Source organism: Bradyrhizobium sp. USDA 4354 (assembly GCF_054060315.1).
This window is the reverse complement of the sequence record NZ_JBSSDC010000001.1, coordinates 4227776-4285446: the sequence shown is the minus strand read 5'-3', so window position 1 is coordinate 4285446 and position 57671 is coordinate 4227776. Positions and strand designations below refer to the sequence as shown.

Below are 57671 nucleotides of genomic sequence, written 5' to 3'. Positions count from 1 at the left end.
CTGCCCGGCCTCCGATCTCGTCATCGGCCTTCAATGCGGCGGCAGCGACGCCTTCTCCGGCGTCACCGCCAATCCCGCCGTCGGCTTCGCCGCCGACCTGCTGGTGCGCGCCGGCGCCACCGTGATGTTCTCGGAAGTCACGGAAGTGCGCGATGCCATCCAGCTACTCACCCGGCGCGCCATCAACGAGGATGTCGGCCGTGCGCTGGTGCGCGAGATGGCCTGGTACGATTCCTATCTCGCCCGCGGCGGCGCCGACCGCAGCGCCAACACCACGCCCGGCAACAAGAAGGGGGGCCTTGCCAACATCGTCGAGAAGTCGCTCGGCTCGATCGTGAAGTCCGGCTCGAGCGCTATCACCGGCGTGCTCTCGCCCGGCGAGAAGGCGACGCAGAAGGGCATGCTGTTCGCGGCAACGCCCGCCTCCGACTTCATCTGCGGCACGCTGCAGCTCGCCTCCGGCATGACGCTGCAGGTGTTCACCACCGGCCGCGGCACGCCCTATGGCCTCGCGGCCGCGCCCGTGATCAAGGTCGCGACCCGCAGTGAGCTCGCACGGCGCTGGAAGGACCTGATCGATTTCGATTCAGGCAGCATCGCCACCGGCGAGAAGACTATCGAGGAATGCGGCTGGGACCTGTTCCGCCTGATCCTCGACGTCGCCTCCGGCCGCACCAAGCCGTGGTCGGACCGCTGGGGCATCCACAATGATCTCACGCTGTTCAATCCCGCGCCGGTGACCTGAGGGTCATTGGCTATCGATCAGGTGCATGTCGCCCAGCGTGAGGGGGAGGCTGCGGACGATGAGGTCCGCTAACGCCGCGCGCAGCCGTTCGCTTGAAGCCGCGCTCTCGAGCGTCGCTTCGATTGGTCCGCTCGGGCCGGCGATCCGCACCGTGCCGGTGTTGTCGAGCGGCGCGGCCGCGCGCTTCTCGATCACGTCGAACGTCTTGCCGTCAATGACGCGAACTTCGTACAGCGCGTGGATCAGGCCATAGTCTGCAAGCAGCGTCCGATATTCGGCGAGCCCGACGCCCTCGACGTTGCGGCCGTTTCCAAGCTTGGATCTCGCCCGAGTGATGACGATATACGCATCCAGTCCCTGCGGCGTGACATCGCTACGAACCAGCTCCTTGAACGGATCGCTGCGCAAAAGATTGACGGGCGCAACTGCCGAATCCCTGATCGCAGCGAAGGCGGCGCGCCTGTAGTTCACCGGCTGCACGCGAAAACGCCCGCCGAGAAGCCTCGTCGCCTGCTGGACGATCAGCTCGTCCAGCCCCCATGCGCTGATCGAGGCGCTTTGCGCGGCGTTGTCGAGCCCGGTCAGGCCGGCTCGCGTCAGGCTCATCTCCTCGCCGATCGCCGAGACGATGCCCACGGTCTTGATCGCCTGAAGCCGGCTCGCGCGCGTCTCGAACGCCGCGGCCGCGCCGAGGGCGATGCAAGCGGCCGCGAGGCCAACCCATAGAAAAGCAATGCGGCGCATGACGGCTCATCGAATCCTGAAATCGAACGAATAGGATGCCCCGATGCCAACGGTGGTCTGGTTCGACGATCCGCGCAGCTTCACGAGCGGGCTATCTGCGGCGTCACCGAGCAGCTTCTCGTACTCGACATAGGCGTGAACCTCCCACTGCGGATTGATGCGGTAGGAGATCTGGCTGCCGAAGCCGACCGAGTGCGCACCGCCTCTGGCGTCATATCTCGGCAACCCCGATGCCAGCGCCCGCGCGGCATCGACGCCGAAATACGGCGCGGTGGCCTTGGTGCTCTTCCAGGTGAAGCGCGGGCCGGCCGAGATCGTCAGCCTCTGGATCAGCGGGACGATGACATCGGCGGAGACATCGGCCACGGTACCGGTATGGCCGCCCATGCCCTGACGCAATTCGCTGCGCAGGCGCAGCCAGTCGACCGGATAATATTCGACGAAACCGCCAAGTTCGTATGCGGCGTCGACATTGCCGAGGCCTGTCAGCTCCGCATATTTGTCGCTCTTGCGCGACGAGACGTATTTGAACGCGGGGCCCGCGCGAAAATTGCCGACGTCGAGTAACGCGATGCTGGCGCTGTCGCGCGGTCCGCGAAACTGGTCGATCGATCCGGCACGGCGGATGGTGAAGATCGGAATCGGACGAAACTTGCCGTTGTTCGATCCGACGAAGTCAGGCGTGTATTCGCCGCCGATGCCGACCATGACGGTCCAGCTTCCGGACGGCGAAGGCAGCATCGGCAGCTCGAATGGTGGCGCCGGCAGCGTGAACGCGGTCTGCGCCGATGCGGATTGCTCAGTCGCCATGATCGCACCGAGCGCAGCAAGGCAGGCGGTGGTCCGCCGCGCGGTCGCCGTTAGGCGGAGAGCGGCTTCTTCGAAATCATTCATTGCGGGGCCCCGGACCGGCCTTGCAGGCCGAGTCGACTGTTGTGGTTAGGAGCCACAGCATCTGGTCCGGCTAAATTGCCCGAAGATTGCAAGGTGCGATTCACTGTCTCGGGGATACGTCCGGCACTGGCTAAGCACGCCGCCGGATCAACATTGCCCCAACATTGCCGGGCTGCGATCATGCCCTCAAAACTTGACGGGCCGTGCCCGCGAGCTCACCCATTCCTGCCTTTTATTCGCCAAGCTCGCTGCCTTAATGGGAACCCTTGCGCACGAGCCGAAACGCCAGACTTCGGCCAGGGAGCGTCACGGTCAGGGTTTTGTTGCCCCAGCAGAGTCAAGGACGACCCGCGTGCGCTCCCTCGTGATCGAAGACGAACCGCAGATCGGCGCCTATGTCAGCCGCCTGCTCGGGCAATTGCACGGCATCGTCGACCTCGTCGGCTCGATCGCTGATGCCCGTCAGGCGCTGGACAATTTCAAATATGATCTCGCGATCGTCGACCGGATGCTGCCCGACGGCGATGCGCTCCAGGTGGTCACAGCGCTGAGCCAATCGCCCGACCGCCCTGCGATCATCATGCTGACGTCCAAGGACGCCAAGGAAGACATCGTCGAGGGCCTCAATGGCGGCGCCGACGACTATCTCGGAAAACCGTTCGAGCCGCAGGAATTGATTGCGCGAGTGCGCGCGGTGCTGCGCCGGCCCCGGCTGCTCGCCCCATCGGTGCTGTCGCTCGGCAATGTCGAGCTGCACCTCGGCAGCAACGAGGCGGTGGTCGCCGACACCAGAATCCTGCTGCGCCGGCGCGAGGCGCTGATCCTGGGGGCGCTGCTGATGCGACGCGACCGCGTCATCACCCGCGCCGCCCTGATCGAGGAGATCTACGGCTTCGACGACGAGATCGAATCCAACACGCTCGAGGCGCAGGTCTCGCGCCTGCGGAAGAAGCTGGCCGAGCTCGGCGGCGACGTCGAGATCCGCAGCATGCGCGGCATCGGGTACATCCTGCGGCTGGCAACGCCGCGATGAGGTCGATCGCCCAAACGTTTGCGTTCTCGCTCGGCATCGCCGCCACGACCATCTTCTTGGTCACGGTCGCGATCTTCGTCTCGAGGTACCCGATGCAGGAACGCGAGTTCAGGGCCTGCCGGGTGGTGGCCGCCATTCTCGATCGTGCCTCCGATGTCGATGGGCAAAACCTGACGGTACGTCCGACCCCCGCGCTCGAGGAATTGAAGGCGGATAGCCCGAACCTCTGGTACGTCGTATCCGTCGGAGATCTCGTCAACGAGTACGGAAGCGAGCACCGACCGGCGCTTCCCTTCGCATTCCCTTATCGCGGGCCCGTCGGCTTGTCCGTCTTCAGCACCCACGACCAGAACAGCACGTTCTGTCTCGCCGTTGCGCAACGCGGCTCCTTGCGTCTCACGACGATGGTCGGCGAGCCTCAGGTTCGCTTTGGCCGGATTGCAAGGAGCTCCCTCGTCCGCAACATGTTCTCGATCCTCCTGGTGGCGCTGGCCTTTGCAGCGACCGTCGCGATCGGTTCGGCGCTTGCTGCGCGTTTCGTCTCACGCGGCATCGAACGGGTCGCGCACCGCGCGCTCGCGATCGATCCCTCGGCCCCGCAAGGTTCGATATCGCTGTCCGAAGTCCCATCCGAGTTGAAACCCCTGGTCGAGGCGCTGAACCGCGCCTTCGGCGAGATCGACGCCTATATCAAGATGCAGCGCCGCTTTCTCGGCAATGCCGCCCATCAGCTCCGCACGCCGCTCACGCTGCTTCGTGCAAAGATCGACGACGTGTCCGATCCGGCACTGAAGGCCGAGCTGGTGCGCGACGTCCGCCGCCTGACGTCGCTGGTCTCCGCCATGCTCGACCTCGCGCGCCTGCAAAATCACGCGATCGAAAAGCGGCCGATCGATCTCGCCGAGATCACGCTGGACGTGCTGGCCGATTTCGGTCCCTCGGCGCTGGACGCCGGCATCGAGCTTGCACTTGAGCGGGCCGACGAAGGTCCGTTCCTGGTCGAGGGCGTGGATGCGGCCATCCGCAGTGCGCTCGCCAACCTCGTCGGCAACGCGCTCATCCACGCCCGTGGCGCGCGGCGCATTGTCGCCACGCTCGGCCGCGGCAGCATCTCGATCAACGATGACGGCGCAGGCCTGCCCGGCGGCGCGGAGCACAAGCTGCTGGAGCCGTTTCAGACCGGCAACAGCGCAGGCGACGGCGCCGGCCTCGGCCTGTCGATCGTCCGCGAGATCATGGCCGCCCACGGCGGCGAGCTCGTCATCGCCTCCGAGCCCGGCCGCGGCACGACGATGCGCCTGTGCTTTCCCGCGGCTGCCGCCCCGGTCAAATCTCCGCAGCTTGATCTGCAAGAGCTTTAAACGGGCGCATCGGCGCTTCCGCGAAACCGTCCGGAAATATTGGCGCAGAAAACTTCTTCCGCGTTTCGTCCTTTCGCATCAAGCAATCAATATCTGCGCCGAAGGCGATGGGAATGTTCGCGCACGAGCGAACCTGTTCCGGCATCGAGGCGACCAAACCTCCGATTGACATCTTTCACGGAGATTTTCCAATGCGTGTTCTCTCGATGATTGCCGTTGCCGGCGCCATGATTGCGAGCTCGGCCGCTGCCTTCGCCACCGAGCTTCCCTCTTACGAAGTGACGTCGTTTCCGATCTCGGCGACGCAGGTGCAGGTGCTCGGCGGCGCCGGCGTCGAGGAGCAGTCGGCAAGCCCTGCGATGATCGTCGCCGGCATGCCCGCCTCGCCCGCACAGGTCTCGGTGCTGTCGGCGCGCGCGAAGCGGCTTGCGAGCGCGGGCTCGAACAGAGAGGCGCGCTAACCGTCGTTCTGTCATTCCGGGTTCGGCGCTCCGCGCCTACCGGAATGACCCGCTTCTAGGTCATGCTGCCCGGCATGAAGCAGCGAACGCGCGGATGACCGTCGATATAGTGCTTCCACACCATGGTGCGGCCGATCTTGTTCGGCACGGTGATCACCGCACCGTCGGGCACCACGACCCATTCGTCGTCGATGCGCACGCGGTAGTGACCGCGATCGGACTCCCAATCGACGTCGGCAATGACGTAGCCGTCGGCATCGGAGCAGCACGGCCCGTATTCGCTATGCAGACTCTCGAACCAGGGTTTTAAGGGCGAGTTGGCGTAGCGGCCGTCGTCGCGCGCCAGCGCCGAATTCGTCAGAACCGTCAGCCCCAGCAGCACGGCGGCACACTGTCTTGCAGGTCTCATGTTGTCTCCGCGGTCGAAGTGATCACCGCGGGGCAAACGCTGCCGTCCGCCCTCCGCATGGTGCGCGGCAGGCGTGGAGACGGCGACTCGCTCCCCCAGCAGCTTTGCCGACAGCTATGCAAATCCGGCGCCAGCGCGCATTCCGGGGAACTACTGGAGCGGGTCCGGCACCCGTTCGCCTTTCGGCGAAGGTGGTCGCCGTGCAGGGATACGGAGAGACTGATACCTACTGGCTTCCCCGCCGGAGCCTGTCATCGGGCTCGCCGAAGGCGAGACCTGTGGCGGGGAAACAACCATGCACCGAAGCTACAGCTCTTGAGGCGGGCAGAGTACGGCGCACGCCCTTACTGCTTCGCCGGCGCCATGGTGCCACCCTTCTTCGCCGCGGGCGCCGGCGGCTTCGCGGCGGCAGCCTGCGCGGGCAGGTATTTTGCGACGATGGCAGGATCCACCTGGGCGATGTAGGCATCCGGCAAGCGCGTCCAGGTCTCGTCCTTGCCGAGCAGCGCGATGCCGAGATAGCCGCGCAGCGTCAGGGTCTGGCCGTCGGGGCTGACCCGCATGTTGGCCTTCCAGATCTGGCCGTCGCGCGGATTGAGCACGTTGCCGCCTTCGTACTTCAATCCTTCGCGCTTCATGTTACGGACGAAGGAGATGCCGAGCACCGGCGCGTTCTTGCGATCGTCGGTGCACTTGGAGCAGACCTCGTTCGGATTGTCGGTTGGCCGCGGGAAGGTCTTGGCGATGACGCCTTCGAAGACGCCGCTGCGGTCGACGAAGAGAAACCATCCGACCGTCTTGCCGTCTTCGACCTTCTGCCAGAGGCCCGCCGCCGTGGGCTCGGCGGTCTGCGCTGCGCACGGCGTCACCGTCGCGAGCGACAATGCGAGTGCGAGGACGGAGAGCAGCCGAAAGCTGGAATAATTCCGCATGAGATCACCTTGCTATTCCACGACCGGAATGGCCGCAGACTACGGCGATTTCGCGAGCGGTTCCAGCACCAGAAACATGGGGCATCGCCTCCCCCGCTGCGTTCCCTCAGTTGACACCGAGCTTCTTTTGCAGGCTGGAGGACGAGGTCGTGTACTGGAACACAAGCCGCTTCTCCGGATAGACATAACGATGGGCTTTTTGCGACATCAGCGCGCCCTCGTGGAATCCGCACAGGATCAACTTGATCTTGCCGGGATAGGTGTTGATGTCGCCGATCGCGAAGATGCCGGGCACGTTAGTCTCAAACGCGGATGTCTCGACCGGCACCAGATTGTTCTCCAGCGCAATACCCCAGTTCGCAACCGGGCCGAGCTTCATGGTCAACCCGAAGAACGGCAGCATGGTGTCGCAGGCGATTTCGGTGATGCTGTTGTCGTTGCCCTTGACGGTCGCGCCGGTGAGCTTGCCGTCAGCGCCGGAGAGCGCGGTGACTTGGCCGAGCCGCAGATCCATCTTGCCGCCGGCGACCAGCGCGCGCATCTGCTCGACGCTGTGGGGCGCGGCGCGAAACTCGTCGCGCCGATGCAGAAGCGTGATGCGCTTGGCCAGCGGATGCAGATTGAGCGTCCAGTCGAGTGCTGAATCGCCGCCGCCGACGATCAGCACGCTCTTGTCGCGGAACGTCTCCATCTTGCGCACGGCGTAATGCACCGACGTGCCCTCATAGGCCTCGATGCCCGGCACCGGCGGACGCTTGGGCTGGAATGAGCCGCCGCCGGCCGCGATCACCACCACCTTGCATTCGAACACCTTGCCGGCATCGGTGGTGCAGCGGAAAGCGGGATCGCCGATCTTCTCCACGGTCTCGATCATCTCGCCGAGATGGAAGGTCGGATGGAACGGCTTGATCTGCTCCATCAGCGCGTCGGTCAGCCCCTGACCGGAGACATGCGGAATGCCGGGAATGTCGTAGATCGGCTTTTCCGGATAGAGCTCGGCGCACTGGCCGCCGACCTTGTCGAGGATGTCGACGAAATGCGCCTTCATATCGAGAAGGCCGAGCTCGAAGGCGGCGAACAGACCGCAGGGGCCGGCGCCAATAATCAGCACATCGGTTTTGATCACGTCGCTCATGTCGTCTCTTTATCGGTCGTTATCGGTTGGGACGCAGCCCTTTGGGCGGAGGTGACCCTACCTGTCTAGCCAACGGGGATGGAACAGGGAAGGCATAAAAGCGGGATCGCCCCGCCGCCGCGCCCACTTGCCGGGCCAAAATAACTGGGCTGTAACGAGGTTGGATATGACGGAGATCAATCGGTGAACGCACCAACCCGCCTCGATACGACGCCGCGCCTTGAAGACTTTCCGTTTCGGCTCAGCGACAACGTCCGCTTCGGCGATCTCGACCCGAACCAGCACGTCAACAACGCGGTCTACGCCACCTATTTCGAGACCGGCCGTGTCACGCTGATGAAGCTTCCCGAGTACGGGCTGACCCCGCCGGGCCTCGCCTGGATCATGGTGCGGCTCGACATGCATTTCCGCGCCGAGCTGCACTGGCCGAACACGATCGAGCTCGGCCTCGGCGTGGTGAAGCTCGGACGAACCTCGGTGACCTTCGAGCAGGTCGTATTCTCGCAAGGAAAGTGCATCGCGTCGGCGACGTCGGTCGGCGTCTTGCTCGATGAGGCGACGCGGCGACCCGCGCCGCTGACCGCAGAGGTGATCGAGAAGCTCAGACCCTGGCACAAGCGCGGCATCGAGGTCGCGCCGCCGGGCATCTAGTGTATTTGGAGACGATCAGGCCTGGCGTTCCGGCGTCGCCACGACGAGACCGTCGAGCTCGTCGGAAACCTTGATCTGGCAAGACAGGCGCGAGTTCGGGCGCACGTCGAAGCCGAAGTCGAGCATGTCCTCCTCCATCGGCGTCGGGCTGCCGACCTTCTCGCGCCAGGCTTCGTCGACATAGACATGGCAGGTCGCGCAGGCGCAGGCGCCGCCGCATTCGGCCTCGATCCCGGGAACGCTGTTACGGATCGCGGCTTCCATCACGGTTGCGCCGTTCTCGATTTCCACCGTGCGGGTTTCGCCCTTGTGGTCGACAAAGTGAATCTTGGCCATATGTGCTCGTGCTGCCGCGGTGCTGGGAATGAAGGAGGGTCCGGGCTGTCCTATAACGGGTCGGTTAGCCCGGCGCCATAGCGTTTTGAGGCGATCTAAATCTCGCTTTGCGGGAAGAAGACGCGTCAAAACAAAAGACTAGAAACCGGCTTCGACCATATCGGCTTACGGCTTCAGGATCGCCTCGATGGCGGCGCGAGCCTCTGTCACCGCCTCTTTCAGCGCGGCGAAGGCATGGGGCCGGCCATGGCCGGTCCGGATCGCGGTCTCCAGGCCGGCTGCGGCATCGGCCACCGCGAAAGCGCCGATCCCTCGCGCCGAACCCTTGAGCTTGTGCGCGAGCGCACCGGCCTCGGCCGGCATCGCAGCCATCGCCGCCAGCAGGCGGACCGCCTGCTCGGCGAACATCGCCAGCACTTGCTGTTCCAGTTCAGTGTCGCCGAGCGTCATCCGGGAGAGGTGATCAAGGTCGAGCGGGCTGTAGGGTGCAAGCGGGGGCGAAGGCATCCAGTCCATCCGTTGCAGTTCAGGTGTCATGGCGCAGGCCCGGCATCGCGCGGTGGCCGCCGGTTCGGCGGTCAGGTTCCCCTCACCCAAGCATGAAAATGGTTAACGAAATGTTTGGGTCATTTGACGCAGATCTGCCCGTTTGTTGACGAAAAGTTGCCGCAATCGGCCGCGTTCGGTGGAGAATTGCATTTATTGCTAAGGCGTTACGGCGCGATCCTGTTAACGATGATTAAGATTGTCTTAATCGCGGGCATTTCATTCGCGACGCTCTGCCAATAGGATGTTGCGGAAATTAGCGGACAAGCCGTCCGGGTGGGGACGGCTCGGAGATCCGCACAAGCGGCATGATCCGGTCTGTGGGCTTGCGTAGCGCGCAGGGCTCGCGGGGGGACGCGTACAAGTAACGAGGGCTCGGACTGAACATGGCGAACACTCCGAAGAAGGTCAAAGACCCCACAGAAGTTGCGCTTTCTGCAATCCAGGAAGCCCTGAACATCAGCGACACCGCTGCGGACACCAGCCGCAACGCCTCCGTGCGCAACGAAGCGGCGCCCCCGGTGCCGCCGCCCGCGCCCCCGATCTTCGACGAGCCGAGCTTCGAGCCGCGCCCGGCCGCCAATGAGCGGGCGACCGTGTTCGACCCGGTCGAGGAGCCGCGCACCTCGCGCCGCGCCGCCAATGACGACCGCGAGACCATCGGCCAGCTGCTCCAGGCGCTTCAGAAGGGCCGCCCTGCCCGCAGCGTCTACACCTTCGCCACCATCTTCGCCGGCATCTGGCTCGCCGCCTGCGCCGCGCTGACCGTCGGCTTCCTGCCCTCGATCCAGGCCGCCATGGGCCAGAGCGGCGGCGTGCTCGTCATTGCCGGTCTCGTCGCGATGTTCTTCGCGCCGATCATGCTGTTCTACTTCCTCGCCAGCCTCGTCTGGCGCGGCCAGGAAATGCGCATGATCGCGCAGGCGATGGCGCAGGTCGCGATCCGCTTCTCCGAGCCGGAAGGCTCGGCCTCCGATTCCATGGTCACCGTCGGTCAGGCCATCCGCCGCGAGGTCGCGGCGATGGGCGACGGCATCGAGCGCGCGATCGCGCGCGCCGGCGAGCTCGAGACGCTGGTCGCCAACGAGGTCGCCGCACTCGAACGCGCCTATTCCGACAACGAGGTGCGCATCCGCGCCCTGCTCCAGGACATCGCGCATCAGCGCGACAATTTGGTCGGCCAGGCCGAGCAGGTCCGCAGCGCCATCTCCGGGGTGCAGATCGACCTGCGCCACGACATCGCGCTGATCTCGGACGCGATCGCCTCCCGCGTCGACGAGGTTGCCAAGTCCATCACCGGCGCGCTGGAAGAGCGCGGCGCCCACATCACCAGCGCGCTGAGCAATGCCGGCGACAACATGATCCTGGCGCTCGGCGAGCGCGGCGGCGACCTGCTCGACCGCCTCGAGGAAGCCAGCAACGAGACCACGCGCGCCGTGCTCGACGCCAGCGAGCGGCTGACCACCAGCCTCAACTTCAAAACCGGTCACGTCCACGACGAGTTCGTCGATCTCGCCGACCGTGTCCACGAGATGCTGAACGAGCGCATCGACCGCATCACCGGCGAGTTCGAGCAGCGTTCCGCCGCGATCGTCGACGGCATCTCCGAGCGCACCGAGCAGGTGCACGATTCCCTGAAGAACTCGTCGGACTCGCTGCTGCTCGAGCTCGAGCTGCGTTCCAACGATATCTCCGCCAAGATCGACGACGCCGGCAACCGTCTCGCCGGCCAGATCATGACCAGCGGCGACAAGGCGAGCGAGGCGCTCGACGCCACCGTCAACGCCCTGGTCGCCAAGGTCGTCAGCCAGACCGAGACCGCGCACGATTCGCTGTCACTGCAGATGAGCGCCTTCGACGAGCTGGTGAGGAACCAGGGCACCGAGCTGGTCGAGAAGTTCGCCCGCGACTCCGGCACGCTGGGCGCGCTGATCACGCGCCACATCTCCGAGTTCGACCGCACCGTGAAGACCTTCGGCGGCGAGATCGTCGAGCGCATGGGCCAGCGCACGCAGGACATCGCCGAGACGCTGAAGACCTATGTCGACAATTTCGACAGCCGCTTCACCGCGAACGGCGGCGCAATCACGGGCGTGCTCGACCAGCGCCTCGTGCAATTCGAGACCACGGTCGGCGAACGCGTCGCCAACCTCGACACCTCGCTGAACGGCAAGATCGCCAGCCTCGACGGCACGATCGAAGGCCACATCAGGACCTTTGACGAGCAGCTCGTCGGCCGCGTCGCCGCACTCGAACAGTCATTCGACACCCGCGCGAAGTCCATGACCGAAACCATCGACGGCCGCATCAACACGCTGGCGACGTCGCTGACCGACGGCGCCGCGCAGGCGATCCAGTCGATCGACACCCGCCTCACCTACCTCACGACGACGCTCACCGGCGGCGCATCGCAGGCCATCGAAACCATCGATGCGCGCCTCAATCACCTCACGAGCTCGCTGACCGATGGTGCGTCGCAGACCATCCAGTCGATCGATACCCGCCTGACGCATCTCACGACAACGCTCACCGGCGGCGCGACGCAGGCGCTCGAATCCATCGACTCCCGCCTCACCTACCTGACCACCGCGGTCACGAACGGCGCCTCGCAGGCCGTGCAGTCGATCGATACGCGTCTGACCCTCCTCACCTCGACCCTCACGGACGGCACCGCGCAGGCGATCGAGGCGGTCGACCGCCGCATCACCGGCGGTCACCGAGATCATCGACGGCCGCAGCACGCATCTGACCGACACGGTCACGGCGCGCTTCCAGGACATCCAGCAGGCCATCGAGACCAAGGTCGGCTCGGTCGCCAGCGACATCGACGTGCGCGTGGCGCAGTTCGAGGACCTGCTCGGCTCGCGCGTCGAGGCGGTCGCCGGCCGCATCGAGAGCAGCGGACGCCAGGCCAGCGAGGACATGATGTCCCGCGCCGAGATGATCTCGACCGCGATCCGCTCGCATGTCGAGGACGCCGAGCGCTCGCTCACCAACCTCGTCGTCAACACCAGCGAGACGATCCAGACCGGCGCGCGCACCGCTCAGCAGTCGCTGCTGACGGTCTCCTCCGACGTCAACGCCCAGCTCAAGATGACCTCGGCCGAGGTCGAGCAGGCGCTGACCGCGGTCGGCACCGGCGCGGCCAACTCGATCCTGACCAGCGCGCGCGAAGCGCAATCGACGCTGGTCGCGACATCGGGCGAGGCCTCCAACCAGATCAAGGGGCTCGCGGCCGACGTCGAACGCACGCTGTCGGCGGCAGGCTCCGCCACCGCAGCCTCGATCCTGGCCGGCGCCCGCGAGGTGCAGACCACGCTCGTCACCGCGTCCTCGGATGCGGCCAGCCAGGTCAAGGCGCTCACCGCCGACGTGCAGCGTTCGCTGTCGCTGGCCGGCACCACCACGGCGGAATCGATCACCGCCGGCGCCCGCGATGCGCAGAGCGCGCTGATCGCGGCCTCGACCGAGACCGCCAACCAGATCAAGGCGCTGTCCTCGGACGTGCAGCGCTCGCTCACGATGGCGGGCACCTCGACGGCCGAGACCATCATGAGCGGCGCCCGCGAGGCCCAGAGCACGCTGGTCACGGCGTCCTCGGATGCGGCAAGCCAGGTCAAGTCGCTCGCGGCCGAGGTGCATCGTTCGCTCTCGCAGGTCGGCCAGACGACCGCCGAGACGATCACCACCAGCGCCCGCGACGCCCAGAGCACCCTGCTCGCGGTTTCGGCCGAACAGACCAGCCAGGTCCGTTCGCTCGCGGCCGAGATGCAGCGCGCGCTGGCGACCGCTGGCGGCGCCACCATCGAGGCGCTCACCAGCGGCGTTCGCGAGGCCCAGGGCTCGCTGATCTCCGCCTCGACCGACGCGGCGAGCCAGATCAAGTCGCTGACCACCGACATCGAGCGCACGCTGACCGCGGTCGGCGCCGACACCGCCTCGACCATCCTCAACAGCGCGCGTGAGGCGCAGATCTCGCTGACCTCGACCTCGGCCGACGCCGCGAGCCAGATCCGCACGATCTCGACCGAGATCGAGCGCACGCTGAGCGCGGCCACCACCAACGCGACCAACGACATCCAGACCAGCGCGCTCAACGCCCAGAACGCGCTGATTTCCGCCTCCAACGAGGCGAGCTCGCGGGTCAAGTCGAGCTCGGCCGACGTCGAGCGCTCGGTGCTCGCCGCCAGCAGCAGCTTCGGCCAGGCCATGACCGGCAAGACCGACGAGATCGTCACCTATGTGCAGCAGCAGGCCGACCGTCTGTCGAACATGATCGACGCCAAGCGCGGCGCGCTGGTCGACGCCATCGGCTCGAAGACCAGCCAGCTCACGCTCGACATCGACCGCGTCACCTCCGACGCGCTGAAGTCGATCGAGACGCGCGGCCAGGCCTTCTCGCAGACCATGATGGGCAACGGCTCGGAAGTCGCCCGCACCATCAACGCGGCGAGCGAGATCGCCACCAGCGCGGTCGGCAAGTCGCTCAAGGACCTCGAGCAGGCCTCGCGCTCCGCGATCGACCAGTCGCGCCAGGTCTCGATCGCGGCCGTCACGGAGATGCAGGAGACCAGCAAGATCCTGCGCACCGACACGGTCGCCCTGTTCGAGCGTCTGCGCGAAGGCAACATCCTGCTCCAGGAGGTGCTGACCGGTGCGCACGACAACCTCAACTCGCTCGAGCGGGCGCTGGTGACCCGCGTCGCCGACTTCGTCTCGGCGATGAACGACGTCACCTCGCGCAACGGCGCTGCGACGCAGAACCTGGAAGAGCAGCTCAACGTCTTCAACAGCAAGACCACGAAGGCGCTCCAGGATCTCGGCGAGCTGTCGACCCAGTTCGACAAGCACGGCCAGGCGCTGGTCGAGGCCGCGCAGGTCGTCGAGCAGAGCAACAAGAACACCACCGCCTCGCTCGCCGAGCGCAAGCAGGCGCTGGAATCGCTCGTCACCACGATCGACCTGCGCACGGCCGATCTCGATCAGCGGCTGTCGCGCTTCACCGGCCTGCTCGATGAATCGCTGGCCGCGGCCGAAGAGCGCGCCCGCGACATCGCGCGCGTCGTCGCCGAGACCGCCGGCGCAGGCTCGGCCGCGATCACCCGCCAATTCGAGGCGGTGCGCGCGGCGTCCGAGGAGGAGCACCGGCAGACCATCGAGGCGATGCACGACATCTACCGCCAGACCACGGACGAAGCGGATGCGATGTTCAAGCAGTCGACCGAGAAGTTCACCAACCTCGTCTCCAGCATGAAGCAGATGGCCTTCGAGATGCACAACGAGCTCGAAGCCACCCGCAACGAGCTGCGTCGCGGCGTGCTCGAGATGCCGCAGGAGGCCGCCGAGAGCACGGCGCAGATGCGCAAGGTGATCGTCGACCAGATCGAGGCCCTCGCCGAGCTCAACCGCATCGTGGCCCAGCACGGCCGCGGGCTCGATGTCACCACGGCGGGCCGTGCGTCCGTCGCCGTCCAGCGCCAGGAGGAGCCGCTCATGGCTAGCGCGGGCGGTCGTGGCACCGAGACCCGCATGCGCGACACCGGCAGCGCCTCCACGCTGCCGCCGCCGGACCTCGGCATGCCGGCCGCGCGCCGCACCGAAGCGCCGCCGGTCGCCCCCGCGGGCAACGACCAGGGCCGTGACGGCTGGCTGTCGGACCTCTTGAACCGCACGGATGCCAACCAAGGCGCCCCGGCCGGACGTGAGGCTCCCCGTGGCCGCGCCGCACCTGCGCCGCAGCCGCAGGCCCCGCAGGCCAGCAGCAATCCGCTGGAATCGCTGTCGCTCGACATCGGCCGGCTGATGGACCGCAACCTCGCCGCCGAGATGTGGGACCGCTACCAGCGCGGCGAGAACAAGGCCTTCACCAAGCGCCTCTACACGCCCGCCGGCCAGAAGGCCTTCGACGAGGTCGCCCGCAAGTACCGCGCCGACCGCAACTTCAAGGGCACGGTCGACCGCTACGTCGCCGAGTTCGAGCGCCTGCTCGACGAAGTCGCCCGCGACGGCCGCGGCCCGCAGGAGCTGCGCGGCCACCTGACCTCGGAGACGGGGCTGGTGTACACCCTGCTGGCCCACGCGGCGGGACGGCTGGGGTGAGCGCGACAACGACATGAATGAAAAACGGAGGCCTTTCGGCCTCCGTTTTTGTTTGGGTCAAGCTTGGTAGCCCGCATGCAGCGCAGCGGAATGCGGAACAGTCCTGGATTGCGCTTCGCTCCATTCCGGCTAAGGGCTCAGTGAACCAATAGGAAATGCCGATGGTTTTCATTCTCTCGGATGACGGGCGCGACGACGGATATCCAGCGGCAAAGGTTGCGTTCGAGCGGTACGAAACTTACCTGGCCCAAAGCCAATCCGCGTTCCCGCCTCGCGCATACGAGCTTGCAACCTCCGATTGGTTCTACAACCCGCGAGACCACCGCTGCCCGCATGATGCCCGGCTGGAGTCGCTGCAAATATCCGAACGGCCCAGCGCTCGGCCTCGTCAGCGATTCTGCGCAATCGCGCTACGTCTGCTCGGCGCCTACCACGACGGCCACATCGAGATCACATATCCGACCGTGTACGCCTATTCACTCCAAGAGCTCTCGCCGGATGCGCCGTCGCACGGTGATTGGCGCTACGACGAGTTTCGCGTTTCAGATCGAGGTCACTTGATTCATGAGATCGAGTGGGCCTATGGCGCTCAGTGCAAGGCGTTCGTATGGACGATTGAAGCCGACGATATCGAATTCCGGTGGGTACCGAAGCAGGGGTGCGGCTGAGAGCAGCGTTCGGCGCGCAGCACGCCGTTTTGTTCAAGCGATTGCGAGGCGCGAAGCGTCTCATCATTGGCTCGGCCAATACCGCTCCATCCCGTCACCCTGAGGTGCTCGCCCTGCGAAGCAGGGCGAGCCTCGAAGGGCGACAGCCCGGCTGCATCCGGGCCGTGCATCCTTCGAGGCTCCCCAAGCGACGCTTTGCGCCGCCTGGTCCACGCCTCAGGATGACGGATCGAGAGCTCGGCTGCGCGCTGCGAACAGCTTGACACGCATCTTATAGTTGCAGAAATTGCGTTGACACGAGCCCGCCCCTGCCATGCGGACGCAGCGTCGCACGCCAGCCTCGAAGGAAGATTGCTTGGGCATCTATATCTACATGCTGAGATGCGCGGACGGATCCTTTTACATCGGAAGCGCCACCGGTGGGGACACGTCCAAACGTGTCGACGAGCACAACGCCGGGGTTTATCAGGGATATACCTACTCGCGACGGCCAGTCGTTCTCGTGTGGTCCGAATATTTTGATCGGATCACTGATGGAATTGTTGCCGAGCGACAGCTCAAAGGCTGGAGCCGAGCCAAGAAAGAAGCACTTATCCGTTCGGACTGGAAAGCAGTAAGTCAACTGGCGCGACGGCGGGCCGGGGCGACGAAATCCAAAGCATAGGCTCTGTGGCGGCGGACGGGCCGTCTATCCTTCGAGGCTTGGCCCACGTTGCTGCGCATCGCGGGCCGCGCACCTCAGGATGACGGAGCATCTGCGAAAGCGAAGGGTGGACGTACCTCCTACCGCCTGCCGCTCGCGGCGGACGCTGGCTTCGGCGGCTCGGGCGCCGGGGCGGGCTGGGATGAGTTGCTGGCGCCGAACAGCACGCGGGTCGGGTTGCGATCGAAATTGTTCACGGCGCGGCTGATGTCGCCGAGGGTGCGGCGGCCATCGGCCATCAGCGCGCCGGAGCGCTTGTCGAAATCTTCGGCGAGCTCGCGGATCGACTTCACCGCTTGGAACAGCTCGCCGCCATCCTTGCCGCCGGCCAGCGTGTTGAGGCCGAGCATGAGATTGTCGGCCTTGAGCATGACGCCGTCGACCTTGGCCATGACGGCGTCGATCTTCTCGGAGTTGCGCGCAAGCGAGTTGGTGAAGGTCTCGAGATTCTTCAACGAGTTCTTCACCGATTCCTGATTGTCCGCGACGATCTTGTTGATGTTCTGCAGCGTGCCGCGGATCGCCTCGGTGACGTCCTGGAGCTTGTTGGGATCGGCGGTGAGTGTGGGGATGCCGTCCTGGTCGAGCGGCGGCGGAGCCGCGGCCTCGTCGCCGCCCTTGAGCGAGATCGCGGCGACGCCGGTAAGGCCCTGGAATTCGAGGCCGACGAGGGTGTCCTTGCGGATCGGGGCGTTGTTCTCGATCATGGCGAGTGCGACAACCCGCCGCGGGTTGTCGAGCTTCACCGAGACCACCTCGCCCACCCTGATACCGTTGAAGTTGACGCTGCCGCCGTTGCGCAGGCCCGCCGCGGGGCCCTCGAACACGACGCGCAGGGGGCTGCGCTGCTTGGTGGTGTGGAGCGACTGAAACCACAGCACGAAGCCGATCGCCGCGGCGATCACCGCCAGCGTGAACGAGCCGATCAATATGTAATTCGCCCGCGTTTCCATCAGGTGCTCCGGCTGCTCAACCCAGCTACTCAACCCATGACCGCGCGGGCGCGCTTGCCGTGGAAATACTGCCTCAGCCAGGGATGCTGCGAGGCCTGCATGTCGGCGATCGACCCTGCCGCAATGATCTTACCGTTCCCTAAAACGGCGATGCGATCACATGCTGTGTAGAGGCTGTCGAGATCGTGGGTTACCATGAAAACGGTCAGCCCCAAAGTGCGCTGGAGTGTCCGGACCAGCTCGTCGAAGTCGCCGGCGCCGATCGGGTCGAGGCCCGAGGTCGGCTCGTCCAGGAAGACGAGGTCGGGATCGAGCGACAGCGCGCGCGCCAGCGCCACGCGCTTGATCATGCCGCCCGAGAGCTCCGAGGGAAAGCGCTCGGCGACCTCGGGTTTGAGGCCGACCATGGTGAGCTTGGCCATGGTGATCTCGTCCATCAGCCGCTGCGAGACGCGCAAATATTCGCGCATCGGAAACTGGATGTTCTGCCGCACGGTCAGCGAGGAGAACAGCGCGCCCTGCTGAAACAAGACGCCCCAGCGCCGCTCAACATTGCGCCGCTGCGACGTGCTGGAGGAATCGAGGTCGACGCCGAACACTTCGATGGAGCCGGAGACCTTCGGCACCAGGCCGATGATGGTGCGCGTCAGCACCGATTTGCCCGCGCCTGACGGGCCAACAAAGCCAAGGATCTCGCCGCGCTTGACGTCGAGGTTGAGACCGTCGAGCACGCGTGTGCTGCCGAACTGCACAGTGATGTCACGGACGCGGATGATGGGATTTTGAGTTTCGCCAGCCATCGTCACATCCCGATCGAGGCGAAGAAGATGGCGAAGATGCCGTCCATGACGATGACGAAGAAGATGCCCTTCACCACCGACGCCGTGGTGTGCTGACCCAGCGATTCCGCACTGCCCTGCACGGCGAGCCCCTCGACGCAGGCGACGATGCCGATCACGGCAGCCATCACCGGCGCCTTGACGATGCCGACGATGAAATGATCGATCGAGATCGCGTCGCGCAGGCGCAGCAGGAAAGCCTCCGGCTGGACGCCGCCATAGAGCCAGGCCACCAGACCGCCGCCATAGAGCGCGGCCATCGCGCCGAGGAAAGCAAGGATCGGCAGCGCCAGGACCAGCGCCATCATGCGCGGCAGCACCAGCACCTCGATCGGGTCGAACCCCATGGTGCGCAGCGCGTCGATCTCCTCGCGCATCTTCATCGAGCCGAGCTCGGCGGTGTAGGCGCTGCCGGAGCGGCCCGCGACCATGATCGCGACCAGCAGCACGCCGATCTCGCGCAAGACCAACACGCCCAGCATGTCGACGACGAAAATGTCGGCGCCGAAGCGGCGGAAATGGAAGATGCCCTGTTGCGCGATGATGCAGCCGATCAGGAAGGTGATCAGCACGATGATCGGCACCGCGCGCCAGCAGACCTGCTCCATGTGATGCACGGTCGAGGTCAGGCGGAACGAGCGCGGATGGATCAGGACGCGAAAACCCGCCGCGAGCACCGCGCCGAGCATGTCGACGAGGCCTGCCACCGTGCCGGCAACGCCGGCCACGGTCCGGCCGATCTGCTCCAGCATGCCGGTGATGGTGATCGGGCTGCTGTCGACCACGGCCGTCGCCCTGACCCGCCGCACCTCGTCGACCAGGCTGGAATAATTGGCGGAGAGCCCTGCGATCTGCGCCTCGACGGGCCCTTTTGTCAGGCTGCGGCGCAGCCGCTCGATCAGCCAGGCGCCGAAGGTGTCGAGCTTGGCGACCTCGGAGACGTCGATGAAGATGCTTTGCGGACTGCCGGCGAGCTTCTCGGCGTCAGCCACCATCCGCTCCAGGACCGGCGCAAAGCTCGCGGTCCAGGTGCCGGTGGCGCACAGTGCCAGCGCGTTGCCCTTGGCAATCCGCTCCAGCTTCGGATCGCCGTTCAAGATGTCCGCTCCCGTGCCGAGGCGCAGGAAACGGATAGAATCGGATGGTTGCGCACGCGCCCTTACCTAGAGAAGGTATCCCCAACTGCCCATTGTTAGTTGCTAGAGGTAACTAGCAGGTTCAGATTTCGCCAGAGTTCAAAATGACTTCCAGCAAACTTGTGTCTCTGGCGGCGCGAATCGAGCGCTTCCCGATCGCCGGCAGCTTTACCATCAGCCGGGGGGCCAAAACCGAGGCCGTGACGGTCGTGGCGGAGGTCGGCCGGGGCGGCCTGACCGGCCGCGGCGAGTGCGTGCCCTATCCCCGCTATGGCGAGACGCCCGAGGCGACGCTGGCCGCCATTCAGGCCATGCAGGAGGCCGTAGCGGGCGGGCTGACGCGGCAGGCCCTCCAGGCCGCCATGCCGCCCGGTGCGGCCCGCAACGCCCTGGATTGCGCCCTGATCGACCTCGAGGCCAAGGCGGCGGGCTTGCGTGCCTGGAACCTGCTCGACCGCCCGGTCCCGACCGAGCGCATCACGGCCTACACAATCTCGTTAGGGACCCCCGAGGCCATGGCTGCGGCGACCGCCAAGGCCGCGCACCGTCCGCTGCTCAAGATCAAGCTCGGCGGCGACGGCGATCCCCAGCGGATCGCTGGGGTGCGCAAGGCCGCCCCCGGATCCGAGCTGATCGTCGACGCCAACGAAGCCTGGACCGAGGCCAATCTGGAGCACAACCTCGCCGCCTGCGCCGCGGCCGGCGTCACGCTGGTGGAGCAGCCGCTGCCATCAGGCAAGGACGAGGCGCTGGCGCGGATCAGGCGCCCCCTCGCGGTCTGCGCCGACGAGAGCGTGCATGACCGCTCGTCGCTCGCGCCCTTGCGCGAACGCTACGATGCCGTGAACATCAAGCTCGACAAGACCGGTGGCCTCACCGAGGCGCTAGCCATGGCCGATGCCGCGCGGGCGCTCGGCTTCGAGATCATGATCGGCTGCATGGTCGCGACCTCGCTGTCGATGGCCCCCGCCATGCTGGTGACGCCGCAGGCGCGCTTCGTCGATCTCGATGGCCCCTTGCTGCTGGCGCGCGACCGCGACCACGGCCTGCGCTATGACGGCAGCCTGGTCTATCCGCCGGACGCCTCGCTCTGGGGATGAGCCTTGAGCCGATGCCGCGCCGACCAGATCACCAGCGCGCCGGCTGCGGCCATCGCGGCCATGACGTAATAGAGGCTATCGCCGATGCGGGCGTAGATCACGCCCGACGCGATCGAGGTCGCAGCGCCCAAGAGCCCGTTGCAGGCGGCATAATAGCCCTGCCCGCGCGCGATCTGATGTGAGGGCACGCGCTGCACCAGGAGGTTCATCGTGCCGAGAATGGTCATGCCGAAGGACAGGCCGTGGCCGAGCTGCACGATCGCGAGCAGCACCAGCGGCGGCTCGTTCGCCGTGACGATCCAGCGCACCGCCGCGCTCACGCCGCCGATTGCGATCATCGTGGTCGGATGCAGCGAGAAACGCGGCGACAGCGCGAACACGACGATCTCGGCAATCACGCCGAGCGTCCACAGGCCCGCGATCGTCAGGCCGCTGATCCCATGGAGCTGCCAGTTGATGGCGGAGAAGGTGTAATAGGCGACGTGGCTGCCCTGGATCAGCGCGGCCGAGGCGATGATGGCCCAGAAGCCGGCATCACGCAGCAGCGCCGTGTCGGCACGCGGCTCGGCACTCTTGCGTCTGACATCGTCGAGCGGCTGCAGCAGCAGGCTCGCTGCGACCGCGACGACCGCCCATGCGACGATGATCCAGATCAGATCGCGCGGCGCGATGATGTCGACGAGGTAGCCGCAGGCGAGCGAGCCCGCGGCGAAGGCCGCCGAGCCCCACAGCCGCAGCGGTCCGTAATCGAGCCCGTACCGCGCGACGCCGCGCAGCGCATACGCGTCGGTCAGTGGCATCGTCGGGGTCCACATCATGCAGGTCAGCGCATAGATCAGGAACAGCGCCAGCGGCTGCTGCTGCAAGCCGACGGCGGTAAATCCGATCGCGGTCGCCAGCACCGACATCATCATAGCGCCGCGAATGGCCTGTCGCTTTTCGGCAAAGGCGGTCACTTGCGGCAGCGTGGTGAAGCGCGTGATTGCCGGCAGCGCGTTGATGAGCCCGATCCACGCCGCGTCGATGCCGATCGCCTTCAGCCAGAGCGGGAAGAACGGCAGATGCGTGCCCGAAACCGCGAAGACCGCCGAATAGAACACGGCAAGACTCACGGCGAATCGCCGCTTCTGCGCCGCTGCGATGGGGATTTGTGATTCGCCTGCCATCAAACCAATTGCGATTCGGTCGATATCGTGGTGATCGTTACAGTAACGCGCACTGATTTGCGCGACGAGATTGTCATGGCCAACGAAGCATTCGCCCTCTCGCCCATGTCTGCCCGCGCGGCCGAGCCGAACGAGCAGGATTACGATGCGATCCGCGAAGCCTTCATGGAGACCGCGCGCGGCCGCTGGTTCCTCGGCGAGTACGCCAAGCGCAACCGCAATGCCGACACAAGCATGGTGTTGGATGCGGTCGCCAGAATCGAAGAAAGCCTTGCGGCACAGCGGCAACCCGTCGTCGAGGACCGCCTGCCCGAGGCCCTGGTCGAGATCCGCCGCGCCGTCCGCGAGGCCGAGACCATTGCGCTCGCGGCGTTCGATCCCGCCGCGATTGAGGCCAGCCTTGCGCCCATTCCGCGCGGGGTGCGCATCATCAAGGAGATCTCCTGGCGCTGGCGCGAGATCGGCGCCGACGGGCGAATCTGCGACCTCATTGATTCGCAACTCGCCTCGATCGAGGCCGCGTGCGGACAGATCTCGACCATCGACCCCCGCGTCGAGCTCAAGGCTGCCTTCGATCTGCTGAAAGATCGGATCGAGCAGACCGAGGGCGGCGCAACGCCGCAGGCAGAGCGCTACTCGCCGGCTCCGGCGCAGGAAACACCGCCGCCCGCCGCGGAGGCCGCCCCCGCCGAGATGGCAAGGGAAGCTCCCGTGGCTGTCACGGAGACGCCGCAGGACATCGCTGCGACTCCCGAGCCCGAAGCAGCCATTGAGGAAGCCGGCGCCGCCGAAGCATTCGCGATGGCTGAGCAGGCGATGGATGCGGCCACGCCGGAGATCGCTGCCAAGAGCGAGGTCGCGCCCGACAATGCCGCGATCGAGAACGCCGCGCATGAAGACGTTGCTATTGAAGAGGCGGTCGCCGAGCCCGCTGCCCTCGCGGAGGTGACCGACGACTTTGCGCTCGACGCCGCCGCGGAAGCCGAGGACGAAGCCATCCTCGAGGCGATCGCGCTGGAGATGGCCGCGCCCGATCCTGAGTTCGACGAGATCATCGAGCCGGTCGAGGTGGCCGCGGCGACGCCGGAACCGATGCCTTCGGACCTCGCAACGCCCATTGCCGCCGAGCTTCCGGAGCCGGTCGCAGCTGAGCCTGTCGTCACAGCCGTCGCGGAAGAGTCCGCCGCGGACGCACCGATCGCGATGGACTCGCTCGCGCGCCTCACCGACGCCATCGCGGAAGCCGCCGCCGAGGTGATGGAGCAGCAGGCCCCGGCCATGGCGGCCACGGCAACATTCGCCGCAGCGCCGACCGCGACGCTGCCGATGCCATCGCCCCTACCTGTGTCCTTGCCCGAGCCCTCGCTCGGCGCCACCATCCTCGCCAGCGGCATCCTGCAAAAATCCCGCGCGCCAGCCAACGACCCGCTCGCCCCGATCCGCCGCATGACCCAGGCCGAGAAGATCGCGTTCTTCTCGTAAGGGGCGCGCGCTCTCCCCACACCGTCATTGCGAGCGGAGCGAAGCAATCCAGGCTGTCTTCGCGGAGGGATTCTGGATTGCTTCGCTGCGCTCGCAATGACGCGTAGGCGCAGTCAGCGCCGCGCGATCACCCGCAATTCCAGATCGGCCCGATCGGCGTGCGCGTCCAGCACGGCCCGAAGCTGCCGCCGTTGTAGCGGCCGCCGCCAAAGCCGGGGCGGCCGAAATAGTGCCACTCGCCGTCCCAGCGGTAATATTGCGGAACCGGGTCGATGTACCAATGGCGCCGGTCGGCGCGCGACAGGCGGCGCATGGCGTCCTTCTGCTTGTAGAGCGGAATGCTGTTGCTCAGCGGCTGCCGATAGCCCGGCAGAAAACCGTAGCCCTTCCAGACCGGCTTGGGACGCTTTTGCACGGGCTCAGCGGGCGCGACGGCGGGCAGCAGCGACAGGATGACAGTAACGAAAAGACACACAAGGCGAGACATGGATCGACCATAGACACTCGCCTGTTGGAAGGCCATTCAAATTCGAGTGCTGGCTGATGGTCGCCATGCGCGGGATCCTCGCACACGATGATCGCTTCCGCTTTGCATCAAGCGATACGTCGATCGAACGCAGGTCCGCTAGCTGATCACGCCCTTTCGGATCAGGAAGCAGCCATAGCCCCTGCTGTCACCGACCTGCACCACGCCAAACCCCGCCGCTGCCGCGCGATAGAAATCCGGACGCGAGAGCTTGCCGGGCGTGACAGGTCGGCCAGCGGCTCGCTCGATCTCCGCCAGCACCGCGCGCTGCACCTCGGGCACGCGGTCGGGATCGTCGACCGGCATCATCACCCGCACAGGATCGGGATCGAAATCGTCGAGCGGATAGACCGACATGATGGCGCGGATGGCAACCTCCATGCTCATGCCCGGCAGCTGGATCAGGCGCTGCGATGAGGTGCTTTGCGCGATGCGGGTGGCCGGGTGATTGGCGTCGACGAAAACGAGGTCGTCGCCATGGCCCATCGCGGCGAGCAGCCAGAGCAGGTCGGGCGTCAGGATCGGATCGATCGATTTCAGCATGTGACGGATGTCCTCCCAATCAATCGCTCACCATAGCAGGTTCCAAGCGTGATTCAGATCACGTACGCGGCCATGGTGACAGGGATCACGGACCACACGCTCGAACGCGGTCAGGCTTGCTCGCAACCAATCTCGCATCGAGATGAGTGCCAAAGGAGCACGCCATGTTCCGCCTAAAGCCTTTCCTGATGACGGCTAGCCTCGTGGGAAGCCTGTTCGGCTTCGCCTGCGGGCCCGTTTCTGCACAAGTCGCCCCGGCCCCGCCGGCTCCCACCGCGCTGCAAGGCCCGGAGCAGCGGGTAGCGCTGGTGATCGGCAATGCGAACTACAAGAACGCGCCGCAGCTAGCGAATCCCGACGATGACGCGCAGTCGATGGCGCAATTCCTGAATTCCGCCGGCTTCGAAGTGGTCGCCGCGACCGACTTGACCCAGAACGACATGCTTCGCGTCGTCCAGGACTTTTCCGCCAAGGTCGCCTCACGCGGCCCGAACACGGTGGCGATGGTCTATTACGCCGGTCACGGCGTCCAGCTCGCCGGCGAGAACTATCTCGTGCCCGTGGACGCGACAGTGTCCAGCCCGACCGAGCTCGTCAACAATTCGGTACGCCTGGTCGACGTGATGTCGACGCTGGAGACGATCCCGAGCCGCATGCGCATCGTCATCCTCGATGCCTGCCGCAACAACCCGTTCCCGAACGTGAACGACGCCGGTCGGGGCCTTGCCATCGTCGATGCGCCGAACGGCTCGATCGTCGGCTACTCGACCGCGCCGGGCGCCGAGGCGCTCGACGGCACCAACGGTCACAGCCCTTACACGCAGGCGTTCCTGAACATCGCGCGCGAGCCCAACGTGCCGATCGAGCAGCTGTTCAAGCGTGTGCGCCTGCAGGTGAACCAGACCACCAGCGGCGCGCAGATCCCATGGGAGAGCTCGTCGCTAACGTCTGACTTCACCTTCTTCGGTGACACCGCCGTTGCCGCCAACCGCGCGCCGCGTGAGTGCGCCCGTCGTGCAGATGGCCGCCAACCTGCCGAGCCGCTCGACGCGCCAGGCCTATGACTACGTCGTGTCCGAGGGCCGTCCGGAATATTATCAGGAGTTCATCCAGATGTATCCGCACGACCCGCTGTGCGACCACATCCGCTGGCTGCTGAAGAACCTGCTGATCTCGCAGGCCTGGCACAAGGCGGTGCTCGCCAACTCGCCGCTTGCCTACAAGAGCTTCTATGACAGCTACGGCAACAGCCCCTATGCGCAGGTCGCGCTGAAGCTGCAGGCGCAGCCGAAGCAGATCCCCCTGATGCAGGCGACCAAGTTCCTGGCGCCGCAGAACATTGCCCCGATCCTCAAGATCGGCAATCTCGGCCAGCCCAAATACATGCCGCTGCAGCAGGGCAATGGCGCACAGGTGAACGGCAACCTGCCGATCGTGCAGAAGCCGGTCGACGGCGACATCGGCAAGCTCGGCAATGGCGGCCAGATCGTCAGCCTGCCCGCTGGCGACAACCGGCCGAACCAGCAGAACGGCACGCCGTCGCTGCCCCCGGGCAAGATCGTCACCCTGCCCGCGCCGACCAATACCGCCAACGGCAAGGTCGGCATCGGCAAGATAGTGACGCTGCCTGCGACCAACACCACGCCGAATGGCGGCAGCACCAAGCCGGGCAAGATCGTGAACATGCCGGTGAATGTCGGCAAGGGCGGTTCGAATGTCGGCGTGAAGCCCGTTCAGACGCAGAACCACCCGATCCGCGTCAACAACGGCAACACCGGCATCGTGAAGCTCAACAATCCGGTGAACAAGGTGCAGGTGCAGAACAACGTGCATTACAACGTGCAGAACACCCGTCCGCAGCTCAACACGATGCCGAACCGCATGGTCAACAGCAACAACAACTTCCGGCAGTCGATGAATCAGGCGCCGAGCATGAACGGTGGCGGCAACCGTCGCGGCGGCTTCATGCACTGATCGCGCAAGGCTCGCGCACAACGCAGGGGCAGAGCGGGGACGCTCTGCCCCTTCTTCATGTCAGGTCTTGAGCATCGTCATTCCGGGATGCGCCGAGAGGCGCAGGCCCGGAATCGATGGCGCGGCAGAGTTGATGGAGAAATAGATTCTACGATGCGCAATTGCGCATCGTAGCTCTCGCTTCGCGAGCCCCGGAATGACGGCTAAGCCACCAGCTCGGCGAACAAGTCCGCATCGACATTGCCGCCGGAGAGCACGATGACGACGTTCTTCCCTGCGACGTCGAGGCGTCCCGCGAGTAGCGCGGCAAGGCCCACCGCGCCGCCGGGCTCCACCACGAGCTTGAGCTCGCGATAGGCGAATGCGACCGCCGCGCCGACTTCCTTGTCCGAAGCCGTGACGCCGCGCGCGAGCAGCTTGCTGTTGATCGCAAACGTCATCTCGCCCGGCATCAAGGCCATCAGCGCATCGCAGATGGTGCGCCCTGCAGGCGGATGCGGCTCGCGATGGCCGGCGGTCAGGGAGATGCCGTGATCGTCGAATGCCTCGGGCTCGGCCACCACGATCTCGGCTTGCGGATAGCGCGCCTTCACCGCCGTGGCGACGCCTGCAATCAGGCCGCCGCCGGAGGCCGGCGCCACCACGATGTCTGGGCTGAGGCCAAGCGTTGCCATGTCTTCCGCGATCTCGCGGCCGGCGGTGCCCTGCCCCGCGATCACGAAGGGATCGTCATAGGGTTTTACAAGCGTCGCGCCGCGTTTTTCGGCGATGCCGCGCGAGATCGCCTCGCGGTCATCGCGATCGCGATCGTACAGCACGACTTCGGCGCCGTAGGACTTGGTGCGCTCACGCTTCGACAGCGGCGCATCCGCCGGCATCACGATGGTCGCCTGCATGTCGAGGATCTTTGCCGCGGCTGCCACGCCCTGGGCGTGGTTGCCGGAGGAGAACGCAACGACGCCGCCGGCGCGCTTGTCCTGGGGGATCGAGAATACCTTGTTGAAGGCGCCGCGGAACTTGAACGAGCCGGTGCGCTGGAGCATCTCCGGCTTCAGGAACACTTTCGCGCCGACGCGCTCGTTGAGCACGGGGAAGGACAACAGCGGGGTGCGGATGGCATAAGGCGCGATCACGCGCGCCGCGGCATCGATGTCGGCAGGGCCGACCGGAAGGAGCTGTTCGGTCATGGCGGAATGTTATCGCGGCCGATGACACGGGGGCAAGACACCTCCGCGGGAGGATTTCCCCCATAGCGTTTTCGAGCGAAGTGGATACCGGTTCGCGTGAAGAAAACGCGTCAAAACAAGAATCTAGAGCTATTTCGATCCATCGGATCGAGATAGCTCTAGGCCACGAAGCGTGGCTGTTCCGCGCCGGTCCGGCCGGGCAGCACCGCCCCGGCCGCCTGGATGCTGTCGATGAAGACCCGCGCCGAGGCTTCCCAGGTGTAGTTGGCGGCAAACGCGACGCAGTCCTGCCGGGAGATGTCGAGCGCGGCGAAGCAGGCGTTGCGCAGATCGTGATCGAGTGCGCCGACCAGCGCATCGCCGATGACGTCGCGGGGTCCCTTCACGGGGAAGGCCGCCACCGGCAGGCCGCTGGCGAGCGCCTCCAGCAGGACCAGGCCGAAGGTGTCGGTCTTGCTCGGGAACACGAACACGTCGGCCGCGGCATAGATTTCCGCCAGCGCCTCGCCGTGCTTCTCGCCGAGGAAGATTGCATCCGGATAGGCTTCTTCCAGCGCGGCGCGCGCCGGGCCGTCGCCGACGACCACCTTGGTGCCGGGCAGATCGAGGTCCAGGAACGCCTCGAGATTCTTCTCCACCGCGACCCGGCCGACCGACAGGAACACCGGTGCGGGCAGGCAGAGATCAATGACGCGGGGATGGAACAATCGTGTATCCACGCCGCGCGGCCACAGCACGACATTGTCGAAACCGCGCTCGGTCAATTCGCGCGCGAGCGCAGGGGTCGCCGCCATGACGGCGCGGCTGGGGCTGTGGAATCGGCGGAGCGCCCGCCAGATCAGCGAGCCCGGAACCGGCACGCGGGCGCGCACATATTCGGGGAAGCGGGTGTGGAAGCTGGTCGTGAACGGCAGCTTGCGCTGACGGCAATAGCGGCGGACCATCAGGCCGATCGGCCCTTCCGTCGCGATGTGGATGCTGTCCGGACGCGCTTCTTCGATCAGCCTTGCGATCCGGGCCGGGCGCGGCATGGCAAGGCGCACGTCGCGATAGCTCGGCATCGCGAAGGTGCGGAACGATTGCGGCGTCAGGAACGCGAATTCGACGCCAAGCGCCTCCGCGGCATCAGCAAGCTTGGTCAGCGTCCGAACCACACCGTTGACTTGCGGGTGCCAGGCGTCGGTCGCGACCAGGACGCGCATCAGGCGGCCCTTGCTGCGACCTGCGGAACGGCTGCCGGCCTTTGCAAATGATCGGCCCAGGTGATGATCTCGAAATGGCCGTCGTCATGCTCGACCAGGGCCGTGCAGCTCTCGACCCAGTCGCCGCAATTCATGTAGCGGATGCCGGCCTCGTCGCGGATGACGGCGTAATGGATATGGCCGCAGATCACGCCGTCGGCGTCGTGGCGTCGCGCCTCGGCCGCAAGCGCCTGCTCGAACGCGCCGATATAGTTGACGGCGTTCTTGACCTTCTGCTTGGCCCATTGCGACAGCGACCAATAGCGCACGCCGAACAGGCGGCGGAAGAAATTGACGAGGCGATTCATCTGGATCGCGAAGTCGTAGGCCTTGTCGCCGAGATGGGCGAGCCAGCGCGCATTCTGCACCACGAGATCGAAGATGTCGCCGTGGATGACGAGATAGCGCTTGCCGTCCACGCCGGTGTGGACGGTGTTCTCGACCACGTCGATGCCGCCGAAATGCGTGCCGTAATAGTTGCGCAGGAACTCGTCGTGATTGCCGGGGATGTAGATGACCTTGGCGCCCTTGCGCGCCTTGCGCAAAAGCTTCTGGACGAGGTCGTTATGCGATTGCGGCCAGTGCCAGCTCGATTTCAGCGCCCAGCCGTCGACGATGTCGCCGACGAGATAGATCGTGTCGGCATCGTGGTAGCGCAGGAAGTCGAGCAGAAGGTCGGCTTGAGAACCGCGGGCTCCGAGATGGACGTCGGAGATGAACAACGTGCGAAAGCGCCGCTCCGGGCTCTCGTCACTCACATCGTAACTTCCCATGCGCCAGCCTGTAACAATGTCCCGTGACAGGGGGATGACCGATTGAACCTTGAGGCACCTCAGACACGAATCAAACTTCGCCTCGCCCTCCCCGCGAATATCAGTCGCATGCGACAATCAGGCGACATGGCGCCGCAGGGGGCGCCGCAGCAATCCTCCCCTCCCCTGGAGGGGGAGGGTCGATCGCGCGCAGCGCGAGCGGGGTGGGGTGATCTCTCCTCTCGGGCACTGTCGGACGCGGAGAGACCTTCACCCCACCCCGTCTCACATTTCGCTGCGCTCAATGTGAGCCGACCCACGGGCGAGCTACTCTCGTCCCGGACCCCTCCAGGGGAGGGTGAACTACCCACACGAGCAGCGCTGAACAGACGAACGCCCGCGCTCCCGCGGACCGCCGCGTCAGTAGAACTTGTGGAAATGATGGATCGGCCCATGGCCCTGGCCGACGCTGAAGCGGTCGGCGGCGCCGATCGCGGCGCTGATCCAGGCCTTGGCGTTGCGCACGGCGTTTTCCAGATCCTCGCCCTTGGCCAGCCCCGCGGCAATGGCCGATGACAGCGAGCAGCCGGTGCCATGGGTGTTCTTGCTGGCGATGCGGGGCGCGGCGAGCCCGATCGTGGTTTCGGCGCCGACGAGATAGTCGATGCTCTCCGCGCCCTCCCCGTGCCCGCCCTTGATCAGAACGGCGCGGCAGCCGAGCGCCAGCAGGCGGCGTCCCTGCCGTTCGATCTCGGCCTCGCTTGCCGCCACCGGCTCGTCGAGCAGAGCCGCAGCCTCCGGCAGGTTCGGCGTGATCACGGCCGCGAGCGGGATCAGCCTGGTGCGCAGTGCGTCGACGGCCTCAGAGGCAAGCAGGCGATCGCCGGAGGTCGCCACCATGACGGGATCGAGCACGACATGCCCCGGCGCCCAGCGCGACAGCGCGGCCGCGATGGCATCGATGCTGGCGACTTGGGCCACCATGCCGATCTTCACCGCGCCGATGTCGAGATCGGAGAACACGGCATCGATCTGTTCGGTGACGAATTCGGCCGGCACCGCGTGAATGCCGGTGACGCCGCGCGTGTTCTGCGCCGTCAGCGCCGTGATCACGGAGGCGCCATAGACGCCGAGCGCGGCAAAGGTCTTCAGGTCGGCCTGAATGCCGGCGCCGCCGCTCGAATCGGAGCCGGCGATGGTGAGCGCGACCGGGGTGGTCATCGCGGGATACATTTGCTTGAGGACGCCGCCATGGCCTGTCCTAGCCCGGCCGTGGCACGCCAGCAAGCAGCCGAGCCGCGGCGAGACGTGATTCGCCAACCGGTTGCGCGTCCCGCGAATCAGTCGGCACAGCGCGGGCCGGGGGCCCGCAATGATGCGGGCTTGGAAATGCAACCTCGCCGGACCTTGGTATAGTCTCGCACCTTGGCGTGCTTTGCCGATTGCGTGAGACGTCAGGTGGCGGAACCGTCCAAGCGACACCGTTGTTGCGGGTCGCCCGGCCAGCAAGCCACCTGGAACAGGATCTTGGGGTGGAACGATGTGGGCCTTTTTCGAACGTCTCCTCGACTCGTCCATGCTTTCGCCGCACGGCATCTGCCTGTTGTGGGAGCCTGAGCTGATCTGGCTTCATGTCGTTTCCGACGCCTGCATTGCCGCCGCCTATTTCTCGATCCCGTTTGCCCTCGCCATCCTCGTCACCAGGCGGCGCGACCTCAAGTTCGGCTGGGTCTATTGGGCGTTCGCGATCTTCATCATGGCCTGCGGCCTGACCCATGTGCTGTCGATCTATACGCTCTGGGTTCCGGTCTACGGCATCGAGGGCATCGTCAAGGCCGCGACCGCGGTGGCATCCGTGGTCACGGCGGGCGCGCTCTGGCCGCTGTTGCCGAAGATCCTGACGATCCCCTCGCCGTTCGAGCTGCGACAGGTCCAGGCCGCGCTCGAGGAGGAGGAAACCAGGCGCCGCGATGCCACGCTCCTGCTGCAGCAGGTCCGGGACGCCCAGCGCGCGATGCGCGAGAGCGTGGCGCGTCTCACCGCGATCGTCGAAACCGCGGTCGACGGCGTCATCCTGTTCGATGCGCAGGACCGCATCCTGCTGTTCAATCCGGCCTGCGAGCGCTTGTTCGGCTACCGTGCCGACGAGGTGATGGACCGGAAGGTCGGCATGCTGATGCCCGACGCCGATGCGGCGCGTGATGGCCAGGCGAGGCATTTCGAGACCGGCGGCGAGGCCATCGGCCTGCGCAAGGACGGCTCGACCTTTCCGGTGGACCTGTCGGTGGGGCAGGCGCGACAGGACGGCGAATTGATCTTCGTCGGCATCGTCCACGACCTGACCGCGCGCAAGCTGACCGAGCGGCAGCTTCAGCAGGCGCAGAAGATGGAGACGGTGGGTCAGCTCTCCGGCGGCATCGCGCACGATTTCAACAATCTGCTGACCGTCATCATCGGCAATGCCGAGCACCTGAGCGAGCAGCTCAAGGAGAGGCCCGACCTCAGGCGCTTTGCCGACGACATCTGCCAGTCGGGCGAACGGGGCGCCGAGCTCACGCAGCGGCTGCTCGCCTTCAGCCGCCGCCAGCTGCTCCAGCCTCAGACGATCGATTGCCGGAGCCTGCTCGACTCCATGTTCAAGCTGCTCAAGCGCACCTTGCGCGAAGACATCGAGATCAGGACGACCTCCGGGCCCGGCACGATCCTGGCCTTTGCCGATCGCGCCCAGCTCGAATCCGCCGTGCTGAACCTGGCGCTCAACGCGCAGGATGCCATGCCATCGGGAGGACATCTGATGCTGAGCACGGAGTTGGCTGCGATCGACGACGATTATCGCGCCCTTCACCCCGAGGTCGCACCCGGCAGCTACGCGTTGATCTCGGTCACCGACGACGGCGAAGGAATGGCGCCTGATGTCACCGCACGCGCCTTCGAGCCGTTCTTCACCACCAAGGAGGTCGGCAAGGGCTCGGGTCTCGGCCTCAGCATGGTCTATGGCTTTGCAAAGCAATCAGGCGGCCATGTCTCGATCTACAGCGAGGCAGGCCTTGGAACCACGGTCAGGATCTACCTGCCGCGCGCGAACACCGGACAATCACATCCCGATCTTCCAGACGGCGAGGACACGGCGCCGCGCGGCTACGAGACGATCCTGATCGCCGAGGACGATCCGTTCGTCCGCTCCTCCGTCATTCGCAGGGTGGAAGCTCTCGGATATCGCGTCGTTGCCGCGGTCAACGGCAAGGACGCCTTGCAGCAGCTGCGGAGCGATCCCAGCATCGACTTGCTGTTCACCGATATCGTGATGCCCGGCGGCATGAGCGGCTGGGAGCTCGCCGATCAGGCGCTGCGGGTTCGTCCCGGCCTGCCGGTCTTGTTCACCTCGGGCTACGCGCTGGAGACCCTGGTCGAGCAAGGCCGCGCGCGGGCACAAGCCATCGTGCTGACCAAGCCCTATCGCAAGGTCGAGCTCGCCCAGCGGCTCAGGGATGCATTAGCCGCGGCGGTGGTCCCTTCCTAGAACGGCGTGCACCTCGGACGACCCAGCAAGTTCGCTTGCTAAATCCGGCTGGTTTTGGCCTATTAGCCGCCAGATACGCTTTCGGAGTGCCCGCGATGGTTCCTTTCTTCGTTCAGATCAAATGCAAGCTCGGCCAGTCCTATACGGTGGCCAACGCGCTTGCCGAAGCCGAGATCGCCTCCGAGATCTACTCCACGGCCGGTCAATACGACCTCCTGGTGAAGTTCTATGTCGACAAGGACACCGACATCGGCCATTTCGTAAATGAGAAGGTGCAGGTGCTGCCGGGCATCCAGGACACCCTCACCATCATCACCTTCAAGGCATTCGGCACGGGCTAGCGCCGGCTGCGCTAGCCGCCCTCCTTGCGCCTGGGCGGTGTCGGTCCCTGCACCGGTGGCAGCGACTTCAGATATGCGGCCATCGCGGCGCGATCTTCTGCGGTCAGTTGCGCCATATTCTTGATGACCGGCCGCATCGCACCCGAGGCGCTGTCGCCCTCGGGCATGTCGCCGGTCTCGAGGAAATCGGCGATATCCCTCTCACTCCAGCTACCGATGCCCTGCTGCGTGATGTTCGGCACCCAACCCTCTCCTTCCGGATTGGGGCCGCCGGCGAAGCGCTGCGCCGTGACGATGCCACCGAGCAGATTGCGCGGGCTGTGGCATTCAACGCAATGGCCGAAAGCGTTCACGAGATAGGCCCCGCGATTCCATTGCGGCGAGCGTGAAGCATCCGCGACGAACGGTCCGCTGTCCATGAACAGCAGTTTCCAGATGCCGACACTGCGTCGGATATTGAAGGGAAAGGGCAGTGCGTGGTCGCGCACTCTGCCGGACACCGGCGGCAGCGTCTTCAGATAGGCGAAGAGATCGCGGACGTCATCGATCCCTGCCAGATGATAGGACGTGTAGGGAAACGCCGGGAAGTAGTGCGTGCCCGCGGGCGAGATGCCGCGCATCACGGCGTTGACGAAATCAGCCTCGCTCCACCGGCCGATCCCGTCGGTCGGATCAGGAGAAATATTGGGGGCGTAGAACGTCCCGAACGGCGAGCCGAGCGCCAGGCCGCCGCCGAGCCGCAGGCGATCGGGCTGGTTGGGCACCGCATGACAGGACGAGCAGCCGCCGGCGTTGAACAGCTCCTGCCCGTTGGCGAGATCGGGGTTGCGTGTCGGCGCCGGCAAGGCCAGCGCCGCCGGAGCGGTCAACCACCAATAGAGGCCGAACGCCGCGACGGCGGTGATCAGCGTAGCGAGAATCGTTTGTCGCAGCATTCAATCATCCCATCGTGAGCGCGCGACCTTAAGTGTGATGCCGCGCCCGATCCAGCCACGAATATTTTAGGTGGTCCGGCTGTAATGCGGGAATAAACCGCATGACGTACTGTTTGAAGGTTGACAGCAATCAGGCGTCAACAGGGAGAGACCCATGACCAAAGCCGTTTTTGCCACACTGGCACTCGGAGCTGCCGTAGTGTTCGCCGGACCGGCCAGCGCGGAGAAACTGAAGGCGACGCTGGACGGCAAATCCGAAGTCCCCGCCAACACCAGCAGCGCCACCGGAACGGCCGAGCTCAACTATGACGCTGCGAGCAAGAAGCTGTCGTGGACTGTCAGTTATTCCGGGCTCTCCGGCCCTGCCACTGCCGCCCATTTCCATGGTCCCGCCGAGGCCGGCAAGAACGCCGGCGTCGCGGTCGCGATCCCGAACGCGACGGCGAGCCCGGTCAAGGGCGAAGCGACGCTCACGGACGCGCAGGCCGCCGACCTGCTCGGCGGCAAGTACTACATCAACATCCACACCGCGGCGAACCCGGGCGGCGAGATCCGCGGTCAGGTGACGAAGTAAGCGTCAAGGCTGCTTCGTTGCGCGAAGGCCGGACGCAGGAGGAGGCGCCCGGCCTTTTCGGTTCTTAAGCGGTTGAACTTCGTAGCCCCGAATGAGCGAAGCGACATCCGGGACGGACTATCAACTCGGATAGATTCCCGGATTTCGCTTCGCTCATCCGGTCTACACACTTTTCCATTCCGGAGGCGCTCAAGCCGCGTTCAGCGCCTGTGTGAGATCGGCGATCAGGTCCGACGGGTTCTCGATCCCGATCGATAGCCGGATGGTGGAATCGAGGACGCCGATCTTGCGGCGGATGTCGGCGGGAACACCGGAATGGGTCATGGTTGCCGGCAGGCTCGCAAGCGATTCCGTTCCGCCGAGGCTCACCGCCAGCTTGAGGATCTGCAGCGCGTTGAGAAATCTGACCGCCGCCTCCTTGCCGCCGACGATGTCGAAGGAGAATGTGGATCCAGCACCGAGACACTGCCTCGCGAAGGCGCGGCCGGCCGGCGAAGCCTCCACGTGATGGCCGAGGTAGTGGACCTTGGCGACCTTCGGATGATCGCGCAAGAAGTCCGCCACGAGGCGCGCATTGTCGTTGGCCTTCTCCATCCGCAGGCTCAGCGTCTCCAGCGAGCGGTTGATCATCCAGCAGGAATGCGGATCGAGCTGGGTGCCGATGGCGCCGCGCAAGGCCTTGATGCCTTTCATGATCGTCTTCGAGCCGAGCGCGGCGCCCGCGATCAGGTCGGAATGACCGCCGACATATTTGGTCAGCGAGTACAGCGACAGGTCCGCGCCGTGCTCGATCGGCCGCTGAAACACCGGTCCGAGCAGCGTGTTGTCGCAGGCGATGATCGGGATGTGTCCCTGCGCCTTTCCGATCGCATCGGCAACGCGGCGGATCATGGCGATGTCGACCAGGCCGTTGGTCGGATTGGCAGGCGTCTCGATCAGAATCATCGAAACCCGTCCCTTGCCCATGGCCTCCTCCGACGCCTGCTTGACTGCCGTCTCGTCGATACCGTCGGCAAAGCCGACGGCGCCGATCGACAAACGCGCGAGCGTGTTCGTCAGCAGGGTTTCGGTCCCGCCATAGAGCGGCTGGGAGTGCAGAATGACGTCGCCGGGGCGAACGAAGGCCAGGATCGTGGTTGCGATGGCCGCCATGCCGGATGAGAACAGCGCACAACTCTCGGTGCGCTCGTAGATCGCGAGCCTGTCCTCGACGATTTCGCTGTTGGGATGATTGAAGCGCGAATAGACGAGGCCTGCGCCCATGCCTTCCGGCGGCTCGCGCCGGCCGGCGACGTAATCGAAGAAGTCCTGGCCGTCCTCGGCGGTCTTGAACACGAAGGTCGAGGTCAGGAACACCGGCGGCTTGATGGCGCCTTCCGACAATTGCGGATCATAGCCATAGGTCAGCATCAGCGTTTCCGGATGCAGCATATGGTTGCCGATATGGGTCTTCGACGGGAACGGTTTTACCATGGCCTGCCTCGCTGTTGGTTCAGCTGCCGCCGCGCGTGGAACTCCAGACGTCGTGAGGCTGTCGGAGGAAGCTGCGCTACTTGCATCAACGCCACGGCCGTTCGCGCAAAGATAACCGCTCCGACAGCGATCCGTCAGGCCTTGCGGACAGAATTTCTACCGCGCAGCGAGTCGCAGCCACACAAAAGCGGCTGCCTTCGCAACCGCTCTTTCCGAATTCCTGGTCGCCCGGTTATTTCAACTTCACGCGATAGGTTTCGTGACAATCGTTGCAGCGGTCGTTGATCGCGGTGTAGGCGGCCTTCAGGCTCGCGACATCGGTGATCTTGCCTTTGACGTCGGCGATCGCCTTCTGCACCGGCGGGATCTTGGAGTCGAAATCGGCCTTGTTCTGCCAGACCTTCGGGGAGGCGCCATAGGTCGCGTTGACGACATCCTGCTTGGGATTGACCTCGAAGGTCTTGGCGATCTTGGCAACATCGGCCTCGATGCTGGCGATGGCCTGATCGGCGGCCTTCTTGTCGAAGGGGATATCGCCCTTCGTCATCTTCTGGATGATGCCATACTGGTTCTTGGCGATCGAACGCATGAGATTGTCCTGCTGGACGGCAATCTCCTGCTGCGCCATGACGGCGCCCGCGCCCAGCACGAGGGCGCCCGCGACAATCATCGTCCGTTTCATTGGTCCGTTTCTCCGGCTCTCGAGACGTTCAGGGAATGAAACTTCACCGGCTTCACGTGAAGCCGGGCCCCATCATGGGTAGACCCCCGCGCGGCGCGTTTATTTCCGTGCGCGCGGAGATCGGTTCACAGGCTGTGGCGGCGGTGATGCTCGTTGATCGCGATCCACACCCGCTCCGGCGTTGCCGGCATGTCGATGTGGTCGATCTTGTATTCGCGCCAGAGCGCGTCGACGATGGCGTTGACCACGGCCGGGCAGGAGCCGATCGCGCCGGCCTCGCCCGCCCCCTTCACCCCCAGCGGATTGGTCTTGCAGGGGACGTTGTGGGTCTCGAACACGAAGGCCGGCCCGTCCGCCGCGCGCGGCAGCGCGTAATCCATGTAGGTGGCGGTGATGAGCTGGCCGTCGGTCGGCCCATAGACCACCTGCTCCATCAGCGCCTGGCCGATGCCCTGCATGGCGCCGCCATGCACCTGCCCGGCCAAAAGCAGCGGATTGAGCGTCTTGCCGAAATCGTCGACGATCACGTAGTTGACGATTCTGATGATGCCGGTGGCCGGATCGATCTCGACCTCCGCCAGATGTGTACCGTTGGGATAGGTGCCGTCGGCGCTGGCGAAGGTCGCGCTGCCGTTCAGCTTCGACGGATCGGCGCCGGGCCGCTTGGCGAGGTCGGCGAAGGAGATCGAGCGGTCGGTGCCGGCGATCCGGATCACGCCGTCGGTGATCTCGAGGTCGCCCGCGCTCGCTTCCAGCGCCTGCGCGGCGAGCTCCTTGAGCTTCTTGCCCAGATCGCCCGCAGCACGTTCCACGCAGACGCCGCCCGTGGGAATCGAGGCCGAGCCGCCGGTGCCGAGGCCGGTCGCGATCTCGTCGGTGTCGCCCTGGCGGATATGCACGCGGTCCGGCGGCAGGCCGAATTGCTCGGCGACGATTTGCGCATAGGCGGTCTGATGGCCCTGCCCGCTCGATTGCGTGCCGATCAGCACGGTGACGTCGCCATTGGGATCGAGGCGGACGTTGGCCGTCTCCTCACCCATCACGCCGCAAATCTCGACATAGCTCGCAAGCCCGATGCCGCGGATCAGGCCACTCTTCTTGGCGGCCTTGGCGCGCTTGGGAAATTCCTTCCACTCGGCGATCTCCATCGCGCGCTTGAGATGCGCGGCGAAGTCGCCGGAATCATAGACCTTGCCGGTGGCGGTCTTGTACGGCAGCGCCTTCGGCGGAATGAAGTTCTTGCGACGGATGGCGTCCGGCGTCATCTCGAGTTTTCGCGCGCAGGCATCGACGAGGCGCTCGATGACATAGGCCGCCTCGGGCCGGCCCGCGCCGCGATAGGCGTCGACCGGCACGCTGTGGGTGAAGATGGTGCGCACGCGGCAGTGGAAGGCCTGGATGTCGTAGAGGCCCGGCAGCATGCCGGCGCCGCCATGCGGGATGTAGGGCCCGAAGGTCGAGAGATACGCGCCCATATCGCCCATCAGGTCGCAATCCATCGCGAGGAACTTGCCGTCTTCAGTCAGCGCCATCCTGGCGGTGGTGACGTTGTCGCGGCCCTGCGCGTCGCCCAGGAAATGCTCGGAGCGGTCGGCCGCCCACTTCACCGCCTTCTTCAGTTGTCGCGCGGCAACCGCCATCAAGGCATATTCCCGGTAGGGAAACAGTTTCGTGCCGAAGCCGCCGCCGACATCGGGGCAGATCACCCGCATCTTGTCGGTGGGGATGTTGAGCACGTTCTGGCAGAGGATGTCGCGCAGGCGATGGCTGCCCTGGCTGCCGACGGTCAGCGTCAGATGGTCGCGCTTGGCGTCGTATTCGCAGACCGCCGCGCGCGTCTCCATGAAGCTCGCGACCACGCGCGGATTGACGATGGAGATCTCGGCGACCGCATGCGCCTTGGCAAAGGCAGCTTCCGTCGCGGCCTTGTCGCCGATCGAGACGTCGAACAACACGTTGCCGGGCTTGTCGGGCCAGACCTGCGGCGCGCCTTTCTTCACGGCGTTGACGACGCCGGTCACCGACGGCAGCGGCGACCATTTGACCTCGATCGCCTCGATCGCGTCGCGGGCCTGGTCGATGGTCTCGGCGACCACGAAGGCGATGGCATCGCCGACATGGCGCACCTCGTCCTTGGCGAGGATCGGGTAGGGCGGGCCGGTGAAGGGATCGGTCTCGAGGTTGAACAGGCAGGGCAGATTGCCGAGATCCTTGACGTCGTCGGCGGTCAGGATCAGCGCGACGCCGGGCAAGCCGCGGGCACGGCTCACATCGATGGTGTATTTGGCATGCGCATGCGGCGAGCGCAGCACCAGGCAGCGGAGCGCGGCCTGCGGCGCATAATCGTCGGTATAGCGGCCCTTGCCGCGGATGAGCGCGTCATCCTCCTTGCGCAGCACGCTTTGGCCAACGCCGAACTTGATGGGAGCCGCCATTCTCTTTTCCCGTTCTCATGGTTGTTTTGCGAACCATATTGCCGTGGAAAAACCGGCAAGGCAAACGGGTTTAGCCAGGCGCGTAGGTCGCAGGCCGTGAAAGCGCCGCGCACTCGTCACCACGGCATCCAGATTGCGCCGCGAAACAAGACCGCAGCCTGAGGGCCCGCCAAGAGCGGGCGTCTCGAAGAATCGGCCGCGGAGACGCAGCCCACCAAGCCCCTTGGCAAGTTACTTCCCACCGCGCCCCCACGGATCCATCGCGCGATCTCTCAGCCTGTCGAGAGCCCTTGCAGATGTGAAGTAATCGATCTCGCCACGCGGCAGGCCTCCAGAGGCGAGCCATTCGCCCCGGCGCATTCGTCTCTGGAAATTCGCCTGGTCACACCGCGAAGAGAAGCGCCAGCAGCAGATTGGTTTTGCTTCCCCGGCACACACCCAGATACAGTGCTTCGGCGAATGTCATGGTGAACCAACGCTCTTCCGAGTATTTCGGCGTCTTGCCACTTATTGGAGGACTTGCCACGCGGGTCTCGTTCGGCAAGACTGCTCGCATTTCAAGTACTTGTTTGAAAGGGTGTTCTCATGCCCGAAACATTGGAAGTCCTATTGTGGTGTGCCGCGCTGGCGACGTGGCTGATGCTTTTCTTCGGGATCATGGCCGAGCGCTTGAAGCCTCTCTCGAGATTCCTTGGCCATCTGCTCCAGGTTGCGTTCAGGCTTAGGGCGAAGTGACGCAATAACGGCCTCAAGGGCGCGGTTTGGCAGCTGCCAAACTGGCAGAGCTGCGCCTCGCGCCGATGGCGCAAGGACGAACTGACCAACGCGCGCGCACATCGTGCGGCCGCACACCTCTCTCAGCTCTGCGAGGGGGCGACGATGCTTGGCTCGACGCAAGTTCAGGCAAGTTCAAGTTCAGGTAAGTTATTTGCTATCACGCAGAGAGAGGCTGAAACGAACACGATGCTAGCCTGCCAGCCTCCGATCGAGGGAGAACCGCCCCGCTCCTGTGACCAGGATCAACAAAGCGCCCCCCGCTATCGAGATATTCTTCAAGAAATTGTTGTACTGCCCAATCTGTTGCGGACCGGCGGGATATTCCCAGTAACGATGCGCGATTGCGGTGGCCGAGACTACAAATACGAAGACCAAAATTGCGCAGTAGCGCGTACCAATGCCGAGTATCAAACCAGCCGATATCAGTATTTCCACCGCAACGGTAACCGTCGTGAACAGCTCGGGCACTGGAAGGTTCAGCGACCGAAAATAGCTCACTGAGCCGCTGAAGTTGGTAAGTGCTCCGTACACGCTGCCAACAAAAACCCATGCAAGCAGGATGCGGCCGATCAGGATCAGCAGGTCGGCATTGCTGGTGGCGAATTCGTCGATCCGAGATGTGGGCGGGAGAGAGCGGAACGGCATGGTCAATGCCTCATCGCGTGTTTGCCTGAGGGCGGCACCTGGAACATCGTAACACGATCGGCGAACCGCATGAAGGGCTCCCGGCGGGGCGCATGATGCGCTGTAGATGCCTAAAGCATGATCCGGAAAAGTGCGAAGCGGTTTTCCGGAAAGATCATGCGTAATCAACAACCTAAGCGCGATGACGATTCATCCAAATCTCATCGCGCTTTAGTGTCTCCTAGCAAGCAAACGGTCCGACCGCTCATGGACTTGGCTTCCGGGCGCTTGTCCGGCGCGATGATGACGGGGTAGGAGTGCTGGCCTTCGGTATGGGCCTAGCCGCGGACCAGCGAGACCAGCCAGCTCCGGCCGAACAGCACGAGGATCGAGAGCGCGTAAACGATCGTGCCCCCGACGGCCAACAGGACCAGCATCAATTCGTCCCGGAAGTGCATCGAGCCCAGCCAAGAACCGCCAAAGCGCGCGATCAGCCAGAACGCCGCGGCGAGGATGATCCCGGTCAGCAGGAATTTGCCGAGCGACATCAGCCAGGCGCGGTCCGGCACGAGGAAGCCGCGCCGCACAGCGAAGAACAGCACAAGCAAGAGATTGGTCCAGACGCCGATGGCGGTCGCGAGCGCGAGGCCGATCTGGGCGAGCGATCCCATCAAGGCGACCTTCAGCGCGACGTTGACCGCGATGCCGGTCAGCGACGCGCGCACCGGCGTTGCAGTGTCCTTGCGGGCATAGAAGGTCGCGACCGCGCTGCGGATCAGCACGAAGGGGATGAGGCCGATGGCATAGGCCGCGAGCGTGGCGCCAGCGGCGGCGGCATCGGCCTTCGAGAAGGCGCCGCGGGCGAACAGCGCGCGCATGATCGCGTCCGGCACGGTAATGAAAGCCGCCACGAACGGTATCGAGAACAACAGCGTGAAATCAAAGGCGCGGCGCTGTGCCTTCATTGCGCCGTCATGGTCGTTGGCCGTGATGCGCCGCGACATCTCGGGCAGCAGCACGGTGCCGATGGCGATGCCGATGACGCCAATCGGCAATTGATTGAGCCGGTCGGCATAGTACAGCGCCGACAGCGCGCCGGCAGGCAGAAACGTCGCGATGATCGTGTCGGCGAACAGCGCGACCTGCGTGCCCATCGAGCCCAGCGTCGCAGGCCCCAACGCCTTGAAGAAGCCGCGGACGTCCTCATCGAGCTTGAGCGGCGCAAAGCGCGGCAGCCCGCCGTGGCGGGCGAGATCGCCCGCGAGCAGGAAATATTGCAAAAAGCCGGAGATGAGGACGCCCCAGGCCGCGGCATGGCCCGCGGTCGGAAACCAGACGGCAACCGCAAGCGTCATCATCATCGCGACGTTGAGGAAGATCGAGGCGGCCGCAGCGCTGGCGAAGCGCTGCATCACGTTGAGCATGCCGCCATAGAGCGTCACCAGCGTGATCAGCAGCAGATAGGGGAAGGTGATCCGCGTCAGCTCGATCGCGAGCTTGCGCTGTTCGGCGTCCTCGGAGAAGCCCGGCGCGAGGATACTCATGGCCTGCGGCATGAACAGCCAGGCGCCGACTAGCAGCACTACCTGCGAGGCCAGCAGCAGCGTGAAGATGCGGTCGGCGAACAAGTGGGCTGCCGCCTCGCCCTTCTCACCATGGACATGCGCATAGGCCGGCACCCAGGCGGCGTTGAAGGCGCCCTCGGCGAAGATCGCGCGGAAATGATTGGGCAGCCGCAGCGCCACGAAAAAGGCGTCGGCCACCGGCCCGGCACCGAGGATCGCCGCGAGCATGATGTCGCGGGCAAACCCCGTCAGCCGCGAGAGCAGCGTGTAACCACCGACCGTGAAGATGCGTCCGAGCATGCGGACTCTTCTAGAGGCTTATCGGGCAGAGGTCGATTGCATCTTGCGATCAGCATGGTGTCCAGCGGATGGATGGGTAACAAAACAGACCGGATGGATGGGTAACAGTCGTTCATGGTTCGGTCCGCTGCGGCGCTGCGCTAGCGCAGCGCCGCAGCGTTGATGTTTTTTGGTCGATGATGCCGATCGGCACGTTGAAGAAACGTACTTGCCATTGCCCGTCAGCGGCTTCCTCCACGGCAACGGTTTCCCCAGCGAGAGCGCTGCAGAGATGGATGAGATCGCCGCGCCATTTGATCTCGCCATTGGAGCGAACCTGGCGCACCGCCGCTTCGACCGGATAATCCGGCTCCGGAAGCCGACTTGGCATCGCACGAGGAGAAGCGTGGTAGGCGCTGGCAGGTGGACGCTGCCCAAGTGCCTCGTGCGGCCGTTCTTCGTTGTAGTCGCGCACAAATGCTGCGAACCGGCGGGCTTGCGCGGTCTTGGTCGGCGGCGGTGGCCGCATGGCTTCCAGAAGCGTGAGGTGAAAACGCTCGTGTCGGCCGTTCTGCTGCGGATGGCCAGGATCAATTCGTTCATGACTGATGCCAAGCTTGATCCACCATACCGACAGCGCCGTCAGACCGGTGGTTCCGGTTGAGGCGAACGGCGAGCCGTTGTCGGAACGGATGATCTGCGGCAAGCCGTGCTCGCGAAACGCCCGCTCCAGCAGCGGTTGGCACTCGGCATATTGCGTGCTGCCCGTCGCCGCCAGGCTAATCAAATAGCGGCTGAAGCCATCGGTCACCGTGAAGGGCTCAACGCGAGATCCGTCGCCCAGCCGGATCCAGCCCTTGTGATCGAGAGCCCATACATGGTTGGCATGCTGCGGCACCGTCAGTTGTCCCATACGCGGCGGCGCTCGTCGCCGGACCCGACGGCTGCTGACCAGTCCCGCCCGCTTGAGAATCTCGCCCGCCGTCGAGGCCGACGGCCAATCGACATCCCCTTGGCGAGCCTCAAGCTTGCTGACGATCTTGCGCGGTCCCCAGCTCGGCCGCTCGAGCCGCAGCCCAACGATCGCATCCACAATGTGCTGCGGCGTCGCTCGCCCATGCACCCGCGCGGCGTGGGAGCGATCGGCAAGTCCTCCAGGTCCCTCCAACCGGTAACGATCCAGCCATTTGTAACCGGTCTTGCGGCTGATCTCGTATCGCTCGCAAAGCTCCGTCATCGTCCACAAGCCGGTTCGCTGTTCCGATATGAAGCTAATCCGCTGGTCCATTGCACAGCTCTCTCGCCAAGGCATCGGCTGATCCTCCAGCCGATAGAGAACTGTTACCCATCCATCCGGTCTACTGTGTTACCCATCTATCCGGTCTGGACAATGGCTGCGCCCCCTCCCCTTGCGGGAGAGGGCAGCGACGCTGGTAGATACAAACTCAATCGGGTGAGGGGTATCTCTCAGAGCATACCGTGCGGAGAGAGACCCCTCACCCGTCTCGCCGCTTTGCGGCGAGCCACCTCTCCCACAAGGGGAGAGGGTAAGATCAGCCCGCGAGCGCGCCGCGGACGGCGGCGATGATTCGCTCCTGGTCGGCTTCGGTCAGGTAGGCGTGCATCGGCAGGCTGATGACGTTCTGCGACAGGCTCTCGCAACCCGGCAATCCGCCCTCGGCGACCGGGTACTGCTTGTAGGCGGTCTGCTGATGCATCGACTTGCCGTAATAGATCGCGGTCGGCACGCCCTGGGCTTTCAGCGCGGCGGCAAAGCCGTCGCGGTCGGTGCCTTTGGGCAGGCGGATCGTGTACTGCGCCCAGACCGAGGTGTTGCCAGCTGCAAGGCGCGGCACGGTCACCACGTTGCTCAGGCCCCGCGCGTAGCGCTCCGCGACCCGGTTGCGGGCGGCGATCTCGTCGTCAAAGATCTTCAGCTTCTCGATCAGGACCGCGGCCTGCATGGTGTCGAGCCGGCCGGTGAGGCCGAGGCGGACGTTGTCGTATTTGTCGACCCCCTGCCCGTGCACGCGGATGCTGCGCAGCGTGGCCGCGAGATCGTCGTCATCGGTGAAGATGGCGCCGCCGTCGCCGAAGCAGCCGAGCGGCTTTGCCGGGAAGAAGCTGGTCGCGGTGGCGTGCCCGAGCGTGCCGAGCCTGCGGCCCTTGTAGCTCGCGCCAAAGCCTTGCGCGGCGTCGTCGAGCACGAACAGGCCTTCGTCCCTGGCGATCTCGGCGATGGCGTCGTGATCCGCAGGCTGGCCGAACAGGTCGACCGGAATCACCGCAACGGGCTTGAGGCCGGCCTTGCGGGCGGTCGCGATGCCGCGCTTGAGCGACTCCGGGCTCATGTTGAAGGTCGTCTCATCGACGTCGACATAGACAGGCGTAGCACCGGTCCGCGCCACCGGCGAGGCCGTCGCGATGAAGGTGAAGGACGGACACAGCACGGCATCACCGGGCCCGACATTCTTCGCCATCATCACCATCAGGATCGCATCGGTGCCGCTGGCGCAGCCGATCACGTGCTTGGCGCCAGCGTAGGCCGCAAGCTGCTTCTCGAGCTCGAACACCTCGGGTCCATTGACGAACTGGCAATGATCGAGCACGCGCTTGACGGCCGCATCGAGCGAGGCGCCGAGGCGGCGGCGCTGCGAGGCGACGTCGATGAAGGGAATGGGCTCGGGACGCAGATGCTGGTTCATGACCTGATTCTTGGCGCCTTCTTGAGTGGTCGACATGGAGAAGAGATCAGCCGGCGACGCGGCGCGGAGCCTTGCGGGCGGGCGCCGTCGCGGCCGGACGCGAGGGTGTCTCGAGGCACTGCGTGGCGATCTCGAGGCTGGCGACGCCTTCGTCGCCCGTCACCGCCGGAGCTTCGCCGTTGCGCACTGCCTTCAAGAACGCGATCAGCTCGGCGCGGAGCGGCTCGTCGTGGCCAACAGGCAGATGCCGCATCGAATAGCTGCCGTCCGGCTTGAAGCCGAAGCACTCGGTGACCTGGCGCGTGAGCAGATCGCCCATCACGTACTTGCCACGCGTCGCGACCGTGACGCTGCGCGCCTTGAACGGCGTCAGCCAGTTGGTGTTGATGTGGGCGAGCACGCCATTGGCGGTGCGGAACTGCAACAGCGCGATGTCCTCGCGCTCGGCGACCGCGCTCGACAATTGCGGCTGCACCTCGACGATGTCGGATTCGGTGAACCAGCGGATCAGGTCGATGTCGTGCACGGCGAGGTCGATGACGACGCCGACATTGGACATGCGCGGCGGGAACGGGCCGACGCGCGTGATCGCGATGGAGAGAATGTCCTCGCCCGCGATCGCCTGCTTGACGGCGGCGACGGCCGGATTGAAGCGCTCGACGTGGCCGATCATCAGCGTCACGCCGGCCTTTTGCGCGGCGGCGACGATCTCGCGGCCCTCCTCCACCGTCGACGCGATCGGCTTCTCGACCAGCACGTGGATGTTCTTGGCGATGCAGGCGAGCGCGACCTCATGATGCAAATGGGTCGGCGCCGCGACGGTGACGGCATCGACGCCTTCGGCGAAGAGCTGGTCGAGCGTCTCGAAGCTTTCGCAATTGGCAAGTTCCGTGGCCCGCGTGCGATGCGCCGGCGAGGGATCGACGACCCCGACGAGGCTGACGCCGGGAAGACCGCTGAGCACGCGCGCATGGTTGCTGCCCATCACACCGGCACCAATGACGCCGACGCGCAAGCCGGCCTTTGCCGGTGCAGACCCTTTGGAACTCATCTGAGCAAACCCCGATTCAACGCAAATCCCCGGGCCGCTTCTAGCACGGACGCCACATTTGTGGCGAATGCCGCCCTTGCGGGCAGGACACGATTTGATTCAAAAAGTTACACGTTCCCCGGGCCTTAAGCCGAAAAAGATACCGCTTCTCGGCCCGGGTCGCGTGATTCGGAGTTTGCTGGTTACGACCTTTGATAGTCGTCTTCAATCCGGATGATGTCGTCTTCCCCGAGATAAGAGCCGGTCTGGACCTCGATCAGTTCCAGCTGGATCTTGCCGGGATTCTCCATCCGGTGGACGGCGCCCATCGGGATGTAGATGGACTCGTTCTCGTGCACCGTTTTCACGGCCTCGTTGACGGTGACCTGGGCCGTGCCCCGCACCACGATCCAGTGCTCGGCACGATGGTGATGCTTCTGTAGCGACAGCCGCCCGCCCGGCTTCACCACGATGCGCTTGACCTGGTGGCGCTCGCCATTGTCGACGGACTGATAGCTGCCCCAGGGCCGGTGCACCTTCAGATGCTCCTCGGTGACCTTCGGTGCGACCGCCTTCAGCTTCGTCACCAGGCGCTTCAGACCGTTGGCATCCTTCTGGCGCGAGACCAGAACCGCATCGGCGGTGGCGACCACGACGAGATCGTCAACGCCTTCGAGCGCGACCAGCGCGGAATCCGTGGTGACGTTGCAGTTGCGGGAATCCTCGAACACCGCGGTGCCGTGCGCGGCGTTACCTAGCGCGTCCTTTTCGGACAGCTCCCACACCGCGTGCCAGGAGCCGACGTCGGACCAGCCGCACGACACCGGCACCACGGCGGCGCGCGCGGTCTTCTCCATCACCGCATAGTCGATCGAGATCGCCTTCGCGGCGCCGAACGCCTCGGGCTCCAGCGTGACGAAGCCGAGATCGCGGCCGGCATTGTTGACGGCGCTGGCGACGGCCTCGACGCTTCCCGCATCGACCCTGCGATATTCGTCGAGCAGCATCGTGGCCGGGAACATGAAGTTGCCGCTGTTCCAGAGATAGCCCGAATTGACGTAGTCGGATGCCTTCACCGCGTCCGGCTTCTCGACGAAGCGCGCAACCGCATGCACTTCCCCGGAGATCGGCTCGCCCGGATTGATGTAGCCGTATTCGGTCGCCGGCCGCTCCGGCTTCACGCCGAAGGTGACGATGCGCCCGGTGCTCGCGGCGGCAAGGCCCTCGCGGCAGGCGCCGACGAAGGCGGCATTGTCCTGCATCACGTGATCGGCCGCGAGCGCGAGCACGATGGCTTCACTGGCGCGGTTCTGCGCGAACGCCGCGCCTGCCGCGATCGCAGGGCCGGAATCGCGCCGCATCGGCTCGAGGATGACGTCGGCCTCGATGCCGATCTCGGCCAGCTGCTCCAGCACCATGAAGCGATAGGAGGCGTTGGTGATGACGATCGGCCGGTCGAACAGCGAGGGATCGGACACGCGCAGCAGCGTGTCCTGGAATGTCGAGCGCGTGCCGAACAGCGGCAGGAATTGCTTGGGGCGCACCTCGCGCGAAGCGGGCCACAGCCGCGTGCCGGCACCGCCGCACATGATCAGGGGGATTATGCGTTTGTCCATCGTGATCTCAAACCTTGAAGTAGTCCCGATACCAGGTGACGAAATTATGGACCCCATGCTCGATCGGCGTTGACGGTGCAAAGCCGGTGTCGCGCATCAAATCCTCGACATCCGCGAACGTTTCCAGCACATCTCCCGGCTGCATCGGCAGCAATTCTTTGATCGCCGTCCGGCCCAGCTCCCGCTCCAGAAGACCGACGACGTGCATCAGTTCCTCCGGATGATGATTGCCGACATTGTAGAGCTTAAACGGCGCATTTGCGGCAGCCGGATCGTCCGCTGGCACGAGATCGATCAGCTTCGACACTACGCGCGTCACATCGTCAATATAGGTGAAATCGCGGCGCATCTTGCCATGGTTAAAGAGCCGGATCGGCTTGCCGGCCATGATGGCGTTCACGAACAGAAACATGGCCATGTCGGGCCGGCCCCACGGGCCGTAAATGGTAAAGAAGCGCAGCCCCGTGACCGGCAGGCGATAGAGATGGCTGTAGGACTGCGCCATCACCTCGTTCGCCTTCTTGGTCGCGGCATAGAAGCTCACGGGGTGATCGGTGCGGTCCGCAACCGCAAATGGCAGTTTTGTGTTGGCGCCGTAAACGGAGGATGACGAGGCGTAGACGAGATGACGACAGCCGTTGTTGCGGCAGCCCTCCAGCACGTTGAGAAAGCCAACAAGATTGGAATCGGCGTAAGTCTGCGGTTGCTCGATCGAGTAGCGCACGCCGGCTTGCGCCGCGAGATGCACGACTTTGGCAAAACGATGTCGCGCAAACAGCGCCGCCATCGTCGCGCGGTCAGCGAGATCGGCCTCGACGAAAGAGAAGCGGGGCTCGCCCCTGAGCAGCGCAAGGCGCGCTTTCTTCAGCGCCGGATCATAATAGCTGTTGAGATTGTCGAGCCCGACGACGGCACGGCCTTCGCCCAGGAGCTGCCGGGCGACGTGAAAGCCGATGAAGCCGGCGGCACCCGTGACCAAAATCGCCTGATCCGTCATCCTGTTCCCTGGGGATCCCTTGCTCGATCCTGTTTAGCCGCCAGCTCGATGGGCCCGCAATAGGCTCGCCGCTCCTCACGAGGGCTCCTCACGGCGTCCTTAACGACGGCTATTGCAAGATCGGCGCCAAGACCATACCAAAGCGGCCGAATTCGGCGCCTCGCGTCGGGTTGCCTCAAATCTTCGCAAACCCTGTTCATGCGGGCGAGATGCGCCGAATCCTGTTGTCGACGGCCAAAATCCTGATTTCCGCGGCGCTGCTCTACCTGGCGCTACGCAAGGTCGACCTGTCCGAACTGTTCTCGCGCTTCAGCGTGACCAGCCTGTTCTGGATCGGCGTCGCGATCGCGGTCACGTTCCTGCAGATCTTCGTCGGCGTGCTGCGCTGGCGCGAGATCAGCGCCGTCTGCGGCGCCCCGCTCGAGCTCGGCCGCGCCATGCGCTACAACGTGATCGGCTCATTCTTCAACCAGACCCTGCCGTCGGCGATCGGCGGCGATGCGGTCCGGCTGTGGCTGGTCGCGCGCGCAGGCGCCGGCTGGCGTGCGGCGACCTACTCGATCTTCGTCGACCGCGCGATCGGTCTCATCGCACTCGCGATCGTGATCGTCGCAAGCCTGCCTTGGAGCTACACCCTCATCACCGATCCGCACGGGCGCTCGGCGCTGCTGCTCATCGATCTCCTGGCGCTCGCCGGCGGCGTCGGCTTCCTGATATTCGGCGCGCTGAAATGGCGCTGGCTAAAGACCTGGTGGGCGACGCATCACATTCACGCCTGTGCCGTGATCGCCAATCGCGTGATCTTCAGCCGCACCCGCGGACCCGTCATCGCAATCCTGTCGGTGCTCGTTCACGTGCTGGCCGTCGTGATCGCCTGGTGCGTCGTGCAGTCGATTGCGGCCCCGGTTCGCTTCAGCGACGTCTTTCTGCTCGTGCCGCCGGTGATGCTGATCACGATGATGCCGATCTCGATCGCCGGCTGGGGCGTGCGTGAAGCCACGATGAGCCTTGCGTTCGGCTTCGCGGGACTTGCCCCCAACGAGGGCGTCAACGTCTCGCTGCTGTTCGGCGCCGTGTTCTTCATCGTCGGCGCATTCGGGGGCCTCGTCTGGATCCTCAGCGCGGAGAAAGCCGCGCAAGGGTCGGCTCCGATCGGAGTGCCCGAGTGAGCTCGGCCGCCGATGCGCTCGCCGGCGCGCCCTTGCTGCTTGCCGTTGCAATCGCCGCGCTGGTCTCGGCGCTCGTCACCTGGACCAGCCGCCCCCTGCTCCAGCGCTACGCACTGGCGCGGCCGAATGCGCGCTCCTCACATCGTATTCCGACGCCGCAGGGCGCGGGCATCGCGGTGATCGCCGCGACCCTGGTCGTCGCCTCGCTCTGGGGGGCCTCGGCCAATGTCGCGATCCCGCCGGCGCTGGTCGCTGCGACGGTCGTGATCGCGCTGGTCGGCTTCGCCGACGACATCGTATCGCTGCCGGTGCTGGTGCGGCTGGTGCTGCAGGCAGCCTGCGTCGGCGCAGTCGTGTTCACCGCGCCCGAGACCGCGCGCATCGTGCCGGCGCTGCCGCTTGCGCTGGAGCGCGGCCTCGTCGTCCTTGCCGGTGTCTGGTTCGTAAACCTCGTCAACTTCATGGACGGCCTCGACCTGATGACGGTGGCGGAAGTCGTGCCGGTCACCGCTGCGCTGCTGCTGCTGGGAATGCTCGGGGATCTCCCGTGGCCGGCCGTGCTGATCGCCGCCGCGCTGTGCGGCGCCATGCTCGGCTTTGCGCCGTTCAACCGTCCCGTCGCAAAAGTCTTCCTGGGCGATGTCGGCAGCCTGCCGATCGGCCTCCTGCTCGGCTGGTGCCTGCTGGAGCTCGCCTTTCGGGGACAGCCGGCCGCGGCGCTGCTGTTGCCCGCCTATTATCTTGCAGATTCCACCATCACGCTGTTTCGGCGCATCATCAGGCGCGAACCGTTCTGGTCGGCACACCGCACCCACTTCTATCAGCGCGCAACCGACAACGGGTTCACGGTCAAGCGGGTGGTCGGCGAGACATTCGCGCTCAATCTCGTGCTGGCATTGCTCGCCATCGCCACCGTTCGCGCCGCTTCGATGACGATCACCATCGTCTCCCTGCTCGCGGGCACGGGCGCGGTCGCACTCGTGCTGCGGCGTTTCTCCCGCGCTCAGGCGTCCTGAGCCGACAGCGCGCGCCGCAACCCCTCGTCCAGGGAGACCTCCGGCTGCCAGCCGGTCGCGAGCGCCTTGGAGATGTTGAGCTCGAGCGAGCCGATCAGGCTGTCAAGCGTATCCTGCCGGCCCATCACGCTGAGCAGCGTCGAGAGCAGCCTCGGCGGCATGCCGAACAACCGCGGGCGCTGGCCGGACGCAGTGCCCAGGCGCCTGATGAACTCGGGCGTCGAGACCTGTTCCCTGTCGGCCACCAGGAATATCTCGAAATTGCTGGCGGGATCGGGATGGCCGAGCCGGCGCAGGATGAACGACGACAGGTTCTGCACGGCAAGGAAGGCGCGCTGGTTGCTGATCGCCGCAAAGGGCAGCGGCAGCCCCAGGCTCACCGCGCGCGTCAGCAGCGCGAAATTGCCCTTGGCACCGGCGCCATAGACCAGCGGCGGCCGGATCACCGTGATCTTGATGTCGCTGTCGCGCGCCAGCGTCCTCAGGCCTGCCTCGGCCGCGGCCTTGGACATGCCATAGAGACCGCGCGGCGTCAGGACGTCGTTTTCGCTGAACGGCGCGCGGCCTTCATTGGTGCGGCCGTGAACGAGAACGGTGCTGATGAAGATGAATTGGCGCACGCCGGCCGTCGCCGCGCAGCGCGCCAAATGCAGCGTGCCGGCGATGTTGACATTGCGGTAGAGCTGGACCGCGTGCTCCTCGTGCTTGTGGTGCACGCGCGCGGCGAGATGGATGACGGCGTCGACGCCGTCCAGCGCGGCCCGCCAGTCGGTCTCGGGACCGATCGATTCGATCACGACCTCGCCGTCGACACCTTCCGGGCTGCGGATCGCGCGTCGGACCGACCATCCCCCGCGCGCGAGCGCCGGCACGAGATGACGGCCGAGGAAGCCGCTCGCTCCCGTCACCAGCACGACCGGTTTACGCTCGCTCATCGCTGCTCCGAAAGGTCCGGGTTGCGCAACAATTCGTCGATCAGCGCGGCATAGGCGTTCATCGCGGTCGTCCTGTCGAACCGGGACGCCGCCTTTACCGCGCGCGCCGCGATGGTGTCGTCGTCGGAACGGAACGCGGCGCGGATCGCTTCGGCGAGCCGGTCGGCCCGACCCGGCGGCACGACCCAGCCGAGCCTGCTCTCCACGACCGTCAACGCGGCCTCGGCCTCCGGCTCGGACACCAGCACCACGGGACGGCCGACCGCCAGCAGATTGTAGAACCGGCTCGGCACCGACACTCCCGCAACGTTCTTCCGGTACGGAATGATCCAGAGATCGGCGGAGGCCAGAAACGCTTCCAGCTCGGAATCCTCGACGCGCCCGACAAAGGAGACATTGGACAGGTTCGCCGCCGCCTGCAACTGTTTCAGCCGTTCGAAGCCGACGCCCCATCCCGACAGCAGGAAGTGAATGCCCGCCTCGTCCTTCAGAAGCCGCGCCGCTTCGAACACGATCTCCGGATCATGGGTGAAGCCGAGATTACCCGACAAGCCGACGATGAAGCGCGCGGAAATCGCCTTGCGGAATGGATTGTCCGACGTGACCGGCCGCGGCGCGGGCACCAGCGTCGCCCAGTTCGGGATGAAGCGGATCTTGCTCCGCCTCATCCCGGAATAGCTGAGCAGCGGCCGTTCCGCGTCTCGGCCGATGGTGACGACGGCATTGAGCGCGCGGAACATCAGGCTGTTGGCGGCGCGCATCGTCCGTGTCACGAACGAGCCGGGCTTCAAGAGGCCCGCCATCACCAGCACGTCGGGAAAGAGGTCGTGCATGATCAGCGCCGACCGCGCGCCCCTGACCCTTGCCGCCGCCGCCACCGCATAGGGCAGCATGAACGGCGCGGTGACCGTGAGCACGACGTCGCCCCGCTTCAGCTCGCGGATCAACGCAAAGAATGTGCGCGCCGCAAACAACAGCTCGGAGACTCCGCGCCGCACCAGCGCCGCCTTGCCCGTTATCCGGTTTTTGACCATGACGACGCGCGGCTTGCCCGGACCAGTCTGCGCGGCCGGCAGCGCGCCCGGCGAGCCCGAGAGCACGACGACCTCGTGGTCTTCAGCGAGACGGCACGCTATCTCGGCCATGATCGCCGCAGTGGTGCTCGGGTCAGGCGGATAATGCTGGCTCGCGACGACGATCTTGCCTCGAGGCTGCATGGTCAGGCCGCGGTCGACCCGAATTCGGGCACCGCATCCTTCAGGATGGTCCTGATGGTGGCGCGATCGTCGCGCGCGATCGCCTGCTCCAGCGCCGCGATCCATTTGCGCAGCGTCTGCATCGGCGGCTCGTTCGGCTGCGCGGCCATGATCCCGGCGACGCCGATCTCGCGGGTTGGTTCCTCCGAGGCGAACAGGATCTCGTGCAGGCGTTCGCCCGGCCGCATGCCGGTGAACACGATCTCGATGTCGTAGCCGGGCTGCAGTCCGGACAGGCGGATCATGCGCTCGGCGAGATCGACGATCTTCACCGGCTGGCCCATGTTGAGCACGTAGACCGAGACGTCGTGACGCTGCGTTCCGAGCGCATGCGTGGCCGCGGTAATCACGAGATCGCAGGCCTCGCGGATGGTCATGAAGTAGCGGACCATGTCGGGATGCGTCACGGTCACCGGGCCGCCGGCCTCGATCTGGGCCTTGAACTTCGGCACCACCGAGCCGTTCGAGGCCAGCACGTTGCCGAACCGGACCGAGATCAGCCGCATCGGCGGCTTGGCCGCGCGCGCCCCGGCGGCGAGGTCGTGGTCCAGCGCCTGGCAGTACATCTCCGCAAAGCGCTTGGTCAGGCCGAGCATCGACACCGGCTCGATCGCCTTGTCGGTCGAGATCATCACCATCGCCTCGGCGCCGGCCGCCACCGCGGCATCCGCAACGTTGATCGAGCCGAAGATGTTGGTCTTGACGCCTTCGCTCCAGTCGCGTTCGAGGATCGGAACGTGCTTGAGCGCCGCGGCATGAAACACGATATCCGGCTTGAACTCCGCCATCAGGCGCATGATGCGCTCGCGGTCGCGAATGTCGGCGATCCGCCCTGCGATCTCGGCTGCCGCGCCCTGCGCGGCAAGCGCCTCGGTGATCGCGTAGAGCGCCGGCTCCGAGTTCTCCACGATCAGGAGCCGCGCGGCGCCGAACGCCACGACGCGCTCGCAGATCTCCGAGCCGATCGAGCCGCCACCACCGGTGACGAGCACGGCCTTGCCCCTGATCAGGGCCTCGAGGCGCGCATAGTCGATCTTCTCGCTCGGCCGCAGCAGCAGGTCCTCGACCGCAACCGCGGTGAGCCGCGGCACGTCGCCGCTCTCCAGCGAGGGCATCCGGTTGACGATCACGCCCAGCTTGCGCGCCCGCATCAGGATCGATTCCGGATGGGCCTCCGGCTCGAACGCCGACGGCGTCATGATGAGGCGCGCGATCGGCTTGTTGCGCTTGGCGAAATCGGCGATGACGTCCTCGACGTCGTCGATGCCGCCCAGCACCGGCACGGTGCGGATGAACTGGCCGCGGTCGGCGCTCGACGGCGACAGTACGCCGACCGGCCAGATCCGCTTGATCGCCCCGCTCTCGATTCCGCGCAGCAGCACCTCGGCATCCGCGGCGCGGCCGATCAGCAAGGTCGGCGCAGCATCATCGGTCCTCGCATGACGGCGCACCCGCGTATAGCGGAAGTAGCGGTAGGCCATGCGCAGCGCGCTGAGGAAGGAGATCTCGAGAAACCAGTAGAGGACGATCGTCACCTTGCCGAGGAAGAAGGCGCCGCGGACGTTGGGGGCAACGAGGATGTAGTCGAGCACGAGCAGGGCAACCGTGAGCACGGTCGCCGCGCGAATGATGTTCAGCGCGTCAGGCAGCGAGATGAAGCGCCATTTCGTCGTGGTCAGATTGCAGAGGAAGAGCACGACCACGCTGAAGGCGAGGAAGTAGGGCAAGATCTGAAACAGCAGCGGCAAGCGGGCGTAGAAACCGTCGCCACCCTCGAATCGCACATAGAAGGCGGCAAAAAGCGCCGCCGTGGTCGCCAGCAGGTCGTGGAGCGCGATCAGGAAATTGCGCAAGGTGAGATGCGAAAGACGCGTCATCCGCCGACCGATGAAAACCCAGTGAGATGCAACCTGACCGCGCTGATAGCCCATCTGGACAAGACTTGCCAGCCGCGCGACCGCTCAGGGACCGCCTTCCCCCATCTTCGCCCCGGCCTGTTGTGCCCGGATCACCATGCCGCCGGCCACGCCGACGCCGATGACGTACATCCAGCCCTCGTGGAAATCGAACAAATGCGAGTTGAACAGCGAGGTGAAGACGTTCTGCACCACGACCAGGAGCCCGATCCAGTTGGCAAGCCCGTCGCCCCGGAACAACAGCAGATGCAGGATCCAGATCGCGTAGAGGACTGCGACGCCGATCACGCCCCATTGCACCGCAACGTTCAGCGTCTGATTGTGCGGGTTGCCGATCACTTCGGCGGAGGCCTTGTACTGACCGGCGGGCGTCGCGACGCGCTCGAACAATCCGCGCGTGGAGCCGGTGCCGTGCCCTGCGATCGGCGCCTCCGCGAAGAAGCCGAGCGACTTCCGCCAGAATTCGAGCCGCAGGCCCAGCGAGCTCGGCTCGCCCTTTTCCATGTAACGCGTGTAGTCGTCGGAGAACCTCTCGGCGGTATGGCGCAATTGCGGCGAGGCCTGCCAGGCGAGAACGGCGCCGACGAGCAAAGCAACGGAGATGAGTGCGATACTGCGCCATTTGAGGTGAAGCAGCGCGAACACGCCGAACATGATCGGAATGGTGACGAGCGCGGTGCGTGACACCACCACGAACGTCATATTGATGAAGAAGCTCAGCGCAAGCGCCGCAAGCAGCCCGGCGAACCAGTAGCGCTTCTCGCGCACCAGCGTCACGATCGGATAGGCAAGCGCGACCGCGCAAAGCGTGAATTCCTGGCTCTGGTCGATGTAGTTCTTGACGAAGATGCCGCGTTCGGCCGGATCGGTCTTGAGCGCGAGGTGCGGGTAGAAGGCGACCAGCCACGACATCACCGACAACAGCGCGCAGGATACGAGGAAGGCGACGAAGACCCACCGGCCGCGCGGCGAGCGCTCGAAATGATAGAGCAGGACCGGCAACACGAGCAGCTTGATGGTCGGATTGACCGCATAGAAGCGCGCGCCCCACGGGGCATCCGACCACAGCGTCCCTAGCAGCGCGAGAACGACCAGCGCGATCGGCGCAATGCAGATCGGACGCTTCAAGGACTGCAGGAAGTCGCGCAAATCCAGGAACGGCACCATGCAGAGCAGCATCAGCGCGTTGAAGATCCCCGCAAGCGATGTCGACCAGGGCAGCGAGGCCGCGGTCAGGATCGCAAACAGATCGACCGTCTCACGCCAGGCCGCCGGACTGCGCAGGCGCCGCCGCAACATCTGGCCGGGGGTCTCGCGGGCAAGCGCCGTCACTTGCCGCCTCCCCGCGCGCGATGAACCAGCGCCGTCGTGCTGAAGCCCTGGAGAATGTCGACCAGCACGACCGTTCCGCCCGCGGCTTCGACGACCTCGTGGCCGACGACCTGCTCGCGGGTGTAGTCGCCGCCCTTCACCAGCACACCGGGCTTGATCCGGGTGATCAGGTCGATCGGCGTGTCCTCCGCGAAGATGACGACGAGATCGACGGCCTCGAGCGCCGCGAGCACCTCGGCACGCGCGCGCTCGTCCTGCACCGGACGATCGGCGCCCTTCAGCCGCCGCACCGAGGCATCGCTGTTGAGCCCCACGATCAGGCGGTCGCAGGCGGCGCGCGCCGCGGTCAGCACCTTGACGTGACCGGGATGGAGGATGTCGAAACAGCCATTGGTAAAGCCGACGCGGTGACCCTGCCTCTTCCATTCGGCGAGCTGCGCATCGAGCGCTGCCGGATCGAGCACGATCTTTTCCTCGGCCGCAAGAGTGGCATGCGGCAGGATCTTCCGCCGCAGCTCGGCCGTGTTCACGCTGGCGGTGCCCTGCTTGCCGACAGCGACGGCGGCGGCGGCATTGGCCACGCGCAGCGCCGTATCCCAGTCCGCGCCGGCCGCCAGCGACACCGCGAGGGCGGCGGCGACGGTGTCACCGGCCCCGGAGACGTCGCGCACCTTCACCGGGAAAGCCGGAACGTGTACGGCCCCGCCATTGCGCGGCACCAGCGTCATGCCGTGCTCGCCCTGCGTGACCAGGATCGCCTCGCAATCGGCGAGCCGCATCACGTCCTCGCTGGCCTCGACGATGCTCTGCACCGTCTCCGCGCGGCTGCGGGTCGCTTCCGCAAATTCCTTGCGGTTGGGCGTGAGCAGCGTGGCGCC

48 protein-coding genes and 2 pseudogenes (2 of these 50 running past the window's edge) are annotated in these 57671 nt (G+C 65.4%); 16 read left to right on the top strand and 34 right to left on the bottom strand.

The features are described 5' to 3' along the window. Positions 1-745, top strand: partial view of a galactarate dehydratase gene (gene garD / locus ACVIIV_RS19505; RefSeq protein ID WP_456745611.1) — the final stretch only. The gene continues 797 nt to the left of window position 1, outside the view; the window shows 745 of its 1542 coding nt (coding positions 798-1542); its start codon lies off the left edge, out of view; the stop codon is at positions 743-745. Positions 746-748: 3 nt separating this feature from the next. On the opposite strand, the gene ACVIIV_RS19500 is transcribed toward garD, so the two are convergent. Together ACVIIV_RS19500 and ACVIIV_RS19495 are read right to left on the bottom strand one after the other, a co-directional pair. Next, positions 749-1489, bottom strand: coding sequence for a hypothetical protein (locus ACVIIV_RS19500; protein WP_456745610.1), 741 nt, complete (start codon positions 1487-1489; stop codon positions 749-751). A 6-nt stretch (positions 1490-1495) separates the two neighbouring features. Beyond that, the gene (locus tag ACVIIV_RS19495) at positions 1496-2383 is read right to left on the bottom strand and encodes a MipA/OmpV family protein (RefSeq protein WP_456745609.1); all 888 of its coding nucleotides are present in this window, start codon (positions 2381-2383) and stop codon (positions 1496-1498) included. 352 nt (positions 2384-2735) lie between these two features. Here ACVIIV_RS19495 and ACVIIV_RS19490 point away from each other — a divergent pair, with 352 nt between their 5' ends. From ACVIIV_RS19490 to ACVIIV_RS19480, 3 genes are all read left to right on the top strand, one after another. After that, positions 2736-3416 (top strand): response regulator transcription factor, encoded by a 681-nt coding sequence (locus ACVIIV_RS19490; RefSeq protein ID WP_456745608.1) that lies wholly within the window; start codon positions 2736-2738, stop codon positions 3414-3416. Beyond that, positions 3413-4777, top strand: coding sequence for a sensor histidine kinase (locus tag ACVIIV_RS19485; protein WP_456745607.1), 1365 nt, complete (start codon positions 3413-3415; stop codon positions 4775-4777). Before ACVIIV_RS19490 ends, ACVIIV_RS19485 begins: the two co-directional genes overlap by 4 nt. Before the next feature lie 191 nt (positions 4778-4968). Further along, complete coding sequence (locus ACVIIV_RS19480; RefSeq protein ID WP_456745606.1) at positions 4969-5238, top strand: hypothetical protein; 270 nt, start codon at positions 4969-4971, stop codon at positions 5236-5238. A 55-nt stretch (positions 5239-5293) separates the two neighbouring features. Here the strand turns inward: ACVIIV_RS19480 and ACVIIV_RS19475 are convergent, their stop codons facing one another. The 3 genes from ACVIIV_RS19475 to ACVIIV_RS19465 all read right to left on the bottom strand — a co-directional run bounded on the left by ACVIIV_RS19475 (position 5294) and on the right by ACVIIV_RS19465 (position 7714). Continuing rightward, entirely contained in the window at positions 5294-5647 is a 354-nt protein-coding gene (locus ACVIIV_RS19475) for a hypothetical protein (RefSeq protein ID WP_456745605.1), read from the bottom strand. A gap of 344 nt (positions 5648-5991) precedes the next feature. Further along, positions 5992-6579 (bottom strand): DUF2147 domain-containing protein, encoded by a 588-nt coding sequence (locus ACVIIV_RS19470; RefSeq protein ID WP_456745604.1) that lies wholly within the window; start codon positions 6577-6579, stop codon positions 5992-5994. A gap of 106 nt (positions 6580-6685) precedes the next feature. After that, on the bottom strand, positions 6686-7714 hold the full coding sequence (locus ACVIIV_RS19465) for an NAD(P)/FAD-dependent oxidoreductase (RefSeq protein ID WP_456745603.1): 1029 nt from the start codon (positions 7712-7714) through the stop codon (positions 6686-6688). Between the two features lie 183 nt (positions 7715-7897). Between ACVIIV_RS19465 and ACVIIV_RS19460 the strand changes: the two genes are divergently transcribed. Then, entirely contained in the window at positions 7898-8365 is a 468-nt protein-coding gene (locus tag ACVIIV_RS19460) for an acyl-CoA thioesterase (RefSeq protein WP_456745602.1), read from the top strand. 15 nt (positions 8366-8380) lie between these two features. Here the strand turns inward: ACVIIV_RS19460 and ACVIIV_RS19455 are convergent, their stop codons facing one another. Together ACVIIV_RS19455 and ACVIIV_RS19450 are read right to left on the bottom strand one after the other, a co-directional pair. Then, complete coding sequence (locus ACVIIV_RS19455; RefSeq protein ID WP_074121684.1) at positions 8381-8701, bottom strand: 2Fe-2S iron-sulfur cluster-binding protein; 321 nt, start codon at positions 8699-8701, stop codon at positions 8381-8383. A 165-nt stretch (positions 8702-8866) separates the two neighbouring features. After that, complete coding sequence (locus ACVIIV_RS19450) at positions 8867-9208, bottom strand: Hpt domain-containing protein (protein WP_456745601.1); 342 nt, start codon at positions 9206-9208, stop codon at positions 8867-8869. A 425-nt stretch (positions 9209-9633) separates the two neighbouring features. On the opposite strand from ACVIIV_RS19450, the pseudogene ACVIIV_RS19445 reads away from it, so the two are divergent. From ACVIIV_RS19445 to ACVIIV_RS19435, 3 genes and pseudogenes are all read left to right on the top strand, one after another. Further along, positions 9634-15346 (top strand): annotated as a pseudogene (locus ACVIIV_RS19445) (apolipoprotein A-IV repeat region-like domain-containing protein). 161 nt (positions 15347-15507) lie between these two features. Continuing rightward, positions 15508-16014: a hypothetical protein gene (locus tag ACVIIV_RS19440; protein ID WP_456745600.1), complete on the top strand. Its 507-nt coding sequence runs from the start codon at positions 15508-15510 to the stop codon at positions 16012-16014. 355 nt (positions 16015-16369) lie between these two features. Next, positions 16370-16678 (top strand): GIY-YIG nuclease family protein, encoded by a 309-nt coding sequence (locus ACVIIV_RS19435; protein WP_456745599.1) that lies wholly within the window; start codon positions 16370-16372, stop codon positions 16676-16678. 119 nt (positions 16679-16797) lie between these two features. Here the strand turns inward: ACVIIV_RS19435 and ACVIIV_RS19430 are convergent, their stop codons facing one another. Genes ACVIIV_RS19430 through ACVIIV_RS19420 form a run of 3 tightly spaced genes read right to left on the bottom strand, consistent with a single transcriptional unit; the run spans position 16798 to position 19606 of the window. Next, on the bottom strand, positions 16798-17670 hold the full coding sequence (locus ACVIIV_RS19430) for an MlaD family protein (protein WP_456745598.1): 873 nt from the start codon (positions 17668-17670) through the stop codon (positions 16798-16800). Between the two features lie 29 nt (positions 17671-17699). Next, positions 17700-18470, bottom strand: coding sequence for an ABC transporter ATP-binding protein (locus ACVIIV_RS19425; protein ID WP_456745597.1), 771 nt, complete (start codon positions 18468-18470; stop codon positions 17700-17702). Between the two features lie 2 nt (positions 18471-18472). Further along, positions 18473-19606 carry an MlaE family ABC transporter permease gene (locus tag ACVIIV_RS19420; protein WP_456745596.1) on the bottom strand — a complete coding sequence of 378 codons (1134 nt, stop codon included), beginning with the start codon at positions 19604-19606 and terminating at the stop codon, positions 18473-18475. Positions 19607-19749: 143 nt separating this feature from the next. Between ACVIIV_RS19420 and dgcA the strand changes: the two genes are divergently transcribed. Next, positions 19750-20745 carry an N-acetyl-D-Glu racemase DgcA gene (gene dgcA / locus ACVIIV_RS19415; protein WP_456745595.1) on the top strand — a complete coding sequence of 332 codons (996 nt, stop codon included), beginning with the start codon at positions 19750-19752 and terminating at the stop codon, positions 20743-20745. On the opposite strand, the gene ACVIIV_RS19410 is transcribed toward dgcA, so the two are convergent. After that, positions 20715-21911 (bottom strand): MFS transporter, encoded by a 1197-nt coding sequence (locus ACVIIV_RS19410; protein ID WP_456745594.1) that lies wholly within the window; start codon positions 21909-21911, stop codon positions 20715-20717. The genes dgcA and ACVIIV_RS19410 overlap by 31 nt on opposite strands. Before the next feature lie 75 nt (positions 21912-21986). Between ACVIIV_RS19410 and ACVIIV_RS19405 the strand changes: the two genes are divergently transcribed. Beyond that, entirely contained in the window at positions 21987-23393 is a 1407-nt protein-coding gene (locus ACVIIV_RS19405; RefSeq protein WP_456745593.1) for a hypothetical protein, read from the top strand. Positions 23394-23520: 127 nt separating this feature from the next. Here ACVIIV_RS19405 and ACVIIV_RS19400 read toward each other — a convergent pair whose 3' ends face one another. Beyond that, positions 23521-23880, bottom strand: a complete 360-nt coding sequence (locus ACVIIV_RS19400; protein ID WP_456745592.1) for a hypothetical protein — start codon at positions 23878-23880, stop codon at positions 23521-23523. A gap of 138 nt (positions 23881-24018) precedes the next feature. Beyond that, on the bottom strand, positions 24019-24462 hold the full coding sequence (locus ACVIIV_RS19395) for an RbsD/FucU family protein (RefSeq protein WP_456745591.1): 444 nt from the start codon (positions 24460-24462) through the stop codon (positions 24019-24021). Between the two features lie 164 nt (positions 24463-24626). Between ACVIIV_RS19395 and ACVIIV_RS19390 the strand changes: the two are divergent. Further along, a pseudogene (locus ACVIIV_RS19390) lies at positions 24627-26436 on the top strand (caspase family protein). 203 nt (positions 26437-26639) lie between these two features. Here ACVIIV_RS19390 and ACVIIV_RS19385 read toward each other — a convergent pair. The 4 genes from ACVIIV_RS19385 to thiD form a co-directional block, all read right to left on the bottom strand. Beyond that, positions 26640-27623: a threonine/serine dehydratase gene (locus ACVIIV_RS19385; protein WP_456745590.1), complete on the bottom strand. Its 984-nt coding sequence runs from the start codon at positions 27621-27623 to the stop codon at positions 26640-26642. Between the two features lie 158 nt (positions 27624-27781). Then, complete coding sequence (locus ACVIIV_RS19380; RefSeq protein ID WP_456745589.1) at positions 27782-28825, bottom strand: glycosyltransferase family 4 protein; 1044 nt, start codon at positions 28823-28825, stop codon at positions 27782-27784. Continuing rightward, positions 28825-29637, bottom strand: coding sequence for a UDP-2,3-diacylglucosamine diphosphatase (locus ACVIIV_RS19375; protein WP_456745588.1), 813 nt, complete (start codon positions 29635-29637; stop codon positions 28825-28827). The genes ACVIIV_RS19380 and ACVIIV_RS19375 overlap by 1 nt, the downstream gene beginning before the upstream one ends. Before the next feature lie 399 nt (positions 29638-30036). Further along, positions 30037-30837 (bottom strand): bifunctional hydroxymethylpyrimidine kinase/phosphomethylpyrimidine kinase, encoded by an 801-nt coding sequence (gene thiD / locus ACVIIV_RS19370; RefSeq protein WP_456745587.1) that lies wholly within the window; start codon positions 30835-30837, stop codon positions 30037-30039. A 355-nt stretch (positions 30838-31192) separates the two neighbouring features. Between thiD and ACVIIV_RS19365 the strand changes: the two genes are divergently transcribed. After that, positions 31193-33136, top strand: coding sequence for a PAS domain S-box protein (locus tag ACVIIV_RS19365; RefSeq protein ID WP_456745586.1), 1944 nt, complete (start codon positions 31193-31195; stop codon positions 33134-33136). A 95-nt stretch (positions 33137-33231) separates the two neighbouring features. Continuing rightward, positions 33232-33477, top strand: a complete 246-nt coding sequence (locus tag ACVIIV_RS19360) for an Lrp/AsnC ligand binding domain-containing protein (RefSeq protein WP_018642903.1) — start codon at positions 33232-33234, stop codon at positions 33475-33477. Positions 33478-33488: 11 nt separating this feature from the next. On the opposite strand, the gene ACVIIV_RS19355 is transcribed toward ACVIIV_RS19360, so the two are convergent. Beyond that, positions 33489-34412, bottom strand: a complete 924-nt coding sequence (locus tag ACVIIV_RS19355; RefSeq protein WP_456745585.1) for a c-type cytochrome — start codon at positions 34410-34412, stop codon at positions 33489-33491. 154 nt (positions 34413-34566) lie between these two features. Between ACVIIV_RS19355 and ACVIIV_RS19350 the strand changes: the two genes are divergently transcribed. Then, positions 34567-34986, top strand: a complete 420-nt coding sequence (locus ACVIIV_RS19350; RefSeq protein WP_456745584.1) for a CHRD domain-containing protein — start codon at positions 34567-34569, stop codon at positions 34984-34986. 189 nt (positions 34987-35175) lie between these two features. On the opposite strand, the gene ACVIIV_RS19345 is transcribed toward ACVIIV_RS19350, so the two are convergent. The 11 genes from ACVIIV_RS19345 to ACVIIV_RS19295 all read right to left on the bottom strand — a co-directional run bounded on the left by ACVIIV_RS19345 (position 35176) and on the right by ACVIIV_RS19295 (position 49169). Continuing rightward, on the bottom strand, positions 35176-36459 hold the full coding sequence (locus ACVIIV_RS19345) for a cystathionine gamma-synthase family protein (RefSeq protein WP_456745583.1): 1284 nt from the start codon (positions 36457-36459) through the stop codon (positions 35176-35178). A gap of 232 nt (positions 36460-36691) precedes the next feature. Continuing rightward, the gene (locus ACVIIV_RS19340) at positions 36692-37141 is read right to left on the bottom strand and encodes a cytochrome c (protein ID WP_456745582.1); all 450 of its coding nucleotides are present in this window, start codon (positions 37139-37141) and stop codon (positions 36692-36694) included. Between the two features lie 125 nt (positions 37142-37266). Next, complete coding sequence (locus tag ACVIIV_RS19335) at positions 37267-39576, bottom strand: xanthine dehydrogenase family protein molybdopterin-binding subunit (RefSeq protein ID WP_456745581.1); 2310 nt, start codon at positions 39574-39576, stop codon at positions 37267-37269. A 382-nt stretch (positions 39577-39958) separates the two neighbouring features. Next, positions 39959-40120 (bottom strand): hypothetical protein, encoded by a 162-nt coding sequence (locus ACVIIV_RS19330; protein WP_456745580.1) that lies wholly within the window; start codon positions 40118-40120, stop codon positions 39959-39961. Positions 40121-40542: 422 nt separating this feature from the next. Further along, on the bottom strand, positions 40543-40998 hold the full coding sequence (locus ACVIIV_RS19325) for a DoxX family protein (protein WP_456748776.1): 456 nt from the start codon (positions 40996-40998) through the stop codon (positions 40543-40545). Positions 40999-41315: 317 nt separating this feature from the next. Continuing rightward, positions 41316-42842: a murein biosynthesis integral membrane protein MurJ gene (gene murJ, locus ACVIIV_RS19320; RefSeq protein ID WP_456745579.1), complete on the bottom strand. Its 1527-nt coding sequence runs from the start codon at positions 42840-42842 to the stop codon at positions 41316-41318. Between the two features lie 112 nt (positions 42843-42954). Beyond that, positions 42955-44109: an IS481 family transposase gene (locus ACVIIV_RS19315; RefSeq protein ID WP_456743006.1), complete on the bottom strand. Its 1155-nt coding sequence runs from the start codon at positions 44107-44109 to the stop codon at positions 42955-42957. A 265-nt stretch (positions 44110-44374) separates the two neighbouring features. Continuing rightward, a complete protein-coding gene (locus ACVIIV_RS19310) occupies positions 44375-45562 on the bottom strand; it encodes a DegT/DnrJ/EryC1/StrS family aminotransferase (protein WP_456745578.1) in 1188 nt (395 codons plus the stop codon). Positions 45563-45572: 10 nt separating this feature from the next. Continuing rightward, on the bottom strand, positions 45573-46577 hold the full coding sequence (locus tag ACVIIV_RS19305; RefSeq protein WP_456745577.1) for a Gfo/Idh/MocA family protein: 1005 nt from the start codon (positions 46575-46577) through the stop codon (positions 45573-45575). 182 nt (positions 46578-46759) lie between these two features. Then, on the bottom strand, positions 46760-48172 hold the full coding sequence (locus ACVIIV_RS19300; RefSeq protein ID WP_456745576.1) for a mannose-1-phosphate guanylyltransferase/mannose-6-phosphate isomerase: 1413 nt from the start codon (positions 48170-48172) through the stop codon (positions 46760-46762). A 7-nt stretch (positions 48173-48179) separates the two neighbouring features. Continuing rightward, positions 48180-49169, bottom strand: a complete 990-nt coding sequence (locus ACVIIV_RS19295) for an SDR family NAD(P)-dependent oxidoreductase (protein WP_456745575.1) — start codon at positions 49167-49169, stop codon at positions 48180-48182. A 209-nt stretch (positions 49170-49378) separates the two neighbouring features. Between ACVIIV_RS19295 and ACVIIV_RS19290 the strand changes: the two genes are divergently transcribed. Both ACVIIV_RS19290 and ACVIIV_RS19285 read left to right on the top strand, forming a co-directional pair. Then, a complete protein-coding gene (locus tag ACVIIV_RS19290; RefSeq protein WP_456745574.1) occupies positions 49379-50338 on the top strand; it encodes a lysylphosphatidylglycerol synthase transmembrane domain-containing protein in 960 nt (319 codons plus the stop codon). Continuing rightward, a complete protein-coding gene (locus ACVIIV_RS19285) occupies positions 50335-51354 on the top strand; it encodes an MraY family glycosyltransferase (protein WP_456745573.1) in 1020 nt (339 codons plus the stop codon). The genes ACVIIV_RS19290 and ACVIIV_RS19285 overlap by 4 nt, the downstream gene beginning before the upstream one ends. Here the strand turns inward: ACVIIV_RS19285 and ACVIIV_RS19280 are convergent. The 5 genes from ACVIIV_RS19280 to rfaE1 form a co-directional block, all read right to left on the bottom strand. Further along, positions 51342-52289, bottom strand: a complete 948-nt coding sequence (locus ACVIIV_RS19280) for an NAD-dependent epimerase/dehydratase family protein (RefSeq protein WP_456745572.1) — start codon at positions 52287-52289, stop codon at positions 51342-51344. The genes ACVIIV_RS19285 and ACVIIV_RS19280 overlap by 13 nt on opposite strands. Continuing rightward, positions 52286-53506 (bottom strand): glycosyltransferase family 4 protein, encoded by a 1221-nt coding sequence (locus tag ACVIIV_RS19275; protein WP_456745571.1) that lies wholly within the window; start codon positions 53504-53506, stop codon positions 52286-52288. Before ACVIIV_RS19275 ends, ACVIIV_RS19280 begins: the two co-directional genes overlap by 4 nt. Before the next feature lie 2 nt (positions 53507-53508). Further along, positions 53509-55422 carry an SDR family NAD(P)-dependent oxidoreductase gene (locus ACVIIV_RS19270; RefSeq protein WP_456745570.1) on the bottom strand — a complete coding sequence of 638 codons (1914 nt, stop codon included), beginning with the start codon at positions 55420-55422 and terminating at the stop codon, positions 53509-53511. An 84-nt stretch (positions 55423-55506) separates the two neighbouring features. Then, complete coding sequence (locus ACVIIV_RS19265; protein ID WP_456745569.1) at positions 55507-56793, bottom strand: O-antigen ligase family protein; 1287 nt, start codon at positions 56791-56793, stop codon at positions 55507-55509. Beyond that, on the bottom strand, positions 56790-57671 hold the 3' portion of the coding sequence (rfaE1, locus tag ACVIIV_RS19260) for a D-glycero-beta-D-manno-heptose-7-phosphate kinase (protein ID WP_456748775.1). It continues 603 nt past the right edge of the window; the window shows 882 of its 1485 coding nt (coding positions 604-1485); the start codon falls outside the window, past its right edge; its stop codon occupies positions 56790-56792. The genes ACVIIV_RS19265 and rfaE1 overlap by 4 nt, the downstream gene beginning before the upstream one ends.

Bases quoted from the DNA above. Each gene is read 5' to 3' on its own strand.
- ACVIIV_RS19500 (WP_456745610.1), bottom strand. From the start codon at position 1,489: ATGCGCCGCATTGCTTTTCTATGGGTTGGCCTCGCGGCCGCTTGCATC.
- ACVIIV_RS19495 (WP_456745609.1), bottom strand. From the start codon at position 2,383: ATGAATGATTTCGAAGAAGCCGCTCTCCGCCTAACGGCGACCGCGCGG.
- ACVIIV_RS19485 (WP_456745607.1), top strand. From the start codon at position 3,413: ATGAGGTCGATCGCCCAAACGTTTGCGTTCTCGCTCGGCATCGCCGCC.
- ACVIIV_RS19480 (WP_456745606.1), top strand. From the start codon at position 4,969: ATGCGTGTTCTCTCGATGATTGCCGTTGCCGGCGCCATGATTGCGAGC.
- ACVIIV_RS19475 (WP_456745605.1), bottom strand. From the start codon at position 5,647: ATGAGACCTGCAAGACAGTGTGCCGCCGTGCTGCTGGGGCTGACGGTT.
- ACVIIV_RS19470 (WP_456745604.1), bottom strand. From the start codon at position 6,579: ATGCGGAATTATTCCAGCTTTCGGCTGCTCTCCGTCCTCGCACTCGCA.
- ACVIIV_RS19465 (WP_456745603.1), bottom strand. From the start codon at position 7,714: ATGAGCGACGTGATCAAAACCGATGTGCTGATTATTGGCGCCGGCCCC.
- ACVIIV_RS19455 (WP_074121684.1), bottom strand. From the start codon at position 8,701: ATGGCCAAGATTCACTTTGTCGACCACAAGGGCGAAACCCGCACGGTG.
- ACVIIV_RS19450 (WP_456745601.1), bottom strand. From the start codon at position 9,208: ATGCCTTCGCCCCCGCTTGCACCCTACAGCCCGCTCGACCTTGATCAC.
- ACVIIV_RS19440 (WP_456745600.1), top strand. From the start codon at position 15,508: ATGGTTTTCATTCTCTCGGATGACGGGCGCGACGACGGATATCCAGCG.
- ACVIIV_RS19430 (WP_456745598.1), bottom strand. From the start codon at position 17,670: ATGGAAACGCGGGCGAATTACATATTGATCGGCTCGTTCACGCTGGCG.
- ACVIIV_RS19425 (WP_456745597.1), bottom strand. From the start codon at position 18,470: ATGGCTGGCGAAACTCAAAATCCCATCATCCGCGTCCGTGACATCACT.
- dgcA (WP_456745595.1), top strand. From the start codon at position 19,750: ATGACTTCCAGCAAACTTGTGTCTCTGGCGGCGCGAATCGAGCGCTTC.
- ACVIIV_RS19410 (WP_456745594.1), bottom strand. From the start codon at position 21,911: ATGGCAGGCGAATCACAAATCCCCATCGCAGCGGCGCAGAAGCGGCGA.
- ACVIIV_RS19405 (WP_456745593.1), top strand. From the start codon at position 21,987: ATGGCCAACGAAGCATTCGCCCTCTCGCCCATGTCTGCCCGCGCGGCC.
- ACVIIV_RS19400 (WP_456745592.1), bottom strand. From the start codon at position 23,880: ATGTCTCGCCTTGTGTGTCTTTTCGTTACTGTCATCCTGTCGCTGCTG.
- ACVIIV_RS19395 (WP_456745591.1), bottom strand. From the start codon at position 24,462: ATGCTGAAATCGATCGATCCGATCCTGACGCCCGACCTGCTCTGGCTG.
- ACVIIV_RS19385 (WP_456745590.1), bottom strand. From the start codon at position 27,623: ATGACCGAACAGCTCCTTCCGGTCGGCCCTGCCGACATCGATGCCGCG.
- ACVIIV_RS19380 (WP_456745589.1), bottom strand. From the start codon at position 28,825: ATGCGCGTCCTGGTCGCGACCGACGCCTGGCACCCGCAAGTCAACGGT.
- ACVIIV_RS19375 (WP_456745588.1), bottom strand. From the start codon at position 29,637: ATGGGAAGTTACGATGTGAGTGACGAGAGCCCGGAGCGGCGCTTTCGC.
- thiD (WP_456745587.1), bottom strand. From the start codon at position 30,837: ATGACCACCCCGGTCGCGCTCACCATCGCCGGCTCCGATTCGAGCGGC.
- ACVIIV_RS19365 (WP_456745586.1), top strand. From the start codon at position 31,193: ATGCTTTCGCCGCACGGCATCTGCCTGTTGTGGGAGCCTGAGCTGATC.
- ACVIIV_RS19360 (WP_018642903.1), top strand. From the start codon at position 33,232: ATGGTTCCTTTCTTCGTTCAGATCAAATGCAAGCTCGGCCAGTCCTAT.
- ACVIIV_RS19355 (WP_456745585.1), bottom strand. From the start codon at position 34,412: ATGCTGCGACAAACGATTCTCGCTACGCTGATCACCGCCGTCGCGGCG.
- ACVIIV_RS19350 (WP_456745584.1), top strand. From the start codon at position 34,567: ATGACCAAAGCCGTTTTTGCCACACTGGCACTCGGAGCTGCCGTAGTG.
- ACVIIV_RS19345 (WP_456745583.1), bottom strand. From the start codon at position 36,459: ATGGTAAAACCGTTCCCGTCGAAGACCCATATCGGCAACCATATGCTG.
- ACVIIV_RS19340 (WP_456745582.1), bottom strand. From the start codon at position 37,141: ATGAAACGGACGATGATTGTCGCGGGCGCCCTCGTGCTGGGCGCGGGC.
- ACVIIV_RS19335 (WP_456745581.1), bottom strand. From the start codon at position 39,576: ATGGCGGCTCCCATCAAGTTCGGCGTTGGCCAAAGCGTGCTGCGCAAG.
- ACVIIV_RS19325 (WP_456748776.1), bottom strand. From the start codon at position 40,998: ATGCCGTTCCGCTCTCTCCCGCCCACATCTCGGATCGACGAATTCGCC.
- murJ (WP_456745579.1), bottom strand. From the start codon at position 42,842: ATGCTCGGACGCATCTTCACGGTCGGTGGTTACACGCTGCTCTCGCGG.
- ACVIIV_RS19315 (WP_456743006.1), bottom strand. From the start codon at position 44,109: ATGGACCAGCGGATTAGCTTCATATCGGAACAGCGAACCGGCTTGTGG.
- ACVIIV_RS19310 (WP_456745578.1), bottom strand. From the start codon at position 45,562: ATGTCGACCACTCAAGAAGGCGCCAAGAATCAGGTCATGAACCAGCAT.
- ACVIIV_RS19305 (WP_456745577.1), bottom strand. From the start codon at position 46,577: ATGAGTTCCAAAGGGTCTGCACCGGCAAAGGCCGGCTTGCGCGTCGGC.
- ACVIIV_RS19300 (WP_456745576.1), bottom strand. From the start codon at position 48,172: ATGGACAAACGCATAATCCCCCTGATCATGTGCGGCGGTGCCGGCACG.
- ACVIIV_RS19295 (WP_456745575.1), bottom strand. From the start codon at position 49,169: ATGACGGATCAGGCGATTTTGGTCACGGGTGCCGCCGGCTTCATCGGC.
- ACVIIV_RS19290 (WP_456745574.1), top strand. From the start codon at position 49,379: ATGCGCCGAATCCTGTTGTCGACGGCCAAAATCCTGATTTCCGCGGCG.
- ACVIIV_RS19280 (WP_456745572.1), bottom strand. From the start codon at position 52,289: ATGAGCGAGCGTAAACCGGTCGTGCTGGTGACGGGAGCGAGCGGCTTC.
- ACVIIV_RS19275 (WP_456745571.1), bottom strand. From the start codon at position 53,506: ATGCAGCCTCGAGGCAAGATCGTCGTCGCGAGCCAGCATTATCCGCCT.
- ACVIIV_RS19270 (WP_456745570.1), bottom strand. From the start codon at position 55,422: ATGACGCGTCTTTCGCATCTCACCTTGCGCAATTTCCTGATCGCGCTC.